This is a genomic window from Paenarthrobacter sp. NPDC090520 (genome assembly GCF_044769205.1).
GTDB lineage: Bacteria > Actinomycetota > Actinomycetes > Actinomycetales > Micrococcaceae > Arthrobacter.
On sequence record NZ_JBIVXM010000008.1, the window covers coordinates 57,072 to 114,588 of the forward strand.

Below are 57,517 nucleotides of genomic sequence, written 5' to 3' on the forward strand. Positions count from 1 at the left end.
ATGGCGGGTTTCCCGGCAGCGGTCTGACCCAGCACCTGCCCAGGAGGCAGACCCACGGCCTTCGGGTGCAGCTGTCGGGCGTCCTTCGTCCGTTCCTTCTCCATCAAGGGAGCAAGCTTGGCCCCTGTCGCGAGACGGCTCCCCAGCTCACGCTGCGCGGCGCTGCCCTTCCCGCCACGGCCAGCGGACAGGAGAGCCACCCCGAAAAGAGCCACCAGCGCCAGCACCACCGCGATCCACGTCGCCGCGCCCGGCCAGGCGAACGTGCCGGCCTTGACCCGTGCCACCAGGTCGGAGACGTTCGTCCACGGCATCCCCGTGGGAGTCAGGAACTCACCCAGGAACGCGGAGACCCAGGCGATGGCTACAAGGCCGACAAGGACTCTGGCGAGGCCCAGTTTCATCAGGGTGTCTGTCGAGGTGTGCTTGCTCATACCGGGATAACCTCCGTGGCTTCATCAGTGGCGGGTTCATCGGTGGCGGGTTCTTCGGTGAAGGCGATGGTCGAGGTGGACTTCATGGCCCCGTCCGTGTCGGTCAGCTCCACTTCCAGGGGGCTGCGGACGTGGATGGCTTCGAACGGATCGAACTGGTCGATTTTGAACAGGCACGTTCCTTTGACCAGTTTGGTGATCACGTCGGCGGTCCCGACCGGGAGGGTGAACATCTCTTCGCACGCGAGGGCGTCGGCGCTCTTTTGCTGCTTGTATAACAACACGGTCCCGCATTCCTTGAGCATCGAGATCGCTGGGCTGTCTGCCGGGATGTCGGAGATGTGGTGGAACGCGAACTGGCACGAGAGGGAAAGGGCGCGGGAGAGTTTGGTGTTGCGGCGGGTCACGGTGGCCACCGAGCCCTGGACGGTGTGCCAGGCCTCTTCGATCAAAAGCACTGTGGGGACTGCTTCGTCCTGCCGGTAGAGGGTGTTGGCCAACCAGGTGTTGATGATCGTCATGACGATCGGCAACGCCGGCCCGTCCTCCGGGAGCAGGGACACGTCAAAGACGGTCAGCCCGGCGTTGAGCTGAATGTCCGGACTGGTCTCGCCGTCGATCAGGCCTGCCAGGTCATCTTCGATCATGCGTTCGAGTTCGAAGGCCGGGTCCTGGCCCCATTCGCGCAGTTCCTCCACGGTCAGGTTCGAAGCCCTGGCGGCGTCTTCGCTGGGGGCGTAGAGGGCTTTGAGGACGTGCCCGATGTGCGCGACGTCCCCGCACCTTTTCGCGTCCGTCAGGGCTTGGCGGTGCGCCATGCGGACGGCTTTGCCTTCCTTGGGAGTCATCGGCCGGCGGAGGGCTTCTTCCATGACGGCACGGACCAGCATGGACTGCCCGGCCGGGGTGCGGGAGGCTTCGGCGCTGTCGTGGTTCTCCTCGTTCAACCGTGCGGCGATGCGGGGGTCCAGGATGTTGATCCGGGATCCGCCACCACCGATGCTGAACCGGACCGGAGCAACCCCGAGCTTGCGGGCAAGGGGTGTGTATTCGCCGCCGCCGACGTCTTTCTGGTACTTCTTATCGATCACGACCACACGGCGGCCGAGGATCAACTGCCGGAGCACGCCCCAGGTTTTCATGGCCGAGGACTTCCCCTGGCCGAGGTCACCGATGTAGCAGACGTTCGGGGATTCCAGGGTGTCCCCGTAGGCGGTGAACGGGTCATGGACGATCATCCACCCGGACCCGGCATCGACCCCGAACACCAGACCCCGGTGTGAGGTCGGCGGGGAGGCGATCGCCATGTGGGAGAACTCCATCTGCCGGGTCGAGGAGGGCACGCCCGGCGCTGCCGGGTCGTAGAAGCCCAGCTTTGAGGCGAACGCCCACCGCCGGTCGTGGTGCCACCGGGTCGTGGCGTTCGCCCGGGCCTCGACCAGTTCACGTTGCCTGGCTTCCTGCTTCTCGGCCTTTTTCACCGCCCACTTACTCAAAGGCGTGCTCACCGGCTTCTTGGCCCGCAACCCTTCGGCCGCCGTGTCGGCGGCTGCGTCGAGCTCCAGTTTCGCGGCCCGGGTCTGGGATCGGGGTGTCCGCCGGGTTTTGCCGGCCACGGCCCAGGGAAGGGCCAGGCGCTTGAGACCGTTGGTGGTGGTCATCGGATTCCCCTTGTGAATGGCATGGTGGTGATCAGGGCGAGGTCGTTGCGGTGGTCGAGCCAGTCAATGAATTCGATCCCGGCGTCGGAGGCCGCTGCCTCAACGATGTCGGTCGTGGACAGGATCTCGCTGGCGTTTTCGACGGCGAAGGAGATGTAGAGCCCGTAGGCTGCGCCGTGGTGCCCGGATCCGGGCTTCAGGTCCTTGAGGCGTTGGTGGGAGGCTCCCAGGAGTACTTCTTCGGTGCCGTCGGTGACGACACCGGATTTGGCGACTTTGTTCCCGGTGGCCCGGTCCATTGCGGCGTCGGTGCGGGCCCGGGAGCGGGCGCTGCGGGCGTCTTGGAGTTCCATGACCATGGATACCGAATGCACCACGGCCGGTTGGATGCCGCTGATGATCGCTTCCAGCGCCTCCACCGGGACAGGGGCGGGGCTGAACGCTGCAGCGGGCACGTACCCGGTGCGGATGTGCCAGTGACCGTTGACGACCAGGGAGATGGGCGAGGCTGCCCCGTCCAGGTGCTGCCAGCAGTCCATCAGGTCGGCGCCTTCATGGTCGTCGATGTCGAAGTCAGGGTCCTGCAAGTGACGCAGGAGCGCGGCCATCGCGGCCGGGCCGAGGGGCCGGGAGCCCGTGATCGAGCCCATCATGGACGCTTGGGCCATGGCGGAGCGGATCTCCTGATAGATGGCCTGCCCGATGCCCTCGTCCCCCGGACCGTACGCTTCGGCCCGGCGGTATAGGGCGGCGGAGCCGGGGATCCGGAACGTCTCGTAGGTGCGGTGCTGTTCGGAGCGTGAGCGGGTGGTCTCGCACAGGTCCCCGTAGGACTCCAGCAGGATCCGGGGCACGTTCTGCGCGATCCTCCGTTTGACCCACAGCAGGTGATCGGCCGAGTCCATCGGCACGGCCCGGGCGAGGGTCTGGATATGGGTGACGAGGGATTGGCGGCGGGCCAGCCGGGCGAGGTACTGGCCGCGGGCGACGTGGCCGGATTCTTGTCTGTGTTCCTCCCGGATCCCGGAGGATGAGCCGATGACTTCCATCGTGGCCGTGTAGTAGGGCTTCTTGACTTTGCCCTGGTGCCGGAAGATCACCAGTGGGCCTTCAGGGGTGTTAATGGTGAAGTGGCGGACGGTGCCCACCATGAGCGGGGCGTTGTCCTTGTACCGGACCGGTACTTCGATCATGCCCTGCTTGTCGGCCCGTTCCCGGTCCTTTTTCCCGGCTTTGATCATGCGTGTCTGGGGGCGGTCCTTGACCGGAACGAAGAGGAGGGACTTGTTCCTGGCACGGGCCTCCTTGTGCCGGACCTCGACGTAGAGGGCGCCGAGGGAGCGGTGGCCGGAGAACTTGTTGGGCGTGGTCAGGATGATCCCGGCCAGGATCAACACGGCGGCGGTGATCAGGGGGACGATCTGGATGCCGCCGGCCACCGCGATCACCAGCGCGGCGCCGATGGCGGCGGACAGGCCGATCCATTCCGGTGCTGTCCGGTTTCCTCCGAACAGGCCACGGCTCTGGACTTCACCGCCGACAACAACCATTCTTCCCATGACTACCTACTCCTTGTGCTTCTGTTTAGCGGCCACTGATGTGGTCGGTATCCGGTGCCATCGAACGGGCCGTGCGTTGACCGCGCAGGGAGGCCTGCCGTGCCGCTTCCCGGCCGGCCAGCAGGAACGCTGTGGCCCCGCCCGCTGCGACCTTCACCGATCCCCGGCCCACGGCACCGGCCCCGGTCTTCAACGCCTGTGCTGTCTTGGCCCCGCCGGTTCCGGCACGGTCGGCTTTCTGCAGTTCGCCGATCGTGCGGGTGTCCGGCTGCCCCTGGCCGCCCTGGCCGGCGGGTGTGCCTTGCTCCTGGGGGATCCTTGACGCTGCGCTGCGGCGTCCCGAGATACCTGAACCGCTGGTTCCCTTGCCCGGACCGGCCTGGCCCTCTGATGGTGTTGACATCGGAGAGGGGTCATTCGTGGACACCGGACCTCCGTTGGGGCGTCCGCCCGTGGTGCCGGACTGAACGTGGGCCCGCCGTTTCTGCCGGATCGCCGATGCGATTGCCGCGCCTGCGCCGGCGACCATGGCCGCGCCCGCGACCGACTGCCGGCCCTCGCCCATGCTCGTTGAGGAGGACGGCAGAATGGGGACGTACTTGTAAAGCATCGGCAACGCGAAGGCCAGCACAAGCATGGCCGCGGCGGCCAGGAACACCGAGGTGGCGTTCACCATGCCGTCATCGACGCCCTCACCGGCGAAGGCCGGGCGGGAAGCGACGTAGCTGAACACCGCACCCATGAGCAGCAGCAACAAGGGCTTGGACAGGGAAATCCCCAGCCACAACGAACCGACCTTGCCCACCCGTTCGCGGTACTTCGGGTGAATCAACAACCCGATCATCAAAGCGATACCAACCCCGATCAGGGACAGGCCCATGGGCTGCAAGGCGAGCAACCCCTGCATGGCCCAGGCGGCGATGAACAACAGCCCGAACAGCAGCACAGCGGCCAACGGTCCGAAAGCGCCGCTGGATTCATACGATGCGAACCGGGAAATTGCCACCCCAAAATCCGTGACCCGGCTGGAGGTCCAGAACGTGATTCCCTCGGTGAGGCCGGTCATCCATCCGTTGATCACGTGCCCGAGCGCTGGTCCGAACAGGACCAGGATCATGGACAACGGCCCGTACCAGAGCAGGGATGTTCGGGCCGAGTCCATGTCGATCTCTTCGTTGGACACGTCTTTCCAGAGCTTGAAGTACATCAAACCCATGACCAGGATCCCGATCCCCGCGAAAGCAGCCCACGTGGCCCGGAAAGCGTCGTCAACCTCGAACACGGAGACCTTCAACAGGCTGTTCAGCACCTCATTGGTGGACTTCACGCCCTCGGCCTTGACCGTGTTGGCGAACTTCTCAAAACCGTCCTTGGCGTTCGCGATGAACGCCACGGAATCGACCGTCCCCAACACCACGTTGCCGCCCGGCATCGCCGAAAGCGCCGCCCGCATCGCCACCCCGGCAATCGGAAGGAACTTTTCGAAGGCAGCACCTCCGGCGCACCACGTGGTGGCAGTAGCCGGCGCACCAGCACGGGGCAGTGCGGCGCAGAAGGGGACAGTTTTTTTGGTGTCGTAATCCAGCACCTTTTCCGGCGTGGTCAGGAAGCTACCGAACGCGTTGGCCGCAACGTTTTCACAATTGCTGCCGCCCATGGCTCCGTAAAACAGCATGTCAGCGCAGGCTGATTTACCCAGTTCCTGGTTCAGACGGTCCCGGATCTTGTCGCGCTGATCCGCGGGCAATCCAGCAAGGCGCTTGAGCTGGTCCGCGTTCAATTTCTCGGACTTGCTTACGTCGTCCGCTGCCTGGGCAGGGCCGGCCGCGATCACTCCGAAGCAGAGGAACAAGGACAAAAACACCGCGACCAGACGGATGGTTCTGCTAACGCTTAGCGTTTGCATACTCGACCCACCCCTCACGGCTGACATCTGCGAAGAAGTCGTTGATCCACGCATCTTCTAGCGCAGGGGCGGTCTCGTCGCCGTACGTGGTCCCCAAGCTGGTGGGCCCTGCATCCTTGACTCGGCCGTTGAAGTCCTGGCGGCTTTGAACGATGGCGAAGTCTGAGATTTTCCAGTCCCCCGCCCACGTCAGTTCCAGCGAGACCGTCTGGAAGAAGGCACTCGGTGCCTTGTTTACAACTGCGGTCGTCCCACCGCTGAAGACCTGTACGACTGCCTTCTTTTTCGCGTCACAGTTGGCGATCCGGTAGAGGCCGCCTGCGGCGACGTCGGAGCGGGAGTACCAGCCACCATCGAACGCTCCCGGGGGCAGGTCTTTGGCGTTGGCCAGAAGGTCCCCGTTGAAAGTGGCTCGCTCCACCCAGGGCCCCTGCTTGCCTACCTCCGCTAGGATCTTTTTCTGTTGTGCCCAGGTTGAGGCATTGATGTCCTTGACGAGCGGTGTGTAGTTGGCGGCGGCTTGGGCTGCGGAGTCGCAGGTGCCGTTGTAGCCGGTGATGGTCTTGCCGTCGCTGGCGGTTTTGGTGCCGCCTTCTCCGATCTTGATCCCGGAGACAGGGAACCCGAATTTCCCCGAGGCTTGCAGGGAGCTGGGTTCGTCCTTCGTGGGTGCCGGGGCCTGGGGGTTCAGGAGAACGACGGCCACGGCGATGATCACGATCACCGCCCCGAGCGCTGTGAGGAGTTTCCAGTGTTTCCGCATGGGCTAGGCTCCTGCTGCCGAGGCCAGTGCCAGGATGCCGCCGAGGATGACGCTGGCCCCGGCAGCGGCGCCGAAGGCGATGCCGGTTTTCTTGGCCCCGGAGGCGCCTTCTTCGATGTCATCGGAGTGGCCGCGGTTCCGGGCGATCCCCCACTTCATGAGGTTCCAAATGAAGAACCCGGCCAGGATGAGCAAAGCAAGCGCCCAAAGGCCGCCGAGGATCAGTTGGGCTGCTCCGGTGAACTTCACCCCGAACACAGCGATGCTGGGTACTACGCCCTCCAACGGGTTATCGATCAGGGGCACGGCGGACCGCAGGAGAATTTCGCGTCCAAGGCTGCTGAACATGATTCGTGGTTTCCTTATCGGTTGATGGTGTGGGTGGTGGTGGCGCGGTCAACGGCCAGGAGGCCTTCAGCGATGTGTGCTGAGGCGCGTTCGAACGCGCGGCGGGCCGGGTCACCGACGAGCTGCCAGTCGATGATGGAGCCGGTATCCAGGGCCGGGTCGTAGGGAATGTCGATCATCACGCGCACAGCGGAGGCCAGGTTGGCTCGCAGTTCGGCTTGCTCGGCGGCGGAGACCTTTGCCCCGCCGCCCTGGGTGATCAGGACGACGGCGTTGGCCACGAGGTCTTTGTAGTGCGGGTTTCCGGTGCGTTCGGACATGGACTCGAGTTGTTCGATCATCCGCAGGGCCGAGACGACGGCGTTGCGTTTGAGCGTTGTGGGGATCACCAGCTGGTCGGTGACCTCGATCGCGGCCAGCCAGTTCGCTGACCGGGTGTTGTTGCCGGTGTCCACGATGATGGTGTCGTAGAAACGGCTCACGACCGCGTGGATGCGGTTGAATTCGTCGGCACCGATGGATTTCATCCGGTCCGCGTCCTCGTCCGCGACCAGGACGGAGAACTGGTTGTTGCCCTGATGGCGGGTGTAGTAGGACAGCTCTCCCTTGCGGGCGGTGACCGTTTCGAAGGACTCCAGGACGTTCAGCAGATCCCACACGGTCCGGGTGGAGTCGTTCGAGTTGGTCCGGACCCCGGCGGTGCCCATCATTTCGTTGTTGTCCCACACCAGGGTCTGCTGCCCGGAGTGGATCCCGAAGGTAGAGCCAATACCGACGCTGCACATCGTCTTACCCACTCCACCGAGGGGCTGGACGACCGTGATCTGCATCGGACGGGAGTAGAGGCGCTGGATCGCGGACAAGTCCGCCCGGCGGGCCAGCTCGGCAGCACCCACCCGTGGGCTGATCAGACCGAAACTGACCGCCCGCAGGAACGCCTGCCAACCCGTGGCCGGCGGCAACTGGTCGTTCACGTTCTCCTTACGCAGCACGACCGCGCTGCGCCGGCCGCTGACCAACGGAGCCTCCCGGTGATCTGCGTCGGGCTTCGCTTCGGCCGTGGCCGGTTCGACATCCGGTACGGCGTGAATGATCGTGGCCGGATCCATGGTGGGCGTTTCGGGCTCGATGTCGGTGAGGCTGATGGGTGCGCGGCTCTTCCGTTCGCTCCCTTGCCAGTTCGTACTCATCGGATGATTCCTCTCGCTCGTTTCCGGTTCTGTCCTTGGGTTCATGAGGTCGGCTCTTGCGGGGATATGGCGGTGACCAGCCACGGCTGCTGCTGCCCGGAACGGTGCAGGAGCATCCCCCAGCGGCCCGCATCGGTAGCGAACGTCGCAGTAACGGTCATCGGATTTCCGGCGTCCCTGCTGATCGCTGGCCCGTCCGTGACCTTCCTGATCGGCACCCGGGCAGGGTCGATGTACTTCGCATCCTCCGCGTACTCAGGTGCCAGGTGTGGGGCCAAGTCAGCGAACCAGGTAGATTCGGGAACGTCGGGACGTGCGAACAGGCCCATGGCCTTGGCTGCGGTGTCCTTGACCGAGTTCTCGGCGGCGGCGTCCCACGTCACCTCGGGGATTCCGTAGTGTTCGTCGGTCCCGTGGCCGTGGCCGGCCTCGGCAGGGTTGCTCTCCTGGCCGGTGTTGAGTGAGGGGGTGGGGTCGGTTGCCGGGTCGGTGCCCGCGGTACCGGCGCAGGCACTCACGGAGAGCGCGGCGGCAAGTGCGACGGTCAGTGCAAGGTGCTGGCGCATCAGAGAATGCCTTTCTCTTTCATGATCGGAGTCGGGTCGATGGTGGGATTGATCGGAACCATGGGGTTAGGCAAAGCACCGGCGAAGAACTCCATGTGAAGGTGGCGGCCGGTGACGTTGCCCGTCGCGCCTTCGGTGCCCAGCGGTGTTCCGGCGGCCACGGTGTCACCTTCTTTGACCTTCACCGACCCGGCCTCCATGTGATACATGCCGATCGTGAGTTTCCCGTCCACCGTCTGCCCGGTCACGCCAGTGCCGAACAGGCCATCGAGGTCGCGGACCTTGACGATCTTCAGATCCGTCAGCGCCACGATCGTTCCCGGCCCTCCGGGATGAACGAAGTCAATGCCGTAGTGGAAGTTAGCCAGCACTCCCCCTGCCGTGCCAGGCGGTGCAGGGCGAGGACCGTAACCGCTGCTGTTGATCGCCCCAGCCATGGGCTTGACCCACTTACCCGCCAACTCGCCGACCACCTGGTTGCCCTCAGCCGGGCACACCCCAGACGGGTCCACTGCCGCGCCGGACTCCCCGCCCAAGGCTTTGAAGACCTCCGTGGCCTGGGAACGGAACTTCGTATAGTGGTTCGGGTCCGCGTTCCGCTGCGTCCGGTGGATCGCAATCGTCGGCTCGAGAGTCTCCCAACCCTCCACCCTCTGAAGTGCCTTAAAGAAGTTCGTCGCCGAAATGGTCGGGTCCATCCGGTCCGCGTACGAACCCCAGGACCCGTTGGCCCGCTGCTGGAACAAACCGCGGGAGTCCGGCCCGGCCCCGTCACCGTAGTCAATGACGCGGAGCGTGGACTCCCCAATCGCGGCCTGGACCCCGATCAACTGCGCGGCGACCGGGAGCTTCAATGACTTGGCCGCGTTCATGATCGCCTGGGCGTTCTTCAACTGCCCGGCATCAAACCCGCCCACTCCCCCAGCAGGAGCCGGGCCGGTGGCCACGCCTGCGGGCGCGGCGCAAGAGGATGCTGCCTGGGCCGGGTCACTGTCATCCAGGACCACAGTGACCAGCCCAACCGTCAGCAGCAGCCCGACAACCGAGGCACCGCTGATCACTTTCCGGGCGGTCACTGATGCGCCCCTGCGCGGCCACACAGCGACGCATTCAGAGGTTGAGTAACGGACGACAGCCTGTTCTTCAAACCTGTCCCTCCCCAATGGGCATTGTTTCCACTTCTAGTGCCTCCCCGATCTGGAAGAGCAGGGAATTGTCGCATCAGATGCGGCTGCTGCTTCGCGAGCGGCCGTTCACCGATCACATCGGCCACGTCAACAGCCGACATGGCTCCCCCTTCCTAGCAACGACCTGCCCTTTCAGCTCGGAGTACTTGCTTCCTGCGCTGAGCAGCTCTGCCTTTGGTCCGCCACAGCCAGAAAGGCCACGGCTGGACAGTAAAAACCATACACGCATGCAGTGAACATGTTCAATGCTTGTAGCAAGCATGCCTTGTGCATGTAGCACTAGTTTGCAGGGCGTTAGTATGAACGGGCTCCGTTACTTCCTCGGAACGGTGCTGAAGGAGTTAGCCCTAATGATGATGAGAAGACGCGCTGCGGCATGGCTGACGGTCCTTATGCCGGCGGCCGCACTCTCTGGATTCGCTGTTGTCATGGCCCGCAAGATCGTCAAACGCGGCCCGAAGGATTACCGTCAAGCTGAACTGACGCATAGCGGGCTACTCCGCATCGACTTGGACGACTACACCAGAGCCTCGGGGGACTTTGGGGTTTTCGACCTGGCAACTGGGAAGTATTTACGTGTTGGCGAGGTCATGCTGATTGATGAGGATCAAGAGTATGTGGAGCGGCGGCTCTCCCCTTCAGGATCTGGCCCGGCAAGTCTGGGGCCAGTGGTCGATTGGACCCCCGACGTTTTTTTCGAACCTTCCGCCGTCGGCGGACCCTATGAAGAGGTGACAGTCCCCACCAGCTACGGCTTTGCTCCCGCGTGGCTGTTCGAAGCTGAGAACAAGGACGTGTGGGTGATCCATATCCACGGCAGCTGGACCGACCGATCGATAATGTTTCGAGACGTCCACGCTTTCAAGAGCCTAGGCTTTACGTCTTTGGTTCCTTCATTCCGGAGCGACACGGAGGTGAGCCCACAACAGGCGGCGTCGAGTCACTTGGGACAAACCGAATGGCTCGACGTGGAAAGCGCTATGACCTACGCCGTGGCTCATGGGGCGCAAAGAATCGTCCTATCAGGCTGGTCAATGGGTGGGACTATTGCCTTGCTCGCCGCGGAGCGCAGCGTCCATCGGGATCGCATCGTTGGAATTGTCCTGGTTGGGCCTGTGACGAGCTGGCGCAAAACCATCACAGCTGGAGCAGCGCGGGCAGGCGTCCCGGCGATTGGAGCGGGCTTTGTCATGCGCCTGCTGCAGGCTCCCACCTTCGCAAAGATGCTCGGTCTAGGCGAAGCGATCAACTTCACCGCGCTTGAATGGGTCGATGTACCAAACAGGGTGGTGGTCCCAACTTTGGTCTTGCACTCCATCAAAGACCAAGAGGTTCCCTGGGAGATCTCGCTGGCATTCCAACGCGCCAATCCTGAAACGGTCACACTGATCGCAATGCCCGAGTCCCACCACACTCAGGAGTGGAATACATCGCCCCTTGTCTTCACTCACGAGCTGACGAGCTGGGTGAGGAAGACGGTCGCTGGGTCTGGCTAGACTCGCACGTCTAGCTTGGCTTCTATTTGGCTGATCCTGCGTTGGGTGGATTCCGGGAACGTCATCAGGTTTCCGCGTTCGTAGTTGTGTAGGACTATGAGGCTTTTGTAGACGCCGTTTTCGAGCGTTTCATTGAAGAGATCCCACGCTGGGCGGACCCGTGATGGATCTGCATGAACCCGCATCCTCAACGCGGTGAGCCAGAAAGCATCGGCCATCCAGAGGCGTAGCCTCGGTATCTGCTTTGACAGGAAAAGGACTAGCCAACCCGCGGCCGTCACCGAAAGCCCCACATAAAAAAGGCGGTCGAACCAGGAACCGACCGCTCGGGCCCAGGCATGCCATGGAGAGAAATGGAACAACACCACGTAGGTGATATGGCATGAGACGGCTGCAGCAACCACGAGCAGGCCGGCCGAGAATGTTGCGTACAGGCTCTTCGCCTTATGGCGAAGCATATAGATGATTCTGAGCACGGTGAACAACAATGCAACCATGTACGTGCCGCTGTAAACGGCAGTTGCGAGTTGGTCCATGCGGGTGTCGATGAAGTCCGCGGCCGTTGGACCTTTATTCTCAACGAGAGCGAAGCTAAGAATCATTATCGGAATGCTTAGCAGCGGAGCGTAGTAGGTCCATCTGACAATGGGTACGTTAGCCAGGCGCCGCACGCTGTCGTTGAAGAAGAAGATTGCCAGTAGCGCGAAGATGGCTTGGAGCAGGTTTGTCACGTTGATGCCACCGAGGTAGCTATCAATCACATCCAGGGGTGTTACCGTTCCCAGGACGTAAAGCGCAGCGAGTCCGAAGACCGATGCCACCCACGATGCCCGTGATTCCGTCACCTTGAGCACGGAAGGGACCCGAAGCAGGCATAAGGCGCTAAGCAGCGCAAAGAGCAGCAGTTTCATGGTCTATCAGAGGAAAGGATCGGGACCCGAGCTGCGTGAACGAGTCTTTTTCGACATCTCAAAAGCAAAATCCTCCACCCACCGTTCGACAGGGTGGTTCGGAACAGTACGGCAGCTCATGCTTATCGCTCCGGCGGCTTCCTTTAGCATCTCCTTGGAGAACGTGGGCCCGGAAACTGGAATCTGGAGACTCTCCAGAAAGATGTGTCCGAGTTCGTGATAGATGCAGTGAAGCTTGTACTGCGTCGATTTTTGCGGCGGGAAAAAGATCTTGATGCGATCTTCAGCATCCAACTTAAAAGCTGTCAGCGTTCCCCAGTCCCAGTCCTGCTCAACTAGCTCAATCGGCTTCTCGCGGATCTCCGCTAGACGCTCAACGACTTCCGTCAGAGATGCAGTACCGTCTCCGCATAATTCCCGCACTTTATCCTGAACGAGTGGGAGGGCCATTCACTTTTCACCCTTCATCGAAGCATCAATGATTTCAGTGATCGTCCTGAGCGTTTCAGGTGACATCTCTCCCAAGTTCCGGGCAGCGAAATTCCTTACCTTGAGCTTGCGCATCTGGACGAGGAAGTCCCTCCGGGCCTCCACCTCAGGCGGAGTCTCGCTGTTGAGGTCACATAGGTAAGTACCAGGTACTGCGAAGACGAATTCTGCGATCGCCTTTAGGAGGTCTTGATCTGTCACTAGGCTGCCGTTGCCGTTGATCAGGTAAGACCAGCGGGTCCTCGACAGATGAATTCCTTGGGCAGAAAGGGCGTCCTCGACGTGAGCGTAGGTGAGCGCGGAGTTGTGGTCGGCCTCCCAAATATCCACGAGGATCGCCATGCGATCCGCCAGCCGCTCCTTCTTCTGCTGCTGCGTAAGAAACACGCTGCGGCCCCCATCTGCCATCGTTATAGCTCCTTCAGCCAAGATCGGCTACCTGTATAGACCGCCGGAAAGAGCAGGCGGACAGCTGACTCAGAATTTTACCTGAAACTGCGCGGCGAGTGCAGGCAATGAGTTGTGCATGTGCGAAGCATGTAGGTAGGATGTCACCCAATTGGCCTCAAGGAGATGCTGCAGGTGCGCGGCCACGACAGGACCTGTATGGCTACAGTTCTCTCTTAAATCGGACTCAGGGAGATTCACATGGAGGAGTACCACCCGCCCAAGCTAATCGGAAAGAAGGCGCCAATGAACTGCCTTGTACTCCCTCACCAGCACTACAACGCTTGGAAGGCGACTCAGCGATACGACATGTCTTTCGGCGAGTACGTGGGAGCTCTGATAGATCGAGCGGAAGGCCGCCCCAATAAACTCGACGGGATGATACGTGCCACCTCGCAGACAGAGGGACCTTAGCAGGTGTTGAAGCGATCCTGGCGCCGTGGACGCCACCTCTGCGTCTTAGGTTCCAGGCACGTAGGTGGACTACTCATCCTCAGAAAGGAGCGGTCACCATGAGAGAGGCAGCTTCACGTCCCTCATGCCCTGGCTCTTGGGCCAGCGAAGGGGCCACCCATACCCGGCACGACACGCCCATTAAGGCTTCCCACTTAATGCCTAGCGTTAACGCTAGTTTTACGACCATGACTACATCTCCCGTTCGCAGAAAGCGCGGGACAGGAATTGGCAACGTTCAGTTGGTGACGACTGTCCCTAAAACAGACAAGAAGCTAGTTGTCGATCTTGCCGAGCAACTGGGGCTGTCCCAGAGCGAGGCCATGGAAGTCATCCTCAAACACCTACGCACCGAACTTGCACAAGACGGTATCCCCGTCTGGTTCGATCGGAACCAGTTGCCGGAGGCTCTGCCTATCGCGCAAGCAAGTTAAAGTCTGAAGGCCCGCACTAGGCGGGCCTTCAATAAGTATTCAGTTCAGATCACGTTCTTGGCGGGACCAGATCCGAACTATTCGAAGCTTCCTCTTACGAGGACGCTCCCTTTGTTACATCCTCATCCACGATAAGGAGTATTGCCTCCATGGTACCGGATGCCGTTTTGGCGTCAACGCATACACGCGCGAGTGTCGGCGCGTCATCAATCACACCCGAGCATGCTTGGAGCCTTGCTCCGTTGATTGCTGGCGCTCCGTCGTACCGTTTGGGGCGTTGGATTGGCCAGAAGTTTCAATACCCCCGGCCAACGAATGCGCCGAAGATCACACGGTCGCTGCCGGAACGGCCTGCAGCAGTTGCTGTGCACGGGGTCGATGGCAGTGTCGCCACCCTGTGCCTGGACTTTGATACATCCAAGGCCCTGAAGGGTGTTGTCGACGCGGACGCGGCCCGGACGGGGCGGTTGTTGTCCGCCTGCGGCGTCACGTTTGTGGAGGACTTCTCCCCCAGCGGTGGCCGGCACCTCTATGTCCCGCTGCAGGATCGTTTGGACGCGGCCGAGGCCAGGGAACTTGTCGAGGCGCTGGCTCTGACCGCGTCGAGCCTGGACCCGAGTCCTCATCAGAACGTCACAGACGGGTGTATCCGTGTGCCAGGTTCGGTGCATAAGTCTGGTGGCCACCAAACCCTGATCACTCCCCTATCGGCGGCGTATGACATTCTGCGCCGCCGCAACCCGGCGGCCGCGGTGGTTGAGTTGCGGGCTGCGTTGGCGCCGGAGCTGGCCCGCAAGCGCGCCCTGAAGGCCCGTACCGCCAAGACGGTTGCTGCGCAGCGCACCGGCACCCTGCCGGCACTTCCCCTGGGTTCGGGTAGTGAGGCTCCGCTGCGGCATGTGGCCCGGACGGGGTTGTATGACACGGCCCGGTACAAGAGCCCGTCAGAGGCCCGCATGGCGGTCCTGAATCACTTCAGCGCCTGCGGCTGGTCCCTGACCCAGGTCGAGGGCGAACTTGGCGGCCAGTTCCCCGGTCTGGCAGCCCTATACGGATCCCCGGAACGGCAGGGACGGCTGCTGCCGTTCGAGTGGGCCAAAGCCCAAGCCTTCACCGCCGCCAACCCGGCTTCGCAGAAACCACTCCCCCGGAAACACGGGGAAAAGAGTGTACTTATTAACAACACAAGCCGGACTTTAATCACGGGGGGGCGGGAAGAACCCAGCACTGCTGCAGTGCACCAGCTCGTGAACGACCTGGAAAACATCCTTTACGCGGTCCTGGACCACAGACTTCAATCCAAAGGCCGGCAAGGCCTTAGTCTCCGGCTGCTCATCCGTGGACTACTGGGGTACATGCGGGCTAAGGAAACAGATATCCTCGACGTCGGCTGCCGCACCTTGGCCGCCGCTATGGGCAAACACCATGTCACCATCGCCCGGCTCCTGCCCATCCTCGCCGGAGCCTCAGATGGGATCCTTACCAAGATCGCTGACGCCCACTACAAAGCCGCCGATGTGTACCTGATCCAGCTCCCCGAGCAGTACCAGCAGCTGGCCCGCGAACTGACCTGGCGCAAAGGCAAAATCCACGGAATCAGGCCCGTCTTCAGGGCTCTGGGGGACGCTACTGCCCTGGTGTACGAGGCGATCGAACGCTGTCGGCACTCCCCCACCACCGCGGATCTAGTCCGCACCACCGGGGTTAGCCGTAACGCCTGCTCAAATGCCCTGGCCGAATTGGAAACCCTGGGCATGATCCAACGCCTGAACGGCGTGTGGAAGACCACCACCGCCAACCTGCGCATGCTCGCCGCCCGAGTCGGCGTCCTGGATGACTACCTCGAACACATCGCCCGAAACCGCCGTGAACGCGCCAAATGGCACGCCCACCTCGACCGCTTCCGCGACACCCACATCAATGAAACCGACCTCTACGATGCCGAACGCGACGAACACTGGGCCCCACCAGACGAGAACCTCCACCTTTGGCACGCTGCCTGAGTCCCGGCGCGGGTCTTCCCCGCACGGCGAAATCCTTGAGCCGAGGGATTTTTCGGAATCTAGTTACTTGCTCGCCCATCTTTCATGAGCGGCTTGCCTTGTCATACCGGTTTCGCGACCAATGTCTGCCCAAGTTGCACCGGCAGTACGTGCTTCCGCGACGACTTGATCTAATCGCACGGAGGCTCGACGTAGACTGTGGGCGGCCATCTGAACCGCCCAGGTTAAAGCATGCCGACGCCACTCTCCTAGTGCCGAATGCTCTAGTGCGATCGGCGGGATAGCAGGAGACCCCAAGAGTGCTCTAGCTTCACGTGTCGTCCCCACTATCCGGAAGTGGCATCCAGCCCGATTCCACGGGTCGCCCGCCCAACCGCATTCGCAGGAGGCCTGCCATCCAACAGTTGAATCCTCTGGGACGATTTCAAAGCCCGGCCGCTCAGGATGTCGGTGGTGGTGGCCGGTTACCCCTTCGACGACGACGCCGCCGGGTTCGTACCGTTCTCCGAGTCTGCCATCCGCCAGAACGACTCCTAGACGGCCGACGTGGACACCGTCTCCCAAGTCCCAAATCATCATCGTTGCTCTCTGTCAGGAATTCTTGACAGGTTCATCTTAGGTTGATGGAGCACCTAAAAAGTCGGCCAAATTTTATAATGACAGAAATAAATATCAATTGGCATCGTTAAGCTCTTGAATCTTGGGGACATAAATCACGTCCAGGGGCCGGATGGGTCCTAGAGACCGCGCCGCGGTCGGGGTGCTTTAGAAAATGCTGGAGGTAAAAGAAGCGCTGGATGTCATGGAGGGGGCTCGCCCATGGCCACGGCCGCCATAACCGCAGTCCTCCGTACATACTTGCTTTCCATCAATATTTCTGTCATGACAGAAATATTGATGGAAAGATACATAGATTGACGTATTGGTGGATTGGTGGATAGGTGGATGGACAGACGGACGTATGGTTTCCGTCGTGCTCCCACATGCCACTCCCCCTGCCCGAGTGGGCCACTGGCCGCCCAGGCAGTTCGCACCATCCATCTTTCTGTCTTGACAGAAAGAAATAAATGACGACCGACCATCTATCCATCAATATTTACGTCATGACAGAAATATTGATGGATAGATGGTCGTATGGACATACGTAATGATTGGTTGATAGATTGAGGGAAGGAAAGAGTGTCAATAAGACCAGAAGGGTGTCGGCGTGAAGGTAACAGCAATCGGAAACCGCAAGGGCGGAGTTGGTAAAACCTCCGTCACGCTCGGTCTTGCCACCGGTTTGAAGCTTATTGGCAGGCGGGTCCTCGTCATCGATCTCGACCCTCAAGCCAATGTGTCCGAGGCCTTGGAGGGAGCGGGGGAGTTCGATGTCTTTGACGTTCTCTACGGGGGTGAGGCCGGCACTCTCGGGCAGGCAATCACCGAAACAAGCTGGTCGGGGATCGACCTGATTCCAAGCTCGGAGGCCTTGGCACGTTTGGAATCCGAGGCGCTCATGACTCCGGAAATGCGCCTTAAGACTGCCGCTTATGGCGCGGCGGAGCTCGAAGAGTATGACCACGTGTTAATTGATCTACCGCCAGCTTTGGGCAGACTAACACTCAACGGTTTGATATGGGCGGATCGAGTGCTGGCAGTGACCGAACCGGCTGCCTTTTCCGTAAAGGGAGTGACGGAGTTTCTGGAGACGGTCAAGAAGGTCAAATCACTGCCGCACTTGAATCCGGCGCTGGATTTCTTGGGCATCATCATTAACAAGACGAGCTCACCGCTGACCTCTGAGCATGCCTACCAGATCGGGGAACTCCAGGGAGCATATGGTTCTGAGGTTCGCGAACCGCATTTGCCCTTGCGGACGGCAATGCAGGACTCGGTGAGCATGAAATCGCCCCTAGCGAAGATGCCGGGAAGGGGAGCGGCGATTATGACAGAGAAGTTCGTTGCTCACGCGCGATACCTGGACGGGGTCAACTGAGATGGCACTCGAACGTAAATCCGTAATCCGTAAAGCCCCTGCAGCCGACGTGGTCGATGTGCTGACGACGGCGAAGCCCGCTGACTCACAGAGTAACGACCAACAGTCATTGGCTCACAAGCCAGAATCGATAGCGGCATCGTCGCCAGAAGCCTCCGTATCGGGTCTCCGGCGACCGGGTCCAGGAAGGCCTCGTGGGAAACGGCGTATGGAACCCTTCTCATCGAAGATCGAGATAAACCTTCGTGATGACCTGGATGCCTATCTCGCCGAGAGCGGCGTCACGATCACGGATTTCCTTGATGAGGCGATCCGAGAGAAGTTGGCCTCAATAAATACGTCTGGACAGAAATAAAAGTTTCAGCCACATGAGGTCCGAGAAGCACGGGAAGTTGATGTGCAAGCAGGCACTTCCTGACGGAGGCCGCCAGACAGGCTGGCGGCCTCCGCTCCCACTAGGGGATGTTGTGCCAGAACAGGCGGATAACATCAACGGCTAGCCGGATGATGTTGACCACCAGGTTCCAGGCGCCCCATGGTTCTTCACGTTTCCGTTTGGATTCCATGCCGGCACCTCCTCCCGGAGGAACAGGGCACGGCACGCACGTGTTTGTGGGCACAACAGCGTTGCGCCCTACGTGCGTAGGGCCATAGACTCAAAGTGTGATGTTCGAGGTTCTAAGGCCCTCTTACCGCACCAATGAGCGCACCGCTCAGAACATGGATCCGATGGCAGTCGGGTCCAATGTTCGTTAACGGCACAGCAGGCTGTTGCCTGATGACTTAAGCCTATCGGCCCCACGACGTCGTGCCCGGCATGAAGCACCAGGCCTTGCCGGCCGGATTTCACGAGCCCGCGTTGTGAGCGGGGGAGCGGGGCGGCAGGTGCCGGTACAGGGTGGTTCGGGCAAGGCCGGTCTTGGTGACGATCTCGCGCATAGTCGCACCCTTCTCGCGCAGCATGAGGGCGTATTCGAGCTTGGCGGCGTCCACCACGGAAGGTCGGCCGGTTCGGCGGCCGTTGGCTGTGGCCACGGCGCGGGCGTGGGCTGCCCGTTCGGCCGCGTAGGTGCGTTCCATCTCGGCGAAAAGCGCCAGCATGACAACGGCAAGCTGCGCCATGGGGCTGTCAGGATTGGAGGTGTCGATCCGCAGGGGATCGGCTAGGGTCCGGACGCCGACACCACGCTCTTTGAGCTCGTGCATCAGGTTTAGGGTGTCCCTGACGGTGCGGCCGAGCCGATCCAGGGTGTGGACGACGATCACATCCCCGTCCCTGGCGTGCTCGAGCGCAGCGTGAAGCCCTGGCCGGTCTCTGGTGGCTCCGGACCTTTTATCCGCGAAAACTTTGGTGATGCCGACGGATGCCAGGGCATCGAGCTGCCGGCTCAGGTCCTGTTTGGCCGTGGAGACCCGGGCGTATCCGATTTCCATGCGTGCACCGTACCGGAAGCTTCTCCTGTGACGGTCCTCTTTCTCCCGAGTTTTGGTATTAGATCCGGTACAAAAATTTCTTCAAAGGTGCGCGGATCCGGGTATGGGGAGTGTCCCGACGTGGTGTGTTCCACTTCCAAGGAAGCGGACGACCACTGGGACGTTGTGGAAGTCCAACAACCTGTAGCCGCATTAGGCGCGTGGGTTGTAGAAGCTCGTGATTGGACTTCTTTTGATTACCGCGAACCCTTTTGGGCTGTCGCGGACAATACAGAGTATGGGGGATGTTGAGACTCGAGACGAAGGCTTGTGGACTCGGAGCCTTGGAGGAGACGGGCGTGCATTCGGAATGCTGTTCGATCGTCACCGCGACAGGGTCTTCCGCCACGCCTATCGCATCTGTGGTGACCGGAGCGCCTCTGAAGACGTCATGGCGACGGCCTTTCTGGAATTGTGGAGGCTTAGGCAGAAGGTGATTCTGGTGGAACAGTCCATCCTTCCTTGGTTGTTGGCCACCACAACAAACGTCGCCAGAAATACCCAGAGGGCTTCACGCAGATACCGCAAGATGCTCGATTCCCTGCCGCGGCAGGAGGAGGCCAGCATCGATAGTGGCGAGCTGGCCTACCTGCAGTCAGCCTTGGACAAGAACGTGATTGATGCCCTGAAATGCCTGGGCACCACGGATCTTCAACTCTTCAGTTTGGTGGCGTTTGAGGGTTACACGGTCGCGGCTGCTGCTGGGCTCCTGAAACTCACGCCTTCCGCCGCGAAAAGCCGAATGCATCGTGCCCGCATGCTGATGAAAAGTGCCTTGAAACAGCAGCAACGGGGTCCCGGACAGCTCGCCATGGAAGGAGAACGATCATGAACCACCTCAAAGCCGGTCAAGAATTCAGCATGGCACTTCGCCAGGAACTGGTGGCCAGAGTCGACCAAGCAACGACTGCACGGCGTCGCAGGGCTGCTCATCGTTGGATCGGTGTGTGCGCCTTCGTGGGCGCCGGCCTTCTCGGAGGGGTAGGGGCCGCGGCATCTGGCCTGATCACCATCCCAGGCGCTCCGCAGATCACCCCACTGGGAACGCCGACCACGAAAACCTATACGGGGACAGCCACCGTTGAATTCGGAGAGGCTCCACCGGACGCGACAGCCATCCAGATGAAGCTGACATGCCTGACAACAGGATCCTGGGCGTACGAGTCTGGCGCGACGAGCAGCTGCAAAGCCACGGACGTCGATAGCCGCTGGGGCGTGACGAAATTTCAGATCCCGCTCGAACCGGGGAAGGACAGCACCACAATCGCCACACAAGCGCAGAGCAAGTGGGAACTGACATGGACCTTTGTGAATGAGCAGTCCACGGGCTGGGCCACGAACGACGCCGGCAAAACGTATGGTGCACAGAACGACAAAGGACTGCCTGAGATGGTTCTCGTGGTGGACACGAATGGTGTCCGGGGATATGTCAATAAGGACGAGCTTGAGGACGCTACGGGTCAGGCTGTGGCACTCACCTTCAAAACCAGGGAAGAAGCCCTCGCCTGGCAGGAGTCACGAAAGGGCAAGACATTCAAGATCCCGGTCTACGATTCCGACGGGAAAACAGTCGTGGGTGAATTCGTTATCAGCAACGGTGAAGGCTCGGTTCCCGTCCAACCTGAAGCATCATCGAACCCCACGGGCTGATTATTGCGGCTAAGCGCCACCGAATACCCTCGAAGCAATACGGGGAGTGTCCCAGCCTGAACTGTCCCACTACCAAGGAAGTGGGCGAGTGTCAGTTTTCGAAGTCGGCTGCACAGATGTCCGAAGTCGGCTGCATGGGCGTCCGTAAGGGGATCCTTGAGCGGACGGTGCGCGCTCAAGGATCCGTACCTGACGCGAACGAGCTGACTATTTGGGTTGATCCTCAAGCTTCGTCGTGTTTACGGTGAAGGTCCCAGACTTCAGCTCGACTTCGGAAACTTCCTTAGTGCCCTGCCCCTCGACGACCACCTTGTAAAACCCTTGTCCAGTTGGCACGCCCGAGACTTTGAAGTCAAAAACGCAGATATAGCCGTTATTCGGACTGCGGTCCTCCAGCTTGCCTGGACCGACTTCGCCCATGGCCACCGTGGTGCCATTGGCTTGGATCTTAACTTGATCACCAGTCTTAAGGACATTGGCGTTCTGCGACGTGCATGTTGATCCCTTAAGGCTGTAGTCCTCAAGTTTTCCGGCTGCGTCAAATGTGCTCTGCGGAGTGGCCGACGCGCCCCCACATGCGGTAAGAGCGGAAATGGTAAGCAGGGTGATAGCTGATAGCACTACTTTTCGAACGCTCATGTTCCCCAGATCTTCTTTTTTGGTTGGAGGCCATTATCCCCGCGGGGATGGTATCTAAGTGGGCGCGACATGGCCGAAATGCGTTGTCCGGCCCCTTGTCACTTCGCCTGTTGCGATCAGCTTTGGTGGTACGAGATAGGGTTTTGGGACTTGCTCAGCTCGACCTGCGTTCCAACCCGTGGATCTCCTTCCAACAAGTCACCCACTACTTCCAAGCGATTACCGTGCTTGATCAGACCCCGCATGGTTGCCACGGCAAGAATGGTGCCAGCTGAATCCACGATGCGCACCTGGTCCTCCTCGATGGCTCTACTGGCCTTCATTACCCAACATCCACGGCCGGCTTCCCAAGCGTCACGCTCGCTCATGTTCGGCTCGGACCCCACCCAACTACGACCCAGGGGGTCGTTCTGTACGTCCTGTTTCTGGCCCAATTTGATTTGCAGCACGCTGACTCCTCCATACCTAGCTACTTGATAACTTGAAAACAAGTATACATGTAACCAAGTATCGGTCAATCGCTCCCACGTCCGCTCACACACCCCGGCTCCAAGGCCGGGCGCGCCGCCCGTAAGCCGGTCGTCACCCGGTTCACTCTCAGCTCTCTTCTGCAGTGCTCTCGGGGATCAGTCCGTTCTCGGATGCTTTGGTTTGGTAGTCGTTTCGCGGAGTTGTTGAGTGGGTTCTTCGTCACATCTCACATGTTTCTGTGTGTTGACTGGATTTTTCTTGGCAAAAACCTTAAGTCCGGGTTAGTCTCCTTTCGCTAGTCGAATTTGGGGGTTCCTGACGGCAACTGACGCATCCCTCTGTCGAGTGACTTTTGCTCCAGAAAGTGATGCTGTGGCTTCTTCTGCTGCCTTCCTTCGTCGTGCTTGCATCCCTGCGCTGACGGTTTCGTTGTTCCTTGCCGGTCTTGCTGTGCCTGCTGCTGTTGCGGGCCCTGGCGTTCAACCGGCCGAGACAGCACCCACGGTTGAACCGAGTCCGGGTGGCGCCGTCGCGGAGCCCGGGTCCGAGGCAGCTGCGCAGGCGGAGGCAAAAGCGTCGGGGGAGAAGGTGGTTGTTGATTCCGCGACGACCCCGACGGATCTGACGGTCGCTAACCCGAACGGAACGTTCACTCGTTCTATTTCGACGTTGCCGGTGCGGATGGAAACCAGCGGGGGATGGGTGGATATTTCCACTGATCTGGTCAGGACCGTTGAGGACGGCAAGACCGTGATCAAACCGGAGCAGGTACCTGTTGATGTAACGATCGGTGCTGGCGGGTCGAGCACCATGGCGACTATTGATGACCAGAAGGGTCACTCGATCACGCAGTCCTGGCCGTTCGGTACTTTGCCTGAGCCTGTGCTTGAGGGCGATACCGCCACGTACCGTCAGGTGCTGCCCGGTGTTGATCTGGTCCAGATCGCGCACCAGACCGGCGTTTCGCAGGTGTTGAAGATCGAGTCCGCCGAGGCGGCCCGGGATCCCCGGGTGGTTCAGATGCGCCTGTTCCTGGATGCTGATAACGCCCAGCTTGGCCAGTCAGCGGAAGGGACTTTGACAGCCACGGGTGATGACACGGGCCAGGTTGAGCTCCGGACCACGGGTGGTCAGTGGTGGGATTCGTCCCAGCAGGGCGCTTCTGCCACGGATCCCGGGACTACCGGGCTGACCAGGCCGTTTACGTTGAGCCTTGGCCAGGACGGGGATAAGCAGACCCAGGTGTTCGGGATGTCGGAGATCCTTGACACCCCTGGGTTGCAGTACCCGCTTTATATTGATCCTTTGTGGCATCAGGACCGTACCTCGTACGTGTTCGTTGATACGGCGTACCCGAATACTTCGTACTGGAATGGCCAGTTCACTGACTCGACGGTCAACGTCGGATATTTGCCGGCGTATTGGGCCCCGGATGGCGTCCAGCACCTGGCCCGGACGTACTACCAGTTCGAGGGCAAACCGTTTGATACGTCGGCGGCGATCATCACGGCCAGGCTGAGTGCGTTGGAGACGTGGTCTTCGTCGTGCACGCCGACTGGTGTGGCGTCGTGGATTACCGGGAACGTGAGCCCGAGTACGACGTGGAACAATCAGCCGTCGTTGACGATGCGCACCGATATCGCTTCGGTCGCGAAAGGTTACAGCTCTGCGTGTCCTGCCGGGACGGTCGGTTTTGATTTGATGGCGGGCAAGAACATTTTGTTGAACTCGACCAAGTGGACGATCATGCTCGCCGCTGACAACGAACTCGACAGCAGCGGTCTGGGCTGGAAGCGGTTCTCGAACGTCGGCACCCTTGATGTGGACTACAACCGCAACCCGTACGGCCCGGCGATTGACTCGGTCCAGTCCGGCCGCTGGACGGACGTTCCATGGGATTCGAAGTACGTTACCCGTATCAACAAGCCCAAACTGTCCGTGTTCGCCGGCGACCCGGACGCCGACGGCGGCAACATCGAAGTTGATTTCAGTGTCCGTCCGGCCGCTGGTGGTGCGAACGTCTTCACCGGCGCCGTTTACAACACGTCCCCGACGTGGAAGTCGGTCTCGATTGATTGGGGAAGCACTCCGGCGCTGGCGGAGGGCGACTATATCTTTGAGGCCAGGGCACTGGACATCTGGGGTGGTATCTCACCGCTGATGAGCTTCGCCTTCAGCGTGGACACGACAGCCCCACAACCGCCTGTGGTGACCTCAAAGAGCAACAACCTCTCGCCCTACAACGTCGCAGTGACTGACTACACGGACTTGTACAACGAGCCGGGTAAGGTTCCGTATCAGTTCGAGATCTCGAATTCCTTTACCAGCGGCCGTGAGATGCGGGCCAGTGGATTTATCTATGCGGTCAGTGAGCTGCAGCAGGTCACTCCGCCGGCGACGGTGACCTGTCAAACTCCGCCGACGAAGGAATTCATCGTCCTGTGCCCTGAAACGCCGAAGGTCGTGATCAACATTGGCACGGTCAGTAAGACGTCGTACCTGTCGGTGTGGGCGTTCGACGCCGCCGGGAACGTCAGTGGTGAAACATACCGCAAGAGCAACCCGAAGACAGTCTCGCTTACAGTTCTGGAACCGGACCCCGTCCGGTCCGTTGAGCAATTGAACCTGTTCGGTGGGGCGGTGTGGAAGGACATCGTGACCACGCAGGCTTCCGGTGAGCAGCGCAAGCCGACGGGAACCTGTGGGACCGAAGACGCCACGGGCACGACCAGCGCCAAGGCCCTCCAGCTCGGTGCAGGGGCGAAGGCCGAGTACCCGTCCCGGGCCGTGGACACCGCGGAGAACTTCAGCATGTCCGCCTGGGTGTGCCCTGTTGGCTTCAACGGTTCGATCCAGTCGTTGATCACCCAGCTCGCCGGATCCACCCCGGGCGCGGCACTTGAGATCGACGAAGTGACCAAGGCCGCACGTCTGCAGGCATGGACGGGGGCGAGTTCCAGTCACATCGTCAAGGGCGACCCGCTCGTTGCCGGTGGGTGGCGGTACGTCACCGCCGTGTATGACAAGATCAACCGCCAGCTCCGGCTCAGCTCCACCTCCGGAACCACGGTCACGACATGGGTGATCGCCGCGTCCCAGAACAACATCGTCAGCGCAGGATCCACCCAAAAAGTTGTCATCGGGCAGAGCATGACCGGCACCCAGCAATTCACCGGGAAGATCTACCGGCCGATGCTGACCAAGGGCATGCTGACCACCGCACAGTTTGACAGCGTGCAAGACGCTTTCATGAACGCCGACGGCACGGAAAAGACAGGACTGCTCAAATGAGAACAGCCACCATCTGGGCAGCTCCTGCCAAAATTCTTTTGACCGCGGCCCTGTCAGCGGGGCTGATTGTCTCCGGGTCAGGGTTCACGACCGTCCCGGACGCTGCACCAGCGCAGGCGGCGTTCACGCCGGCCGACCCGGACATGGGAACGCCCATCCCGGTCCAACGCTGGACCGCACCAGAACCGGCCAAAACCGTACCAAGCGGTGTTGAGGCCACCGCGGCCGCGCCTGCCGCTGACACCGTCCTCGGCGAAACACCGACCGCGGCCACGGTGGGGCAGAAGACCGGTCGGGTGCCGATGACCGATTCGGTGCCAACGAGCTCGAACGGCACCTCGAACTTCACCGGTCTGCCAGGTGTCGGTGCGGGAACGTGGGGGACCACCGGGCAGACCGGTGGGTTCACCTGGAACTACCCCTTCTCCATCCGGAACGCCCCGGCCGGTAAAACCCCCGCCCTGGGGCTCGCGTACGACTCGACGATCTTGGATGGATTGACCAGTTCCACGAACACCCAGGCCTCCGTCGTCGGTGACGGCTGGACTCTGGCCGGTGCCGGCAGGATCCGCCAGAACTTCGGCGCCTGTAAGGACCAGATGCCTGCCGGGACCCCCACGTGGGATTTGTGCGGCAACCCCGGTGGTCAGCAGTTCAGCATCTCGTTCGGCAGCCGCTCCGGGCTCATCGTCCAGGACGCCAACCCTGCGACGGACCCGAAACTGAAGTACCGTCTGCAGAACGATGACGGCAGCCGTCTCGAGTACCTCACCGGGGCCACGAACGGCACCTTCTCGGGGGACTACTGGAAGATCACAGACCCCGAGGGCACCCAGTATTTCTTCGGCGTGAACCGGCTCCCGGGGTGGAGCAGCCCGACGCAGTACACCAACTCCACCGATTATGTCCCGGTCCGGGCTGCCAACAGCGACCAGCCCTGCGCTCACCTGATCCCCACCGGTGATTTCTGCCAGCAGGCCTACGCCTGGAATCTGGACTACATCGTGGATGTCCACGGGAACTCCCAGGCGTTCTACTACACCCAGGACACGAACTACTACCACACCAAGGCCGGCACCGGCCCCACGTACTCCTACGTCCGGGCCAGCCGCCTGACCCGTGTCGATTACGGCATGCGCGCCGGCAGCGAACTGACAGCCAAAGCCCCCATGACTGTGAACCTGGGCTACACGGGCCGCTGCGAACAAGGCACCAGTTGTGCTGCCGGCAACGACGTCCCGTACGAGCAGTTCAACTGCCCCACCGCGACGAACTGCCCCGTGCAGGCACCGACCTTCTACACCCACTACCGGCTCTGGAACGTCATCTCCCAAACCCTGGTCGGCTCCAGCTACGGCAACGCCGATATCTGGACCCTCGGACACAGCATGCCCAACCCCCTAGATGGCACCAGACCAGCCCTGTGGCTTGCTTCGCTAACCCACCAAGGCGCGGACACCACCAGCACGGGCATCACCTCGTGGGTGACCGACCCGCCCATCACGTTTGACGGGCACGGCATGTACAACCGGGTCCAGGACATCCGCTCCGGACAGTCATCGATGAACCGCATCCGCCTGGACAAGATTAACAACAGCACCGGCGGCCACACAGACGTGGCCTACCTGCCGGCCGAATGCACGAAAGAAGACATCACCGGCGGCAGCGCCGACGGCAAACCCGACATCGTCCCCGAAACGAACACTAAACGCTGCTTCCCGCAATATTGGGTCCCCACGGACCCGATCGTCGAGGAAGAACGCCTGTCGTACTTCAACATCTACCCGGTAGCCAAGGTCACGACCTACTCCAGCTCCGGCAACGACGGCAGCACCCCGATGCAAACCACCTACGACTACATCGGCACACCGCTGTGGAAATACGCCGGCCCCAAATACGACACCTCCACCGGCGGCTCCCACAAGACCTGGTCCGTGCTCGGCGGCTGGTCCCAGGTCAAGGTCACCACGGGCAACGACCCCGTCGCGGCCAACAACCCCTACACCATCTCCACGTACCTCCGTGGCGGTCACGGCACCCCGTCCAACACCTCCGGCGGCATGCGCTCCATAACTGTCACCTCCTCCGATGGTGTGACGGCCTCGGTTCCTGACTGGCCCTGGTTCGCAGGACACGTCCTGGAAAAGCGCAGCTACAAAGGCAGCGGCGGCACCTACCTTTCCGGAACCGTCACCAAACCCTGGATGGCCGGGAACCCAACTGCGACCTCCACCGCAGCCCTCGGGTCGGTGAAGGCCTACTTCACCGGAACCGAGTTCACCCAAACCCAGATCGCCTCCAGCCAAGGCAGCGGCTGGCGCAAGACAAAAACCACCAACACCTACGACACCCTCGGCCGGGTCGTGGCCGTCAGCGACGAAGGCGAGATCGGCCCCTCAACCGATGACAGCTGCACTACCACCAGCTACGCGGACAACACCGCACTGAACATCCTGTCCCTGCCCGCCGTCACCTCGACCTACACCGCTGTGTGCAATACCTCTGGCGTGACCCTGTTGAAGTCCACCCGGACTCTGTATGACGGATCAACCTCAGCCATTCCGGGCACGACCGGGTATGTCGTCCCGACCAAGGCTGACAAGACCCGCGTTGACGCTGCCACCGCCGTGTCCGGAGGGACCGCCACGGCATGGCAGACCGGCCCGACCACCATCTACGACGCCCTGGGCCGCCCCACCCAGTCCACCGACAACAGCACCGGAACGGCCCGCGTCACATCCACCACGTACGCGCCAGCCACCGGTGCCGCCACTACGGTCACGAGTAAAAACGCGGCCCAGTGGTCCACGGTCACGACCTTGGACGTGATCCGCGGAAACACCCTGAAGACCGTGGACCCGAATGGCCACGAAACCAGCGCCAAGTACGACCCGTCAGGCCGCGAGATCGCATCCTGGGACATCCGCCGTCCCCAGGCAAGCTACCCGCAGGACCCGTCAGTAGAGACCAGCTACAACATCTCCACGACCAGCCCGTCCTGGGTAAAGAAGACCACCCTCAGCGGTAACCAGGACCCAACGAATAGCTACACCATCTACGACGGTATGGGCCGTGTCCGCCAAACCCAGGCACAGTCCCCGGGCCAGGGCACGATCGTCACCGACACGACGTACAACTCCGCCGGGCAAAAAGACCTGGAACGTAACGCCTACTACGTCAACTCGGAACCTGACGGCGCTCTGGTCACCCCGACCATCGCAGTACCCTCCTCGACCTTGTATGAATACGAAGCGGGTGGTCGTGTTTCGGCTGTCCGGGCCATGGCCGGGGAAACCGACGAAATCTCCAAAACCCAGTACACCTACACCGGTGTCGACACCACCACCGTGACCGTCACCGACGACACAGGATTTACGACCTCACCGGTCAAAACACTGACAAACACCGACGGGAAGCTCCAGACCCGCACCAGGTACTACGGGACCACAGCGACCGGATCCGCTGATGTCAGCTCCTACGTGTATGACGTGTTCGGGCAGCTCACCGGGATGGGCGACGGTTCTAACCTGTGGTCCTGGGCCTACGACCCGGCGGGTCGCCAGGTCAGCAGCGAAGACCCCGACACCGGCACCAGCACCACGACCTACGACGCTGCCGGCAGGGTCGCGTCCCGGACCGACGAGCTGAACACGGTCACCAAGTACACCTACGACGTCCTGGACCGTGTCACCAAGCAGGCCGTCACCGCCGCCGGCGGCACCGAGAAGACCCTGATCACCAACACCTACGACGGGTCCAACACCAAGGGTGTACTCTCCAGCTCCACCAGGAACAACGGCGCCGCCTTCGACCAGCCAGTGACTACCACGTTCACCGGTTTCGACCTCGCCTACACCCCAGGCACAACCACAACCACCCTCCCGGCCGGGCTGACCAACTTCAACGGCTCCTACACCTTCACGAACACCACCACATTCTCCGGGAAAACCGATGTCGCGGGAACCCCGGCCATCGCCGGGCTACCGGCCGAGTCCGTCGGGTACGGTTACGACGTCTTCGACAACCCGACAGAGATTGTCGGCAGCGGCAACAAGTACGCCGGCAACGGCATGTACAACCACCTGGGCCAGCTGACGAAATACACCCAAACGGACAGCAACTACTCCTCCGGCGCCAACACGACCGGGAGCATCGATGTGACCTTCACCTGGGACTCAGCGACCGGGCGACTGGCCAAATCCCAGGCAACAGGCAAGCTGGGCATCGCTTCCCCGGATTTGGGAACCACCAGCTACGACTATGACCCGGCCGGGCGTATCACCTCACGCCAGCAGGCCTACACCGTGCGCCCGTCTTCACCGACGGATAACCAGTGCTACGCGTACGACCACGCTGACCGGATCAAGGCCGTCTGGACACCAGCCACCACGGCCTGCGGTACCGCACCGTCTTCCACGGCCACGACCGTTTCAGGCCTCGGCGGTCCCGCGCCCTACGCCCAGACGTACACCTACACGGCAGCTGGTGACCGGTCACAGGTCAAACGCTTCGGATCCAACGGCAACCTCGCCGTCACCGAAACCTACTCTTACCCCGCACCAGGAACCGTAGGACCCCACAGGGTCCAGTCCGTCACCTCCGTCGCCGGGTCCACCACCACCCCGCAGTCCTTGACCTGGGACACGGCAGGGCGGATGACCAACCGTGCAGGACAAACCATCAACTACACCCTCGACGGAAAGGTCGACACCACCACCGGCACCAGTGCAGTCCCGGCCAACCCGAACCCCAACGCCACAACCGGAACACCACCAGCACCAACAACAGGTGCTGGCAGCACGGGGGCCAGGTACTACGACGCCGGAGGGAACCTCGTCGGCATCACCGACGGAACCGGCACCACCATCACCCTGGGCAGCATCACCGCCCACTCCACACCCGGCGGTGTAAAGACAGCGACCAAGACCTACAGCTTCGCCGGTAAAGTCGTCGCCCAACGCACAGCAACCACCGCGGGGAGCAAAGTTGCGTTCATCATCGGCGACACCATCAACACCGCCCAAACCATGGCCCTGCCCAACACCACTGTCGGAACCGGGGCCGTCACTCTCGTCCGCCGCACCGACCCGCTAGGTCTCGCACGCGGAGCGAACAACACCGGAACCGGCACCGCAGCCTTCACCACCGCTGCGGCAAGCACCTCCGGCACGGGCTCCAACGCCGCCAGCGGGTCAGGGTTCAGTGCCGTCAACGGCTACATCGCCGGACTCGACGACACCATCAGCGCCCTCACCCACCTCGGAGCCAGGGATATGGACCCCGTCCTCGGCGTCTTCACCGCCCCCGACCCCATCCTAGAGACGGGGATAGGGTCGAGGTTCTCCCCGTACACCTACGCTTTTGGCGACCCCATCAACGCCTCCGACCCCAGCGGTCTTAGTATTCAGCAGCCTCTTCCAGATGGGGAGGGAGGAACCTGGGACGGTCACATATTCCAAGGGGCTATGGCCGATGGGGGGCTCAACGTCCCCTACTTCAGCTCCCGACCGGACTACAACTCCATCCTCGCTCCCGCCTCTCACCCGATAACCGGAAATCCAGTCACTGGACACCCAGGCCTGAACAACAGCACTCCTTATCCAAAGAACTTCCGTGAGATCCAAGGAATGTTCTACGGGACTGTACTCGGTGGACTTGTCTGCCCCTTTACGGGTGGATGGGGCTGTGCGGTAGCAAGCTCAGCGCTGACGTCAGGACTAGCTGCTATCGGTAAAGCCCAAGATGGTGGAATTGTCAGTGGCGAGGAAGTTGCTCAAGAAATCGCTGTTGGCATCGCGTGCTTCAGACTCTGCCCTTTGGGGAAGCTCGCCCTCGGCGGCATCATGAAGGGAGCCGGGGCTAAACTCTCGGGAAGCGGCCCTGTTGCTGGTGTACTGGAGGCGAGCGATCGCGTCAAGTCATTGGCCGCGCTTCAAAATTACTATCCTAAGGGGGGCGGCATCGAGTATGTATTTGACCCCGTCACAGGTAGATTCGCGACAGGTCAACCCGCAGCCCACGTCGGTTTGAAGGGAAGTGCTCACGAACAACTTGCGCAAAGCATCGGAGCCAACCCCGAAACGGTGGTAGGTGGAATAATGAGACGCGGAAGCGGTGGATCGATCCTGACCGACGAACAAAGTGGCCATTTCCACCAGAATTGGACTCCTGAGATTCGTGAACAATTCATAAAAACTATGCAGGGATATGGTTTCGATGTCTCACACTAGTTGGGGGACGCCCACATGGATTCGTATTCTTCGACTCACGTCCGGGGGGTCGTGGCTGGGTCTCGTCGGGGACGAGCTGTTCCTTGGTGATTGGGGAGGTCCAAAGAGGCAGCTGCATTCTGATGAGTTGGTAGGGCTGCTTCCATGTCTCGAACGTCCGTTTGATGTGGTGTTTGCTGAACTTGTCGAGCGCGAACGAGAACTGTCCCTGGCTCCGGGGACGCTAACGAACATTGTTCCATTGCATGCTTTACCGATGACTGCATTGGCGACACGAAGGGATTACTGGGCGGCTCTGTCTCTTGATTGGCTCGCAAGGCTTCCCTATGATGACGCGGCAAGAAATGTACTTTCGGAATATGAGAATGCAGCTTGGGCGAGCCAACGAACTAGACACCGGGCTCGAAAGATCAAGAGAGATCGCGGACGCTGAGTGGTCGTGTACCCGAGCAATCGTTTGAGGATCCCTCACCGGGCAGTCGTTCGAACGTTCCTGTTGCAGAAGGTGTTGAGATAGCATGGCTGCCAATTAGCTGCGGCCGCGTTGGGTTGGCCATTCAGAATCTCCGGAGGCCCGCTCTACGATGGTTGGAAATGTTTCACGTCCTGGGTGGTGGCGCCGAGGGGAGTTAAGGCCAAGGTTGCTTTTGCTAGGCGTCATCTTGGGAGTGGCTGGATCGGCCGCTTATTTGCTCAGTTTGGCGTGGGGTAAACCAATGAGGCTGGGGGAGATCGTATGGGCTCTGTTTGCCTTCTTCTTCATCACGTTAGCCACAGTGGTTCTCGGACTTCTCGTCGCAGGAGTCGTCGATGTGATTGGGCGCGTGGTGCCTGAATCGGCATCCCGATCGAGGCGTGCGATGGTCACAGGTGCCGTGGCAGTGGTGCCTTCATCTCTCGCGACCTTTGCCCTTTTCAGCGCTCTTCCCCTGGTACTGTATGCAGATCGCTGGGCGACGGCTGCTGTCACGGGGATTCTCGGAGGTGCAGCATTCGCCGCGCTGTCTTACTGTCGTTCCAATGAAGTCGGAGCCCGAGACAGCACCCGCTGAAGGATCCTCAACCGGGCACTGCGCGGTCATTGAGAGAATGGCCAGATGAATAACGTCCAACCAGTAAGCCTTGAGCTGGATCGAGCAGACGTGGTGGTCCTCTTTGATTGGCTCATGTCAGTTGAGCTGGATGATGTACCAATCTCACATCCGGCGGAGAAGCAGGCTTTGGCGGACCTGCTTCTTGGCATTGAGATGAGCACTGACGTCCCGGAAGCTACACAGGCGGAAATTAATCAGGCACGTGAGCAGGTCGCCAGAAACATGGGATGGTGAAGGTCTCTGAGCATCCGTTAGCCGATCCTTCTGCGTTCGTCTGGCTACTCTCAGTTGTATGGATGCTGTGTATCAACCGAATGCAACAGGCCTTGAAGCCTTGGACGAACTCGACCACGTCGACTGGAACCAACTGCAGCACGCGTACGGAAAAGGCACCGTTCCCCTAGAGGGCTCCCACACGTCATTTAGCTTTGCCGGCGACGTAGCGCGATCATTAGCTGCACTTCGAGACGACCCTTCGTTCGCAATCGGTGATGGGCTCTACTCCAACGTCTGCCACCAAGGCACGGTCTATGAAGCAACCGCCTTTGCAGTTCCCTTTAACGCAGCAGTTGCCGCTGGCGATGTCCCAGACGCGATCCGCGTACCCTTGCTGACGCTCTTGGGGGACATCTCTATCGGAGGAAGCTACGCGGCTCCGCACGGGTCTCACTCGGGTGCCTACGGAGATCAGGTAGGTGTCCTCGTCACTGAATCGCTCGCCACTTCCATGAGACGCTTCACAACGCTCCGAACGCCCGAGCTCGTAGCACTGGTCCAAGCGATCCAGTCACTTCTTGAACACTCAACCGACGCACACCGCGAGGCGGTTGAGTCCACAGTCGACTCTGCTCTCACGCTCGTTCAGCAGTAGAAGCGGCGCCCGTAAGCCGGTCCCTCACCGTCGGTACCGAACGCCCGACTGAAAACCGTACGGTAGCTGGATGGCTGACGGTACGTATAACCCGTACGGTGAAATGCACGGTGATGGGGGGATAAGTGCAACTTTGTTTGGCGCTGGCATGAAGGTCCGTCTGGGTGGGCGGCGCGAAGGGCATCTACTCCGGAACGAGGCTTAGTTCCGTCAGCCTGCCACGCCTAGGCCGTCAAATCGTGGTGCTTTCTTCTGAAGACGTCCTTGATCCTTTTCGGCGGCCCGTTTAAGCCCCGATCAGTCTTGGCCGCCTCGGTTCCCGGCCTGCTATGCCCAGGACTGATCCCGATTGATGCATGCTCCTTCGATCTGGATTGAGGTCACGCGGTTCTTCATGCCCATGGAAGCCAGGTTGACGCGTTCTCCGCCGTAGGTAGCCCACGCCTCGCCGGTGCAGTTGGGTCCGTCGTAGATGTTGGCGCCGCCCGGGGTGTTGTTGATGAGCGACGCTGCATTGTTGTTGACTTGTACTGCCCAACCGTTCGCGCCAACTGGGCCATCGGTGAAGAGCTCATTGCTAAGGCTGGCATCACTGTATGCGAAGTCAGCCCGTGCCCCTTCGAAGTTGCTGTTGAAGTACAGGCACACACGGTTTGTCGGGCAGGCCTTGCCTGTACCCGAGGCATTGGCCGCAGGTGCCCCCACCAGCAGTGACGTTGCGGCGAGTCCCAGCAGAGCGGCGGCGCTTGCGATCTTTGAGGCGAGTTTCATGATTCTTGCTCCTTTATCGGAGATGTAAGTGGCTGTCCGGTTTCGCCGAAGCGTGTTTGGGTATCCTCGCGCACGGTTAATGTCTTCGCGATGGGGTGAACTACCCACCATGCCCGCTCACCGCGGAGAGTATTGGAGCCAGCAAGTCGGCGGGGTGGCTGCTTACGTGAGGGTCCAGGCGATTGTCGATGTGTCCACTCTGCTTTGACGGTTTTGTGGGCAGAATGGGCGTATGTGCGGCAGATACGTGATGTCCAAAGCAACGAGCGATCTTCTGAGCCATTTCGAGGCCAAAGAAGTTGAAGGCAGCCCGCCGGGGCCGAGCTGGAACGTTGCCCCGACGCAAAACGTGCCGATCGTGGCCGAGCGCCTGGATGAGGGCACTCTTGACCGGCGTCTGTTGATCGCAAAGTGGGGCCTGGTGCCTTCGTGGGCGAAGGATGCCAAGATCGGATCCAAGCTCGTCAACGCACGCAGCGAGAGCATTCTGGAGAAGCCCTCGTTCCGGTCCGCGGCCGTCAAACGGAGGGCGATCGTCCCGGCTGAAGGCTACTACGAGTGGCAGAAGACGGAGGACGGGAAGAAGATCCCCAACTACCTCTATTCCGAAAAGGCACCCCTGCTGGGCTTCGCCGGCCTCTACGAATTCTGGCCCGATCCCGACCTGCCCGAAGACGACCCCGAAAGGTGGCTGCTTTCGTGCACGGTCCTGACCACTACTACCCAGGACGCCCTCGGCCACGTCCATGACAGGTCCCCGGTCATCATCCCTAAGCATCGCTACGCCGAGTGGCTGAATCCGGACCTGACCAACAAAGACGATGTCCAGAGCCTGCTGAACTCGTTGCCCGAACCCACCTTGACGCCCCGGATCGTCAGTAACCGCGTCAACAGTATCCGCAACAACGGTCCCGAGCTGCTCGAACCAGCCGACCCACCGTCAGGAACCTAGGACACTGAGGGTCGTTGGTCTCCTGCCGAGGGTCTCTACTACCGTGGAGTGAATGACTTCTGCGCCACGCCCGTCCATGCCCGGCGGGCCCGTCACGTCCGCTGAACGGATCATCGCCTTTCACACTGCCAACGGGACCCTGCCGCGTGTGACCGCCGCCCCGGGTGGCGAAGAAGAGCAGCTGTATCGGGCGTTGAAGCGGATGCGGATCCTGCACCGTCAGGGCAAGTTCAATCAGGAGGCCGCAGCGTTGTTGGATGCGGGGTGCCCTGGGTGGGCGAACGGCCGGGCTTTCGGCAGTGACCGGCTGTGGCAGGAACGCCGGGACGAGTTGGTGGGTTGGATGGAAAAGAACGGGCGCCCACCGCACCCCTCTTCGGGCGATGACACCGAACGATCTCTGGCCAGCCTGGTGGCCGCGTACCGGAAACATGCCCTCCATGGGCGGCATCCTGACCGGATCAAGGAGTTGGACCGCCTCATCCCCGGGTGGTCGATGACGCCGTCGTGGGTGCAGCGATCCGAATGACTGCTCGTGGGGGTGTAAATGTCTGGCCGAGCTGATAGGAATCAGCCATGACAACGCTAGGAGCAGCCGTGGACAGTGACGAGGAACGCGACGAAGCCGGACGGCATCCTGGCGCCCCCGCCTGGAACGGGAACTTGGAAACACTGAGCCCGGCCGGTCTGGAACAGCACGACAAGGGCCTCGTAACCCATATCGGGAACTTGACGGTGCTCTACGGCGTCCTTACCGAACCGGCTTGGCGTGTCCGCACACCGGAGGAACGCCGGGCGGACCGTTTTGAGCAGTGGGTGGAGCGGCTCGCTGTGGTTCGAAATGAGCGCAGCCGTCGTGAAGGGCAGGTTGGTGGGCTCGACGTGTATCTCAAGCTGTTCAGCACACCCGCGTGGAACCAGCCATGGACCGGCAAGCCCTGATGCACCCGTAGAACCCAGGTAGAGACCGCGGCCAGACATCCAGCATGCTGGGTGGCATCCTTGGCGGCTGCGTTTCTGGTCAGGTGGTGCGGACGGCGATGGCTTTGGAGCCTTCGGGGATTTTCGCTTCGGCGGTCGCTTTGGCTTCGTCGTAGGTGTTGGCTTCGGCGCTGACGCGGCTTATCGCCCCAAGAGAGTCTTGTACGGTCAGTGTCACTTCCCCGCGCTCATCCTAGGTCCGTGTGGGGAAGGTTTGTTCCAGTGCCGTGAGCAGCACCGCCGGCGGTGCCGTGTCGAGGAGGTCGACGGGTCGGCGGCCGTGGAGGGCTTTTCTGGGGTTGATCATCCAGGCGGTGAAGTAGTTGTGAGGGACTTTCAGTTCCATTGCCCGCCGGAATAGGGCCGTCACCGTGGGGTGCAGGGAGAGGCCTGGTAGGAACTGGTAGCCCGGGCAGTAGGTGCCGTCATCGATGAAGATGCGAATCAATTGCTGCAGCACTGGGTCTGGGTCCTCGTGGATGGTCAATAGCCGTTCCCGGACCTGGTCGAGGGTGGGTAGGGTGAATTCGGCCCGGACTTGATCCCAGACGTGGTCGAGGGTTGGGGAGTGGTTCATGCCCAGGATTCCTCGACCCGGCTGGTGGTGTCGTGGCTGAGGGATTCGAGCAGCCATTGCTCCGACAAAGGTTCCCGGCGAAGGCATACCGTGGCCAGGTCATCACTGCCGGCGGCACGTGCCTGGAATTGCCAGTGTTCGACGCTGACGACGTCGCCGGTGCCCCGGGGTGCACGGTCCCGGGTTTCCCACCACGCGTCGCGGCTGTACCAGTGGTTGGTGTGCAGGGCGGGGTCGACCATCCAGATCGTCCCGTTGTGGCGGATGGCCAGGGGTGTGCCGTCGGGGCTGAACCGGACAGCGACTTGGGGCAGGTGTCGGGTGTTGTGGGGGTGTTCGGGTGCCAGGGTCATCTGGGCTGTCTCCTTACAAGAAGCGGTTGTGCTGGGGTGGGGCTGGTTTAGGCGGCTTTGACGAGGGGGAGTTCGTCCCAGTGGGTGGTGTATCTGGGGGAGAGCATGTCGCGTTTCATGGTCCAGTCGGGTCCGCCGCGGATCCCGGCGTGGCCGAGTCCGATGGACCCTCGGCCGTAGCGTTTGGTTACGTCTTCCAACAGGGTGCCGATGCCGCGTTCTTCGTGCGGGTTTTCGAAGATTTCCAGGGGTTTTTGGTTTCCGGTGGGGCGCAGGTCGGTGACCATGATCCCGGCCCTGACGTATTTCACGCCGTCGTGGAGGTGGGGGAGGAGGGCGTGGGCTGCTTTGGTGAGCAGGACCGGGTCCGCGGTCGGGGCCGGAAGCACGACGCAGGTGGTGGGGAAGGATTTCTCGGTCGGGTTGAAGTGCGAGGTCGCGGCGAACGCGGTCAACACTTTGGCTTGCAGGGTGTGTTTGGCGAGCCGGGCGGAGGCCATTTGGGCGTAGACGCTCATGACCTGCCGCAATCCCGCGGCGGTGGTGATCGGGGTGGAGAAGGATCGGGAGAAGATCAGCTGGTCACGGCCGATGCGTTCTTCTTCCATGGGGATGCAGGGGGTGCCTTGGAGTTCCAGGACGGTGCGCATCATGACAATGGAGAACTTGTCTCGGATCGCGACCGGGTCCGCGCGGGCCAGGTCGGAGATCGTGAAGATCCCGATCGCGTTGAGCCGTTTGGTGAGCCGTGTGGCGACGCCCCAGATCTCGATCACCGACAACCGCGACATTAACGCTGCCCGTTGTTCGGCGGGTACGGAGTCCCACCGGCAGACGCCGTTGAAGGCGGGGTTGTTCTTCGCCCACTTGTTCGCGAGCTTGGCCAGGGTCTTGGTGGGGGCGATGCCGACGCAGACGGGAACGCCGACGTTTCGCCGGCACGCGGCCTTCATCTCCCTGCCCAGTAGCAGGAGGTGGTCGGGGTCGCCTTTGACGCCGAGGAAGGCCTCGTCGAGGGAGTACACCTCCAGCCAGGCCGAGTACCGGCCCAGCAGTTCCATCACCCGGGAGCTGATGTCCCCGTAGAGTTCGTAGTTGCTCGACAGGGCCACCAGGCCCCATTCCTTCGCCCGTGGTTTGAGTTTGAACCACGGATCCCCGAGCCCGATCCCGAGTCGTTTGGCTTCGGGGGAGCGGGTCACCGCGCACCCGTCATTGTTTGAGAGCACGATCACCGGCCGGCCCTCCAACGCTGGGTTGAACGCCCGTTCCGCGGAGGCATAAAAGCAGTTGACGTCCACGTGGGCGATTTCCGGCAACCGCCGCATGGTCGCGGGCCTAGACATAATGAAGGCACCTCGTCGCTACGCCCCAGATGGTCAGTTCCGACAGGGCCGCGACGTGGATGTCCGGGAAGCTGGGGTTTTCGGCCTGCAGGACCACGCCCGTGGCGGTGATCCTCAGCCGTTTGATCGTCAGTTCCCCGTCCAGGACCGCCACCACGACGGAACCGTCCTTCGGTTCCAGGGCCCGGTTCACGACCAGCTCGTCGCCGTCGCTGATCCCGGCGCCCTCCATCGAGGAACCGGTGACGCGGACGATGAAGGTGCTCGTGACGTCCTTGACCAGGTGCGCGTTCAGGTCGATCCGGCCGTCAAAGTAATCCTGGGCAGGGGACGGGTACCCGGCAGCAACCGCCACCGGAGCCACCAACACCACCACCGGAGACAAACCCGCACCTACCACACGGGGGCCAACTATCACGCCCACGACACACCTCTATTCGAACAAACTTTCGAATACCACTATAGGCGTGCCCACCGACAAGATAAGCAGGGCTTCCCGACTTGCACCTGATGCGAAACCCACGGCGGGCGCCCCGGCCACGGCGAGGGGAGCCCCAGTGGGGTGCGTTGGTGCGGGGGATGGGTGGATACCGGAAAAGGGTGAAAAACGAGTACTGACTACTCGTGTGCAAAGGGGGTGCGGGGGAGTTGAATGATGCCAGCGGGTTCATGGCTGAAAGCAAGACCCCCAAGTTGCCCTCAGCCATCTGAGACGCCCGCTCGCGAGGGCCGGACAGTGGTAAAGACTGAAGCCTGTCCGGCCTTTCGCCCGCCCCAGACCACCGACACCGTAGGCGGCAGTAGAACGGACCGGACGCCCGGGATGTTGTGGTGTGTTCAGGCGGCCGGGGGAGTGGTTACCGAGAGTGCGTCGTCCGCCGTGAGCAGGCGTCCCAGATCATGGGTGTAGCCGGCCAGGGTCTCCTCGTACCCCAGGACCGTGAACCCATCAAGGGCCTCCATCGACTCACCAACCCGATGGGTTGGCGCGGCCAGCAGCGGCTCGACACTCCGGCCACCGGATTCGAGGACGGCGATGCCCCAAGCGCTGGAAGGGTCGGAGACGCTGATCCCTGCGGCGTCGAAGTCATCCTGCAGGACATACCGGGTCACGGTCCGCCAGGACTGCAGGAACGGCGGACGGAGCTGCTCGATGAGCTCCTCATCCCCGGCCTGGAACGCGCGGGACAGTTCCGTGGCCAGATCATCCCATTCCCGGGCGCTCCGGACCATCAAATGCCCGGCACGCAGCCGGGCGAGCAATTCATTCAACGTCATGGCCAGTCCCCAAACCTTCCTGTCGTTGGTGACGCCGCAGCATTGCAGGTCACCAGATGAAACGGACAACCACCGGACATGATTCCCCCACCCGGTCCGCGCGGGATGACCGTCCGCCGCCAGGACGGGGCCTCGACGGCGGGGTTGCTGGTCCGGTGGGTGCCCGATGAGGGGCCTAGTACTCGATCGGGTGCTCGACGGCGAACCGCAGCGGGTACTCACCCTTGACCCGATGGTCCGGCGCGGGAGTCATGACCTGCATGACGAGCTCGTCGGTGAAGTCCTGGATGTCCACTTCCGGGACGTCCTGGCGTTCCTCCATCGGGGCCCGGTTCCCCGACTTCGAAACCGGTGATCTCCTCGTTCTCCTCCAGGCAGACGACCAGGGTTTCCCGGACCTCGTGGGCGAACTCTTCGACACTGTCCTGGTCGTGGAAGCCCTGGATCTCCAGTTCTGCCTTCTTGTCGTCCTTCTCCACCTTGACCGCGAAACCGAACATCCTGCTCCTCACCTGTGAACCATAACCTCCGCCCACCCTTCGGGGTCGCGGACACGAAAGCACACACCCTAACCGTGAAAGGCCGACGGTAGCCAGTCACACGAGCCAGGCCCTGCCCCAAGGACACGAAGAGCCAGCACCCGGCAGGGTGCTGGCTCTTCGAGCGTTCCGCAAGGACACAAGCAGGAACGTGCAACATGGTATCCCGCCCCTTGGGGGTAGGGCGGGACCTGCCCACCCTACCAACGCGGCTCTGACGTCCGTACCAAACATGTTGATCCCGGGGTCAATTACACGGCCGTGCCACCGGCTTAAGTCGAGGAAGGGGAGCGGTCCGCCAGGGCGAACCGGGGAAACGGGCGTCCACTGCGTGGCCGGCTGTTGGGCCCGGTCGCGTCGTCGCAGAGCTCCGCCGTGCCCGGGCCTGTTTGTCTACGACGTTTTCTGGTTGCTGTCCTTCGGATTGTAGGCGTCCGCTCCACCCCGTCTAGCCCCTCCGCAGGCTCCGGGGCCTGCGGGCACGGAATCTTCGACGGCGCTTCGCTTATTTCCTTTCGAAGACTCCGGTCCCTTGCCCGAAGGGTAGACAGGGCTCCGTCGGCCGCCGAGCAAGCAAGCTTGCCAGCAACCAAAAAACAACGGGGGAGAGACCAAGCAGCTGGCTCAGGTCACGCCGCTCCCTCACCCACTCCTCTGCAAAGGACACACAACCATGAACGCAATCAGCGTCCAGACCATCACTACCGAAGACACCAAGGAAACCATCGACGGTGTCACCGTGCTGGGCAACTACCACATGAACGACGGCTACGACTGGATGGAACTCATCGGAGAACACGGCTGGACCGTGATCCCCGGCTGGGGATGCGACGGCTGGGACCTCGGCCAGTGGCCGTACGTCATGGTCGCCGGGATCCGCGACGCCGACAGCATCGGCAACCTGTTCGGCATGGCCACCTACTGCGAGGGAGACGTGAAAACGACGTTCTACCGGACCAAGGCCCGGTACTGGGACGCGATCACCGAACAGGCGTTCTTCAACTGGAAGAACGGCCAAGCCCAAGGACCGGACGACCTGCCCGAAGCCGCCGCCGAAATGCCCAGCCGCTACCGGATTCCGCCCACGTTCCAAACCGCAGCAGCCTAAACAGGACCCCAATCCGGTGCCCCGCCAACCAGCGGGGCACCGCACCACCAGCAACCCATCAGCTGAAAGGATCCCGACCAATGACCGCCCAGACACACCGCATCGCCCAGACTCCCGCCCAAGCCGTCGTTTTCCTCGAAACCCTCGCCGAGCTCGTCGAGCAATCCCCCGTCACCTACAGCCCCGGCGCGGCCGCGGACCTCGCCGCACATATCCGGGGGATGGCCGAGGCCGTCACGACCGAGGCCCACGTCCACCTCCCCGCGTTGGACATCACGCGGCAATACGCGGCGTTGGACTGGCACAACGAAGCCATCGCCGTGCTGTTCGCCGCAGAACACCGCCCTATGTTCCACTAACACCATTGTTCGGACCGTTCGCCTTTGGTGGGCGGGCGGTCCGCCGCGGGTGGATGGCCTGGGTGGGTGGTTGCCGGCGGCGGACCGCCGTTCCCGCCAACGGACCCTTGACGATCACCTGGTGCGCGCGGCAAACCCCACGACCAGGGGGACCTGGACGGCATCCGGGGGAACCGGGGGGTGCTCGCTGGGCGAGCACTAACGGGCGTCCACTGCGTGGCCGGCTGTTGGGTGTTGCCGGTCCGTCGCAGGGCTCCTGCCCGTCATCACCTGTTTGTCTACGACGTTTTCTGGTTGCTGTCCTTTGGATTGTAGGCGTCCGCTCCGCCCGGTCTAGCCCCTCCGCAAGCTCCGGGGCCTGCGGGCCCGGAAATGTCCTCCGGCGCTCCTGCGTCGCTTATTTCCTCCGGGAATTTCCGGTCCCTTGCCCGAAGGGTAGACAGGGCTCCGTCGGCCGCCGAGCAAGCAAGCTTGCCAGCAACCAAAAAACAACGGGGGGAGAGACCAATCAGCTGGCTAAGGTCACGCCGCTCCCTCACCCACTCCTCTGCAAAGGACACACAAACCATGAACGCAGCACCTACGCTCGAAATGCTCGACCCCACGACCTTGACCGTGGACATCAACGTCCGCAAAGACGCAGCCCTGACCCCGGACTTTGTCGCCAGCATCAAAGAACACGGTGTGATGGAGCCGGTCATTGCCCACCGCAAAGACGACGGCACGGTGCACGTGCTGATGGGCCAGCGCCGCACCCTCGGGGCCGTGGAAGCGCAGCGGCCCCTGATCCCGGTGATGATCATCAGCAGCCCGGAAGAAGCCGAACGGATCGTCACACAGGTCGTGGAGAACATCCAACGCGCCGAGCTGACGGAAGCGGACGAAGCCGAGGCCTATCATCAGCTTTCCCTGATCGGTGTCTCCGCCGCCGCGATTGCGAAGAAGACCGGGCGCACGAAAACCACTGTGGAAGGAGCACTGAAAGCCAAAGCATCGCACGCTGGAACCGCAGCCCTCGGCAAAGGACTCACCATCGAGGAAGCCCTCCTGATGGCCGAGTTCGAAGGGGACGAGGAAGCGACCCTTGAGCTCGAGTCCGTGATCCGCGACGAACCGGACCAGTTGTTCCACGTCGCCCAGCAGCTCCGGGACGACCGCGAACGCGCCGCCATGCTGGCGGCGTTCACCGCCGAGGTCGAAGCGGGAGGGGTCACTGTCGTGGAGCAGCCCGCCTACGATGACTACGAGACAGCCCGTGTCAGCTACCTGAACCGGCCCGATGGGGAACCGGCCACTGAGGACGACGCCAACGCGGTCTTCATCAGCCAGGACTACCGGGGCGATTGCACCACTGTGCCGGTGATCGTCGGCTGGAAGGACGCCGGTTTCAAAGACCGGTACAGCTCCTCTTCGGCGAACAAGGGACCGATGACTGAGGAACAGAAGGCCGAACGGAAAACCCTGATTGAGAACAACAAGAAGATGACCGCGGCGATGAGTGTGCGCCGTGAGTTCGTCAAGACCCTGCTGGCGAAGAAGCAGCCGCCGAAGGGCTGGCAGTACTTCACCGTCCACGCGCTCACCCACCACCCCGAAACGGCCAGCGGCTACGACGGTGAGGTCGCCGCCGACATGGCCGGAGCCAAGGTCACCGGGGAAAAGAGCTGGGCATGGAACCCGTTGCGGGACCACGTCGCCAAGACCACGACCCGGCCCGAGGTGTCCCTGATGGCGCTGGTGTGCGCAGGGTATGAGAAGACGATCGCCAAGGACGCGTGGCGGAAACCCTTCCAATCCCACCGGGACTACCTGAACCAACTGGTTCTGTGGGGATACACGCCCTCGGAGGTTGAGGCCTTGATCATCGACAGCGGGATGCCCGCCGACGAGACGAACGACGCCGAAGAACTCGACGCGGCGTAAACAAACCCCTTGCCGGGCGGAACCTCCACCGCCCGGCAAGGCCCCCGGCCACTCACCACGGGCAGGGCCGGGAACCTCCCACACGTCGGGCGGTCCGCCGCCCGGGGCGAACCACAGCAGCCACTCGCCAGCGGCGGACCGCCAATCGGCGCTACCGCGTGCACCATCCCTTTGGTGCCGCGCGCCACCAGCCCGAGCGGGATACACCACACAACTTTGTCCGAGCCCCGAGCTAGTCTGGGAAACGCATCCACGACAGGAGTAACCATGACCAAGCCACCCCTCCCGGAGAACCCTTTCACGGGCTTCCTGAACGACGTCGCCGGTGCCCTTGACCTGTCACTGCCGGCCATGATCCTGATGAACGGCGTCCTTGTCTTCACCTACCTCGTACTTGCCGCACTCATCCGCAGAAAACCCCTCGGCACGGTATGGAAACCTGCAGGCGTTGATCTCGCTTTCGCTACGGCGATCGCGGTCCCTCTCGCGGGCTTGATCGTGTTGGGAAGCAAAAGCCTTTTCGGAGGACTGATCGTTGCCGGCATAGCCTTCGTCATCGGCATCTTCTTCTGGGGCCTATCGCTGGGCCGCCGGACGCGCGCTCCCCGGCCAGGCAACGCCGAGGTCCGGTAGACTGGACCACAGATTTCCTTTTGCAGAGGGAAAATACGAAGGGCCAGCACTTCCAAAGTGCCGGCCCTTCACCCTTTAAACCCCCACGATCAACCGGCACATCCACCCACCTGCCGCCATCGCCGCATCAAGACAAAGCACACGGCACCTTCCCCATGGGCCAACACAACCAGCCGCCAGCCCACCACAAGCCTGGGAGAGTTTCTCTCAGCCGTGACCACACACGGGAACACCTGGACCAATCCCACACGGGCACAGGAACCACCGGGCCATGCAAGGTCTTCACACAGCCGGGGGAGTGCCGCCGGGCTACTTCCAGGGATGACCAAACAGAGCACAGGCGGTGTGTGCTTTACAGGAAGTAGACAAACATCCAGTAACCCTTATTTCTAGGGGTAGAAGCACTGGTTATCTACCTGAATAATCGGTAGAATTGAGGTATCAAGTCGACCAGACGAACGAAACCAGAACTGATACGAAACGTAGGACTGACAATGACTTCTTCTTCAACCCCGGACTACACGGTTTACACCAAGCCTGGCTGCCCGAACTGCGACAAGACCATGGCGTACTTCGACCGCAAAAGCATCACCTACACCGCGGTGGACATTACCAAAGTGCCGGCCGCGCTGGAGTTCATCAGCGAAGACCTTGGCTACAGCGAGGCACCCGTGGTTGTCAGCGCTGACGGAACCGATCACTGGTCCGGGATCCGCATGGACAAGCTCACCCAGGCGGCACTGCGCCGCAAGGCAGCGTGATCGTCATGACCAGCACAGCAGCCGATGACCGGTTCACGATCAGCCCCCGCCAGTACGAGGACCTCGAGGAGTTCGGCCGGATCGCCAACCCCTCCGCCAGGATCGACGTACCCATCGCCAACCCCTACATCGACGCCGCCGCCGGCGGGGACTACGGCACCGCCCCGGCGGGCGACGCCCAGGTGATGCCAAGTCTTCCGGACTGGCCCGTGGGCACCGCCCTCGGATATCCCTTCACCGACACCCCCGCCACGCAGGACCACCCGGGGGAGGCCGGCAGCGGCGACGTCGACGAGGACGAAACCCAGGACGATGCGGAGCCGGCGGCCGAGCCCGCGGAAGCACCGGCACCAGACGCTGGTACGCCAATGGGGGAGTCTGTCACCGTGATCGGGAACCTGGTCGCCGACCCCCGTCTGAAGGAGCTGGGTTCGGGCTCGGTGGTCGCGAATTTCACCATCGCTTCCACGCCACGGGTCTACGACGAGACCACCCAGCAGTGGAGGGACGGCGAGACGGTGTTCCTGCGTGCCAGTGCTTGGAACGACACCGGCCGCCACACGGTCGCGTCCCTGGCCAAGGGTGTCAGGGTCATTGCTGTTGGCCGGATCCAGTCCCGTACGTTCCAGGGCAAGGACGGGCGGGCCAGGACCGTGCAGGAGCTGGTGGTGGAAGACGTTGCGGTGTCGCTGCGGTTCCAGAGAGCAGCTCTTGACCGGGGCCAACGTCCAGCAGGGGAGGACCGTGCAGCGGGATAAGCGGGATGACAATTCCATCAGTGCCAAGTTCACTCGGGAGGACGCGGAGCAGATCCGCGCCGTCGTGAAGAACGTGGGCGTGCTGGAGGGTTATGGTTCGGCGAATGACTTCGTTGAAGCCGCCGTCAAACGGGAGCTGCGGCGTGCCCAGCGGAAGTACAACGGCGGCAACCCGTGGGAGGGCGTGAAGGCCGGCGGTATCCGCCCCGGCAGGCGCACCCGCGCCGAAACCGCTGCGAGGGAGGACCGGCAATGACCACCACCTGGCATCAGTCCATCGTTGGGGGGTCACCATGGCCGTCGTTCTGATCTTCCTCGCAGTGTTCGCCGCTGTTGCCCTGGGCGGCTGGGTCATCTACGCGCTCACTCATCCGGTGGCCGCCGGCCAAGGCCTCTTGATCGTCCTCTGCAAGGCAGCTGGTGTCATCGCTTTGATCACCGCTGTTGTGGCATGGCTCGGCCAGGGCCTGTTCCAGGCAGTGCCGCCGGCCCTGTTCATGGTTGCGTTCTTCTTCTTCGCGAACCGTTTGGAACGCCGCTGGCGTCCCTGGTGAAGCCGCTGGTGAACGAGGCACTGTCCGCGGCGAGGGATGAGGCCCGTTTCTGGTCCAAGGTCATCAAAGGACCGCGGGAGAATGATTGCTGGCTGTGGACCGGCGCGGTCGGTGATGACGGCTATGGTCGGTTCTGGATCAAAACCCCAACCGGCCAACAAGCCGTCCGTCCCCAGCGCTTCGCACACTTGCTGCTGACCGGTGAGCAGCTGCATCCCGACACCAAGCTCCTGCACTCCTGCGACATTCCACTGTGCGTCCGCGCCACCGGGGGAGCGGACAGTCACCTGTTCCCTGGCACCCAGGTCGAGAACCTGATGGACCGGTCACAAAAGAGACGCCACGCCAACGCCCATTCGTGGCGTTGGCGTGGCGTCGGCCGCGCGAACTTCACCGCCCGGTCGCGGCAACTCCGTGATGCGCTCAAAGAACACGGGTGGGATGAATCAGTGATCCGACCCCTCATGTCCGGCCACGACCCCGACGCTCCGACGCTCTTCTGAACCCTGCACTTCGACAGTCCCCGTACCGGTGCCGGCCTTGGCCTTCTTCACCGTGGCGACGTCGATGCTCCGCACGTAGGAGACGCTGACGTCCAGCAGCTCGGCAATGCCCTGCCTGGTCTCGCCGGTGGCGAGCATCTTCCGGACCGTCTCTTTCGCGTCGTCCATGGCCGCGGCCGCGTTCTTCTTCGCCGCGGCGATCAGCTCGGCCGCCTGCCGTTCGGCTTCTTCAACACCGGCTTCGGCCATCATCGTGGCGGCGTGGTAGTCGGTCGCCAATGACTGAAGCCTCGCTTCCCGTTCGCGCCGTTTCGCGGCCAACTCTTCGGTCTTCCGGCGCGCCTGAACGATCATCGTGTTGCGTGTCTTGCCAGCCATCACGGCCCCCTTCGGTGTGGTCGGTCACTGTGCCCTGTCCCCATTCTTGCAGACGGCCGCGGCCCACCCGGAAACCTAACGGTTAGAAACCCGCCCGTGGGCGATCCGGCGCGGGCGGCGGACCCGGACAGGGTGCGCGGCGCGCGCTGGCAGGGGTTACACACAACACCCCCTGGGCAGGCATCAAACCTCAGGTCTTTGACGGGCTGTGCATAACCCCTGCCAGCGAGTATCAACAATCAAAGCTGACGCTTTTCATGTGGATACTCGCATCATCACTGATGGACTCAATCCGACGTTTCTCGAACCGATACTCGCCAGCTCGCATCACGCTCAAAACGCCAAATTCAGTCAAACCTCTTGCATTTCGAATAAATGAGGCCGATTCCGTTAGAATCGGGGCCATGATGTCGCTGCACGTTCTCAGTGCTGGCACCGGTTACCTGTACTACACGCAGGAGACCGCCAGCGGTGATGAACTGCGCGCAGGAGACCGTCAACTGGGCGACTACTACACCGTCGACGGACTCCCACCAGGCCAGTGGATCGGGCGAGGAGCCGACGCACTCGGTGTTTCCGGGAACGTCACCGAAGCCCAGATGGCCAACCTTTTCGGGCAAGGCCGGCACCCCGAATACGAAGCCATCCTCGCCGCGAAAATCGCCGAGGGTCTTCCCGCGAAAGCGGCCGAGAAAGCCGCCCAGAAGGAAGCGAAACTGGGCCGCCGCTACTACGACTACGGCCCCAAAGACAACACCCTGGCGCAGGCCATCCGTGTCCGTGAGAGCGACTTCGAACGCCTGCAGGGCCGCAAACCCACCGCCGCCGAACGGCACCGCATCCGGGCCACCGCAGGGGCTGTGATGTTCCGTGAAGGACACGGCCGCCCACCCGCGTCCAAGGAAGAACTGGGCAAGTACATCACCGCGCAGCTGCGTCCCCAACAGAACGCCGTGGCCGGATACGACCTGACCTTCACCCCGGTCAAAAGCATCTCCGTGTTGTGGGCCCTCGGGGATACCGACACCCGCCGTCTGGTCGAAGAAGCCCACCAGTCCGCGTTGAAGCAGTCCGTGGAGTACCTGGAAACCCACGCCCTGGCCACCCGGCTGGGGACCAACGGCATCGCCCAGACCTCCATCAAAGGCGGACTCACAGCGACGGCGTTCAGGCACCATGATTCCCGCCTCGGGGACCCGAACCTGCACACCCACCTCGTTGTCTCCAACAAGGTCCAAGACCTTCACGGGAACTGGAAGAGCATCGACGGCAAGCTCCTGCACCGCTCAGCGGTGGCCGTCTCGGAACACTACAACACCCAAATCCAGGCCTACCTCGAAGAGCACGGTGTCCGGTTCGAAGCCCGCACAGTGAACGGGTCCAAGCAGCCCGTCATGGAAGTCGCGTCCGTCCCCAGGGAACTGACCGCACTGTTCTCCAAACGCGCCGCCGGCATCCGGTCGAGCCTGACTGAACTGCGCCAGGCCTACGAGGAACAGCACGGCCACAGCCCCGACCAGGCAGCCCTGGTCAAGCTCGCCCAAGCCGCGACACTGGACACCCGCCCCGACAAAGACAAACCCAAAACCCTCGCCGAACAGGCCACAGCGTGGCGGCAGGAAGCCGCGGCCCTGTACACCGAGACGGACCTCAAACGCATCACCGGCACCCGTTCCCGGACACGCCGGCCCGCCGTCACAGGGGTCGATATTGACGCCACCGCGCGGCAGATCGTCGCCGCGGTCTCGGACAAACGCTCCACCTGGACGGCGCAGAACGTCATGGCCGAGACCAACCGGTGGGCCCGCGAATACGCCATCACCCACGGACCGGTCCCCGCCGGAACCATCGAACAAGTGGTCTCCCACAGCCTGGCCACCGCCTCGGTCCGCATCACCCCGGACCAGGTCCACGGACGGTTCGAAGCCCTCACCCGGAACGCCGGAACAGCGGACTTCAACCACCGCACCGACACCCGGTACACGTCCACGAAGATCCTCGAAGACGAAAACCTGCTCCTGCGCTCAGGCACCCGGGATGTCATCCCGGCAGCATCCCTGCAGGACTTCACCGCCGCCGTTCAGGCCTACAACCTCGCCGTGGCCACCGGCGAGAAGTCCCACCCGCTGGATCCCGGGCAGATCGAACTGGCCCGCGAATTCGCCACCTCATCAAAGCTGTTGGCCGTCGGGATCGGTGCCGCCGGGACCGGCAAATCCTCTTCCATGGGCCTGGTCCGGGCCGCGATCACCCACGCCGGGGGCAGGGTCATCGGGCTCGCACCCTCCGCCGTGGCCGCAGCGAACCTGGGCGAACAGCTCGGCATCACCGCCGCGACCACAGACAAGTTCCTGACCAGTTCCAGCGAGGCTTTCACCATCACCCCGGGCACTCTCGTGATCGTTGACGAAGCCGGGATGCAGGGCACCGGAAAACTCGCCGACGTCGTCCGGGCCGTGGAAGCCCGCGGGGGGCTCGTCCGCCTCATCGGGGACGACCGGCAGCTCTCCGCCGTCCAGGCCGGCGGCGCGCTGCGTTTGCTGATCAACGAAGTCGGCGCGACGGAACTGGAGACCATCCACCGGTTCCACAGCCCCGAAGAAGCAGAAGCATCCCTGCTCCTGCGCACCCCCACCGAACACGAGACCGACCCGTTCGCCTGGTACAAGAACAACGGACGCATCCAGGCCGGAAGCATCGACACCGTCGAAGGGTTGGCGTTCGGTCTGTGGCAGGACCGGCTGAACCGGGGCGATGCCGCGGTGATGATGGCACCGACCAACGAAAGCTCCCAACGCCTCTCCGAACGCGCCCAGGCCTACCGGATCGAATCCGGTCAGGTCGCTGGCACCGGGGCATCCGTGCAGCTGCGCGACGGCTCCCACGCCTGGGCAGGGGACCACATCGTGACCCGCCTGAACGACACCGGCCTGAAGGTCAGAAGGGGTCGGGACGTCGTCAAGAACGGTGATCTCTGGACCGTCGAAGAAGCCCACGAGGACGGGGCCCTGTCAGTGGCCCACCTCGAGCACGGGGGCACGATCCGGCTCCCGGCCGAGTACGTCGCAGTGCACGTCCACCTCGGCTACGCCCTGACCACCCACCGCGCCCAGGGCATGACCAAAGATGCCGGGATCCCCGTCCTTGATGCGTCCACCACCCGGGAGAACGCCTACGTCGCCGCCACCCGTGGCCGGGACGAGAACGTGCTGTTTGTCGCCGTCGAGGACGGGCAGGACCGGGACAGTGTGCTGGCTGCCATTGCAGGAAACCACAGCCAGGACTCGTCCGCGCACGAGGCCATGGCCACCGAATACGAACGCATCAACTCGCCCCTGACCCTGGCCGACCAGTACCGCTACGTCAACGACGAAGCCAACACCCTGCGCATGGCCGCCATGGCCCGGGACATCCTCGGACCGGACGCTGAGAAGTTCATCACTGCCGAGTCCTGGGGAGCGGTGGCCACGCACCTGGCCAAAGCCGAACACGACGGCTGGGACACCGCCGGGCTGCTGCGCACCGCAGCTGGTCAACGCGAATTCCAGAGCGCCGATGACCTCTCCGCCGTCCTCGCCTGGCGCGTGGAAAAGATCATGGACAAAGCCCCCGAACTCATCGCCCAAGCAGGCGAACGCCCCCTACAGGGTCTCACCGACGCCCAGCTGGCCACCCTCCGGACCGACGCCGAGGCTGGCGCCCGGGCCGCCCGTGAAGCAGCCGCAGCCCTCGGACCCCAACCAGCTGACCACTGGACCAACCGCCGGCACGGCAACCTCACCGACGCCGAACTGGAACGCCGGATCTTCACCACCAGGTTCACCGCCCGGGAAACCTCATCCATCAACGACCCCGCGGCCGCTCGGCGCGCCCACCAGCAACTGCGCGCACTCCAGGAAGAACACCGGATCCGCACCCAGCAACTCAAAGAAACCCAGCGCACAGCAGAAACCGCCGAACGCGGCACCCGTAGCACCTACGGTCACAACCCCTCAGCTGGGGCAAGTACCCAGCGTGCTTGGGGACACGAAACGATCGCCGCCCGCGCCCGTGCGGAGGAACGCCTCCGCACCCTCACACCACGCCCCGCCACCGAGGTGCAGGCACCGGACCGGCTGCCGGAATGGCTCGCCCCCGCAGCCGCGGCCATAAGCCCGTACCTGCCCCAGCCATGGAAAGAAGAACTCACAGCACGCCGCGAAGTCCTCGCCGCACGCTTCGACGAACGAGGCCACCTCCTGGCAGCCACACCACCGGAATGGGCACAGAAACTCGGCCCCGTCCCGGCACGCCCCGACGCCACCCAGCAATGGCGCGACACCGCGGCCAGCATCGAAATGTTCCGCGCCCGCTACAACGTTCCCGAAACAGAGGCCACACCAGTGCCAGAACGGTTCAGGAACGAAGAGATCGGCCAACAACTCCACAACCAGGCAGTCACCGTCTCCAAACGCTCACACGCCCTGCCCGAACACACCACCGAAGAAGACCGGACACGGGACGCCCTGCACGCGGTCGAACGCAACAAAAAAACCCACGCCCCCGAAGCACCCGCGCAGCGCGCAACCGACACGGACCGGCAAGCCAACGTCCAAGAACCAGCCGCCATCACCCCCGAACAAACCGAGAAACCACGCCTCCGCAGCCGGTTGGAGAAGATCACGGCCGAACGGAACGCCGCACGGCTCGCCGCACAGCAGCAAGCACAACCGCAGACCGAGCAAACCCCCGCACAAAAAGAAGCCGCCAAAAAGCAGGCCGAGCGTGCAGCAGCGCAGGCGCGCCAAAACCAGCAGGACCAGGGCCGAGAACTCTAGCCGTTGCGGATCACGGCTCGGAGTAGGTCACGCGTTCTCCGCCCCTCAATAAGGCGTGGGGTGACTCGTGCCTGATCCAGCCGATTCCATCCCAGAATTTCCTGGATTCGGCGTTATCGTTCAGGGCAGTCATGCGCGGCAGCGGGTTCTGGTCCCGGATCACCTGCAGTGTCTTGCGGCCAATTCCGTTCCGACGCATAGGGACAGCGACCTCGAAGGCGAGGATGTCGAGCTGCCCGTGCGGGAGATCGCCGAGGACAGGGTGCGTGTCAGGACCTGTCAGGACGTATTTGCAGCGTGCGACTTCCCGGCCGCTGAGCAGGAGGATTGACACCCAGTGTTCCTCGGCCGGCGGCTCGCTCCCGTACGTTTCCCCCCCACCATGGCTTCACGAAATCGGACGAGCTCTCGTAGGTCGGGGACCAGTACTTGCGCTTGCGTACAGGCGTTCTGTTGACGATCTGAAGGTTATCGACACCGCTGCTCATTGAGCGACTTTATCGGATCCTGCTCCGGAAGACGGGGGACCGACAACAGCCGGTCCAAGCTCAGAACCGGGGAATCACACGATCAGCGGCTCTGGTACGCACGCCATGGCAAGGAGACACTCTGAAGCTTCAGTTACCTGGCCGTTGCACGGTCGAGTAACGCCAGCCGTTGAATTCGCACTGCCAATGTCACAGCGGCAAGAGGCCGGGTTAACCTTTCTTGCGGGTGCCTTGTTCCGGTTCGATTTTGGAATGGCGACCGGCTGTGAGGTCTCGTCGTACCAGCCATGAGCGGCGGCGGGCGGTCTTCAGCGCAAGCGGAGCGTCCGGGATTGCCTTCTTGGCTGTCGTTCTGATGAAGCCGACGCCCCCTGGAGTTACTTCGACTTGATTGCTCATGCCTACAGTGTAGGCCGTCAAGCTGATTATTCGCTGCGTCCGGCTGCGGCCGCTATGGCGAACGCTGGTGCGAGTTCAGCTGCGATCAACTCGGTAAGGAAGACGTCGCCCTTGGACAGCGAGCCAGCTTTCGGGGCGTCAACGGCCACCATGCCGAAGATCACTCCGCTCGACCAAATGGGAGCGCGGATAAAGGTTCGGTACCGCGCCTGATCACCTTCGTAGTGCTCAGGAGCTTCAGTAGAGGTGTCGGCGTAGAGCTCCCCCTCTGGTGAGCTTCCCGAGAGATATGTCAGAATCTCAGCGCCGTCAGCCTTATCAAAGGAGAACGTGCGAGGGACGTCATTGCGTCCCAACCGGGCCAAGGGGTACAGCTCATTTGGCTCCTTGACCGCATATACGATGGCCCGCACATCGGTACTAGCTGGCATCATGGCTCCCAGTGCGCTGCAGCAGTGTGTGGCGATGGTTTTCAGGCTTTCGTTTAGCACTTCACGGCTGGAATCTGCCGGATCTACTGAAGCAAGTTCAGCCATCAAATCCAAGGCGGGGCCAAGCTTGTTCCTGAGCTCTTTCATGGTGTCGTACCTGGCGTCGGCAGCAGACTTTTTCTCTTTGTCCTCCCGGACTACCTTGATGACCAGCAAAGCAGTGGCCGCTGCCCCGGCTATGATCGCTGCAGATCGAAGAAAGGTGGCCAGCCCACCATCGAGCTGTGCCCATCCCATGAATGCGGTGGCAATACCGGCCAACGTCGTCGGCGCGACGGTCAGCAGGATGCTGGACCGATCGGTCCAGATGCCTCCGCGGCCGACTGCCCTCCGGGCGTGAGATTGCTTGGACATGCTCACCTTCATCTGAATAGCGGGTGTTGTACCTGAGAAGTTCAACAGGACTGGCCGAAGACTTCCACTACACTGGATGTACGGGTAAACCCGCCAGAAAGTTAACTTAGATTCTGAAGATGACTAAAGGGTCCCCTGGCCGGTTTACACGTTCAGCTTGAAAGGGCCCAATTAGGTCTGATGGCACGCATGAAAGAGATCGATTTAGATCGTTCCCGTGGCCTCAGTGCCAAGGAGACCCGGACCTTTGAGGCGCGCCGGTCCCGGCTTTATGGCCAGTTCGGGCAGTCAGCGACCAACGCAACTGATGCTCTGGTTGATCATTTCGGCGCGCCGGGGCTCTTGCTCACGGAGGGGCTACGAGTACGCACTCCATTTTCCTATCTTGAGAAGCCAATCTCAGAAGAGGACGTGTCGGACCGGACAGCACCGAAACGCGCTTTTCGGCCTCCGGCCACGATGATCCTCTCCAGCAAGGGAGCTGCCTTGCGTATGTACCTCACGGCCTTGGCTTATGCCCAGCTCAGAAATCGTCCCGGCCGCAGAGCCGTACTGGACATACCGCTGACAACTTTTTCGCGTGAATGGGGATGGAGCGACCTGGTGGCCACCTCAGCGGTTCAAACCGGGATAGGAAAGTCCAGCTCAGCTATACGCGATAAAAAGGCCAGAACACTGGCTACTGCTCTGGATACTCTTGAGGAAGCGAAACTGGTGCATCTCCCCGGGACACCAGGCAAAAGGGGCAGGTACGAGGGATTCAGTCTCCTGGACGAATCGGGATGGCAACGAGGCGGAGACCCTCTTCCCTACGTGGTTCCTCAAAAAAATGAAGACTATTTCACCCTGCCGGTTGGATTCATTACCCAGGGGTGGCTCCATGTGCTGGAAGACTCCGAAATCGTCCTCCTCCTGGCTATAGCATGCCGCAGGGGGACCCTGGCAGCAATTGGAGAGGACCCGGATATTCTCCCGGGCGAAGTGGCAATCCCCGCGGACGTGAGACTGAGACGCTACGGGATTCACCGCGATCCCTTCTCAGCAGCGCGCAAGACGCTTGAATGGTTTGGGCTCCTCAAGGTCCGCGAGATAGACCGACACGGCGACGGACGAGCACAAGATTCAGCAACGAAGCTTCATAGGATTTCATTGCTTCCCGAGGGGTTTGAATCCCCGGCCTTGCAATCTGTCCGCGAGACCATCGACCATCAACTCGGCTTTTGAACACCAAATTTGAGGAGAGGGCAACCCCAGAACTGACGGAAAGCCCCGGACTTTCCAGTGATCTAGGCTCGGAGAGCAGAGGAACAGACCCAACACGAAGCAGCCTGGTCCACCGCTGACCTGCAGCAGCGGCAGGATCGCGGCCCAGGAAATGGTTAGCAGGGGAGCGGCATGTTTAAACCCTTCAGGAGTTTTAGAAGAGCGTGGTGGGAGTTGCGGAGGAAGCGACGCATTGTCCTTCGCCACGGCCCAAGGTCCTTCACACTGACCGTCCCCAGAGAATCAGGACCCAATCTTGTTCAGGGCAGACTTGTTCCGCGTCCTCAGCTACACGGAACGCGGTCAGGCATTTTCGGGGAGAGCACAACGAGCGCCTACCTTGACTTTGTGATCATCAGGAACCGTGTCGGAAAGTTTCAAGGTGTCGGAGTCCCAGACGAGTACCACCACCAAGGGTGGGCCACAGATATGATCTACGCGTTGCTGACCCACTACCCGGATATCTACTTCTATAACAGCTCTCTCAACGAGATGTCAGGCCCGCTATTCATGAAGCTGCGCTCCGAAATGCCTGAACGCATTGCCCCAATCCGCCGGCATGCGGATGGCAGCTACGAAGTCGACACTTTGTGGCGACCACGGCGGCGAGACTGATGTTCACTGCTCACGGTCCTAGTTGTGCCGGCGCTAAGATTCCGGAGTGAATGAGCCAAAGAAGAACCAGGGTGGCGTGGCCGACAATCAGATTGCGAACGGAGGAGCGCAATGACTGACGATGTCGTTTCTGAGGACAGAACCGCATCCGGCGTTTTCTGGGTTCAAGGAGGCAACGAAGTTGCTGGGGCGGTGGAGTTTGCGGATGACGGCTACGCCCTCAGGCTGTCTGGTTTTTGTTTCCCTCCGAAGCAGGTTGAAATTCTTGATGGCGGGGCTATCCGGTACGGCTCTGCACCGGATCAAATCGCAGCGGACTTCGCGGCCCGCGTCATTCTAGGTCGCCTAGATGACGAATCGCTGGTCACCTTACTCGACGCTCATATGCAGCCCGGCCCGGACGTTACCTCCAGCTATGCCCAATTCTTTACGGGGAAGCGCTGGCTGCACGGGGCACACATCTCCGGTGACGATGAAGAAATCCACGGCATTCGTTGGTCGTGGCCAGTTCTTGCTTCCGCGGTCAGCTGGACAACAGAAGCGGAAGTCCCCGGTCCTGTCCCGGGTCAGTTGGCGCCGTGGGTACATGAGCAGAAGGCCGGCCTGACTTTCAAGCCTGAGAACCCTTCACCCGTGGGCGTACTGATTCAAGATGTCCAAGTGGTAGCCGCGCAGCTTCTTGGTCTATGGACCCAGAAACCTGTTCCCTCACCGCTTGTCACCGAGATCTACCTTGAGGCGCATGGGTGGTGTTCTTATGTTCCTGAGCAGGAAAAGGAACAAAAGCTTCTTCGTTCGAGCGCTTTACTTCCGTTGAGAAAGCTGGGGCTGAAGGAAATGGCTTCATGGCTGGCGCTTGCGGCCAAAGTTGACCCATTCCCGTACATTGCAAACCTCGGGCCAAGTGTCGTACAGGTTGACGCCCAGGTTCTAGTGACGGCGCTGGAGGGTTTGCATCGAAGGCTGCACAGTGAAGTGAGACCTTTCCATGAAGTAAGTGTGCGAGGGGTGCAGCGTGCCATGAAGGCCGCACGCGAGGCCGGGATCCGAGGGTTGGTAACTGAAGGCCTGACAGATGAAAGTATTGCGGACAAGGTCCTGCGAGATGCACTGAGTTATGTGGACCAACCCAGCTACCACTCGAGAATCGTAGAGCTGGTGTCTCCAGTGATGGAGGTCGCACCAGGGGTCTGTGGACCGGAGCTGAACTCGTGGCTGGGGATCGTAAAGAAGATCCGCAATGAGCAGAGTCACCAGCTTCTTGGTGCCTTCGGCAGCGCAGAGCTGGGTAACTACTTCGTTGCCACAATCTCGTGTAAGTGGGTGCTTGTGTTGCGAATTCTCCTTGAGATTGTTTCACCGAAGGATCTAAAGGAGGCGGTGACAAGATCCCAAAGCTACATTTATGCCCTCGCCAACATGGATGAAGAGCATATTTGGGGTGAGCCCGGTGCGTTGGGGACGTTTTCCGCAGCCGGATCGGATAGCGATGATGACAATGAGAATCGCATCAGTTAATAAGCATTAGTACACCAGCAGGGGGTTACCGATGGACCAATACAGTTCGAGGCAGCTTGATGACGGGCCCTGCCCAATGCGTGCGCCGGAGGGTAGAGGCCATGGGCAGGTCTGCTAATCTGCGGTAATGGCCAAGGGAAACTCTGCTCTCGATATTCGTGAACTACGTGCTGCTCAGGCAGTGCGCGCCGTCTATGGCGCCGCAAGATGGGAAATCATTCCGAGGGACGTCGACGGCGCACCTTCAGGAACGC

General features: G+C 61.8%; 53 protein-coding genes (2 of these 53 only partly in view). 27 read left to right on the forward strand and 26 right to left on the reverse strand.

Translation table 11 applies throughout. The annotated features are described in order from the left end of the window. The 9 genes in view from ACIQTZ_RS11815 to ACIQTZ_RS11855 are tightly spaced (at most 41 nt apart) and all read right to left on the reverse strand, a layout consistent with a single transcriptional unit that may run on beyond the window. Nucleotides 1-434, reverse strand: the 5' end (the start) of a protein-coding gene (locus tag ACIQTZ_RS11815) for a type IV secretory system conjugative DNA transfer family protein (protein ID WP_402980713.1). It extends 1,291 nt beyond the left edge of the window; only the first 434 of its 1,725 coding nucleotides appear in the window; the start codon lies at nt 432-434; its stop codon lies beyond the left edge, outside the window. Further along, nucleotides 431-2,095 (reverse strand): ATP/GTP-binding protein, encoded by a 1,665-nt coding sequence (locus ACIQTZ_RS11820; RefSeq protein ID WP_402980716.1) that lies wholly within the window; start codon nt 2,093-2,095, stop codon nt 431-433. The genes ACIQTZ_RS11815 and ACIQTZ_RS11820 overlap by 4 nt, the downstream gene beginning before the upstream one ends. Then, nucleotides 2,092-3,654: a hypothetical protein gene (locus ACIQTZ_RS11825; protein ID WP_402980719.1), complete on the reverse strand. Its 1,563-nt coding sequence runs from the start codon at nt 3,652-3,654 to the stop codon at nt 2,092-2,094. Before ACIQTZ_RS11825 ends, ACIQTZ_RS11820 begins: the two co-directional genes overlap by 4 nt. Nucleotides 3,655-3,679: 25 nt before the next feature. Next, a complete protein-coding gene (locus ACIQTZ_RS11830; RefSeq protein ID WP_402980722.1) occupies nt 3,680-5,518 on the reverse strand; it encodes a hypothetical protein in 1,839 nt (612 codons plus the stop codon). Between the two features lie 22 nt (nt 5,519-5,540). Then, entirely contained in the window at nt 5,541-6,323 is a 783-nt protein-coding gene (locus ACIQTZ_RS11835; protein ID WP_402980724.1) for a hypothetical protein, read from the reverse strand. 3 nt (nt 6,324-6,326) lie between these two features. After that, complete coding sequence (locus ACIQTZ_RS11840; protein WP_402980727.1) at nt 6,327-6,671, reverse strand: hypothetical protein; 345 nt, start codon at nt 6,669-6,671, stop codon at nt 6,327-6,329. 14 nt (nt 6,672-6,685) lie between these two features. Further along, a complete protein-coding gene (locus ACIQTZ_RS11845; RefSeq protein WP_402980729.1) occupies nt 6,686-7,861 on the reverse strand; it encodes a MinD/ParA family protein in 1,176 nt (391 codons plus the stop codon). A gap of 41 nt (nt 7,862-7,902) precedes the next feature. Next, the gene (locus ACIQTZ_RS11850; RefSeq protein WP_402980732.1) at nt 7,903-8,427 is read right to left on the reverse strand and encodes a hypothetical protein; all 525 of its coding nucleotides are present in this window, start codon (nt 8,425-8,427) and stop codon (nt 7,903-7,905) included. Continuing rightward, the gene (locus ACIQTZ_RS11855) at nt 8,427-9,503 is read right to left on the reverse strand and encodes a M23 family metallopeptidase (protein WP_402980735.1); all 1,077 of its coding nucleotides are present in this window, start codon (nt 9,501-9,503) and stop codon (nt 8,427-8,429) included. Before ACIQTZ_RS11855 ends, ACIQTZ_RS11850 begins: the two co-directional genes overlap by 1 nt. Before the next feature lie 410 nt (nt 9,504-9,913). Here ACIQTZ_RS11855 and ACIQTZ_RS11860 point away from each other — a divergent pair, with 410 nt between their 5' ends. Next, on the forward strand, nt 9,914-11,110 hold the full coding sequence (locus ACIQTZ_RS11860) for an alpha/beta hydrolase family protein (protein ID WP_402980738.1): 1,197 nt from the start codon (nt 9,914-9,916) through the stop codon (nt 11,108-11,110). Here ACIQTZ_RS11860 and ACIQTZ_RS11865 read toward each other — a convergent pair. Genes ACIQTZ_RS11865 through ACIQTZ_RS11875 form a run of 3 tightly spaced genes read right to left on the reverse strand, consistent with a single transcriptional unit; the run spans nt 11,107 to nt 12,939 of the window. Further along, nucleotides 11,107-12,021, reverse strand: a complete 915-nt coding sequence (locus ACIQTZ_RS11865) for a hypothetical protein (RefSeq protein ID WP_402980741.1) — start codon at nt 12,019-12,021, stop codon at nt 11,107-11,109. The two genes, ACIQTZ_RS11860 and ACIQTZ_RS11865, sit on opposite strands and share 4 nt — an antisense overlap. 6 nt (nt 12,022-12,027) lie before the next feature. Continuing rightward, nucleotides 12,028-12,471, reverse strand: a complete 444-nt coding sequence (locus ACIQTZ_RS11870; RefSeq protein WP_400270763.1) for a hypothetical protein — start codon at nt 12,469-12,471, stop codon at nt 12,028-12,030. Next, entirely contained in the window at nt 12,472-12,939 is a 468-nt protein-coding gene (locus ACIQTZ_RS11875; RefSeq protein ID WP_402980744.1) for a hypothetical protein, read from the reverse strand. It lies immediately after the preceding gene. 659 nt (nt 12,940-13,598) lie between these two features. Here ACIQTZ_RS11875 and ACIQTZ_RS11880 point away from each other — a divergent pair. The 3 genes from ACIQTZ_RS11880 to ACIQTZ_RS11890 all read left to right on the forward strand — a co-directional run bounded on the left by ACIQTZ_RS11880 (nt 13,599) and on the right by ACIQTZ_RS11890 (nt 17,825). Continuing rightward, the gene (locus ACIQTZ_RS11880; RefSeq protein WP_216926695.1) at nt 13,599-13,844 is read left to right on the forward strand and encodes a hypothetical protein; all 246 of its coding nucleotides are present in this window, start codon (nt 13,599-13,601) and stop codon (nt 13,842-13,844) included. Between the two features lie 365 nt (nt 13,845-14,209). Beyond that, nucleotides 14,210-15,847, forward strand: a complete 1,638-nt coding sequence (locus ACIQTZ_RS11885; protein WP_402980747.1) for a hypothetical protein — start codon at nt 14,210-14,212, stop codon at nt 15,845-15,847. Nucleotides 15,848-17,054: 1,207 nt separating this feature from the next. Beyond that, on the forward strand, nt 17,055-17,825 hold the full coding sequence (locus tag ACIQTZ_RS11890) for a ParA family protein (RefSeq protein WP_402980750.1): 771 nt from the start codon (nt 17,055-17,057) through the stop codon (nt 17,823-17,825). Between the two features lie 846 nt (nt 17,826-18,671). Here ACIQTZ_RS11890 and ACIQTZ_RS11895 read toward each other — a convergent pair. Then, nucleotides 18,672-19,259 carry a recombinase family protein gene (locus ACIQTZ_RS11895; protein ID WP_402980753.1) on the reverse strand — a complete coding sequence of 196 codons (588 nt, stop codon included), beginning with the start codon at nt 19,257-19,259 and terminating at the stop codon, nt 18,672-18,674. A gap of 349 nt (nt 19,260-19,608) precedes the next feature. Between ACIQTZ_RS11895 and ACIQTZ_RS11900 the strand changes: the two genes are divergently transcribed. Further along, nucleotides 19,609-20,130: an RNA polymerase sigma factor gene (locus tag ACIQTZ_RS11900; protein WP_402980756.1), complete on the forward strand. Its 522-nt coding sequence runs from the start codon at nt 19,609-19,611 to the stop codon at nt 20,128-20,130. Beyond that, complete coding sequence (locus ACIQTZ_RS11905; RefSeq protein WP_402980759.1) at nt 20,127-20,948, forward strand: peptidase M56 family protein; 822 nt, start codon at nt 20,127-20,129, stop codon at nt 20,946-20,948. Before ACIQTZ_RS11900 ends, ACIQTZ_RS11905 begins: the two co-directional genes overlap by 4 nt. A gap of 207 nt (nt 20,949-21,155) precedes the next feature. Here the strand turns inward: ACIQTZ_RS11905 and ACIQTZ_RS11910 are convergent, their stop codons facing one another. Both ACIQTZ_RS11910 and ACIQTZ_RS11915 read right to left on the reverse strand, forming a co-directional pair. Beyond that, nucleotides 21,156-21,587, reverse strand: a complete 432-nt coding sequence (locus tag ACIQTZ_RS11910) for a hypothetical protein (RefSeq protein WP_402980762.1) — start codon at nt 21,585-21,587, stop codon at nt 21,156-21,158. Nucleotides 21,588-21,703: 116 nt separating this feature from the next. Beyond that, nucleotides 21,704-21,910, reverse strand: coding sequence for a hypothetical protein (locus tag ACIQTZ_RS11915; RefSeq protein WP_402980765.1), 207 nt, complete (start codon nt 21,908-21,910; stop codon nt 21,704-21,706). A gap of 520 nt (nt 21,911-22,430) precedes the next feature. On the opposite strand from ACIQTZ_RS11915, the gene ACIQTZ_RS11920 reads away from it, so the two are divergent. The 4 genes from ACIQTZ_RS11920 (at nt 22,431) to ACIQTZ_RS11935 (ending at nt 33,544) form a co-directional block, all read left to right on the forward strand. Next, nucleotides 22,431-25,349 carry a hypothetical protein gene (locus tag ACIQTZ_RS11920; protein ID WP_402980768.1) on the forward strand — a complete coding sequence of 973 codons (2,919 nt, stop codon included), beginning with the start codon at nt 22,431-22,433 and terminating at the stop codon, nt 25,347-25,349. Continuing rightward, nucleotides 25,346-31,579: a polymorphic toxin type 43 domain-containing protein gene (locus ACIQTZ_RS11925; RefSeq protein ID WP_402980771.1), complete on the forward strand. Its 6,234-nt coding sequence runs from the start codon at nt 25,346-25,348 to the stop codon at nt 31,577-31,579. The genes ACIQTZ_RS11920 and ACIQTZ_RS11925 overlap by 4 nt, the downstream gene beginning before the upstream one ends. 1,097 nt (nt 31,580-32,676) lie before the next feature. After that, nucleotides 32,677-32,907: a hypothetical protein gene (locus ACIQTZ_RS11930; protein ID WP_402980774.1), complete on the forward strand. Its 231-nt coding sequence runs from the start codon at nt 32,677-32,679 to the stop codon at nt 32,905-32,907. 58 nt (nt 32,908-32,965) lie between these two features. Next, a complete protein-coding gene (locus ACIQTZ_RS11935; protein ID WP_402980777.1) occupies nt 32,966-33,544 on the forward strand; it encodes a hypothetical protein in 579 nt (192 codons plus the stop codon). A 327-nt stretch (nt 33,545-33,871) separates the two neighbouring features. Here ACIQTZ_RS11935 and ACIQTZ_RS11940 read toward each other — a convergent pair whose 3' ends face one another. Continuing rightward, nucleotides 33,872-34,315, reverse strand: coding sequence for a peptidase inhibitor family I36 protein (locus ACIQTZ_RS11940; RefSeq protein WP_402980780.1), 444 nt, complete (start codon nt 34,313-34,315; stop codon nt 33,872-33,874). A gap of 232 nt (nt 34,316-34,547) precedes the next feature. Between ACIQTZ_RS11940 and ACIQTZ_RS11945 the strand changes: the two genes are divergently transcribed. Genes ACIQTZ_RS11945 through ACIQTZ_RS11955 form a run of 3 tightly spaced genes read left to right on the forward strand, consistent with a single transcriptional unit; the run spans nt 34,548 to nt 36,209 of the window. Continuing rightward, nucleotides 34,548-35,267 carry an SOS response-associated peptidase gene (locus ACIQTZ_RS11945; RefSeq protein WP_402980783.1) on the forward strand — a complete coding sequence of 240 codons (720 nt, stop codon included), beginning with the start codon at nt 34,548-34,550 and terminating at the stop codon, nt 35,265-35,267. A gap of 52 nt (nt 35,268-35,319) precedes the next feature. Further along, nucleotides 35,320-35,796, forward strand: coding sequence for a hypothetical protein (locus tag ACIQTZ_RS11950; protein ID WP_402980786.1), 477 nt, complete (start codon nt 35,320-35,322; stop codon nt 35,794-35,796). A gap of 47 nt (nt 35,797-35,843) precedes the next feature. Further along, the gene (locus ACIQTZ_RS11955; RefSeq protein ID WP_402980789.1) at nt 35,844-36,209 is read left to right on the forward strand and encodes a hypothetical protein; all 366 of its coding nucleotides are present in this window, start codon (nt 35,844-35,846) and stop codon (nt 36,207-36,209) included. Between the two features lie 79 nt (nt 36,210-36,288). Here ACIQTZ_RS11955 and ACIQTZ_RS11960 read toward each other — a convergent pair whose 3' ends face one another. The 6 genes from ACIQTZ_RS11960 to ACIQTZ_RS11985 all read right to left on the reverse strand — a co-directional run bounded on the left by ACIQTZ_RS11960 (nt 36,289) and on the right by ACIQTZ_RS11985 (nt 39,802). Continuing rightward, nucleotides 36,289-36,426 (reverse strand): hypothetical protein, encoded by a 138-nt coding sequence (locus ACIQTZ_RS11960; RefSeq protein WP_402980792.1) that lies wholly within the window; start codon nt 36,424-36,426, stop codon nt 36,289-36,291. Between the two features lie 15 nt (nt 36,427-36,441). Then, entirely contained in the window at nt 36,442-36,825 is a 384-nt protein-coding gene (locus ACIQTZ_RS11965; RefSeq protein WP_402980795.1) for a hypothetical protein, read from the reverse strand. Further along, nucleotides 36,822-37,178, reverse strand: a complete 357-nt coding sequence (locus ACIQTZ_RS11970) for a hypothetical protein (protein WP_402980798.1) — start codon at nt 37,176-37,178, stop codon at nt 36,822-36,824. Before ACIQTZ_RS11970 ends, ACIQTZ_RS11965 begins: the two co-directional genes overlap by 4 nt. Nucleotides 37,179-37,225: 47 nt before the next feature. Then, on the reverse strand, nt 37,226-38,524 hold the full coding sequence (locus ACIQTZ_RS11975; RefSeq protein ID WP_402980801.1) for a Y-family DNA polymerase: 1,299 nt from the start codon (nt 38,522-38,524) through the stop codon (nt 37,226-37,228). Continuing rightward, complete coding sequence (locus tag ACIQTZ_RS11980; RefSeq protein WP_402980804.1) at nt 38,517-38,948, reverse strand: LexA family protein; 432 nt, start codon at nt 38,946-38,948, stop codon at nt 38,517-38,519. The genes ACIQTZ_RS11975 and ACIQTZ_RS11980 overlap by 8 nt, the downstream gene beginning before the upstream one ends. Nucleotides 38,949-39,361: 413 nt before the next feature. After that, nucleotides 39,362-39,802 carry a hypothetical protein gene (locus ACIQTZ_RS11985; RefSeq protein WP_402980807.1) on the reverse strand — a complete coding sequence of 147 codons (441 nt, stop codon included), beginning with the start codon at nt 39,800-39,802 and terminating at the stop codon, nt 39,362-39,364. A 287-nt stretch (nt 39,803-40,089) separates the two neighbouring features. Between ACIQTZ_RS11985 and ACIQTZ_RS11990 the strand changes: the two genes are divergently transcribed. The 10 genes from ACIQTZ_RS11990 to ACIQTZ_RS12035 all read left to right on the forward strand — a co-directional run bounded on the left by ACIQTZ_RS11990 (nt 40,090) and on the right by ACIQTZ_RS12035 (nt 46,940). Beyond that, on the forward strand, nt 40,090-40,320 hold the full coding sequence (locus ACIQTZ_RS11990; RefSeq protein ID WP_402980810.1) for a hypothetical protein: 231 nt from the start codon (nt 40,090-40,092) through the stop codon (nt 40,318-40,320). Nucleotides 40,321-41,014: 694 nt separating this feature from the next. After that, nucleotides 41,015-41,449: a hypothetical protein gene (locus tag ACIQTZ_RS11995; protein WP_402980813.1), complete on the forward strand. Its 435-nt coding sequence runs from the start codon at nt 41,015-41,017 to the stop codon at nt 41,447-41,449. An 80-nt stretch (nt 41,450-41,529) separates the two neighbouring features. Then, nucleotides 41,530-41,808 carry a hypothetical protein gene (locus tag ACIQTZ_RS12000; RefSeq protein ID WP_402980816.1) on the forward strand — a complete coding sequence of 93 codons (279 nt, stop codon included), beginning with the start codon at nt 41,530-41,532 and terminating at the stop codon, nt 41,806-41,808. Between the two features lie 567 nt (nt 41,809-42,375). Beyond that, the gene (locus ACIQTZ_RS12005) at nt 42,376-43,731 is read left to right on the forward strand and encodes a ParB/RepB/Spo0J family partition protein (RefSeq protein WP_402980819.1); all 1,356 of its coding nucleotides are present in this window, start codon (nt 42,376-42,378) and stop codon (nt 43,729-43,731) included. A 267-nt stretch (nt 43,732-43,998) separates the two neighbouring features. Then, nucleotides 43,999-44,364, forward strand: a complete 366-nt coding sequence (locus ACIQTZ_RS12010; protein ID WP_402980822.1) for a hypothetical protein — start codon at nt 43,999-44,001, stop codon at nt 44,362-44,364. Nucleotides 44,365-44,858: 494 nt separating this feature from the next. Then, the gene (locus tag ACIQTZ_RS12015) at nt 44,859-45,125 is read left to right on the forward strand and encodes a glutaredoxin family protein (protein WP_402980824.1); all 267 of its coding nucleotides are present in this window, start codon (nt 44,859-44,861) and stop codon (nt 45,123-45,125) included. A 5-nt stretch (nt 45,126-45,130) separates the two neighbouring features. Continuing rightward, on the forward strand, nt 45,131-45,883 hold the full coding sequence (ssb, locus tag ACIQTZ_RS12020) for a single-stranded DNA-binding protein (protein ID WP_402980827.1): 753 nt from the start codon (nt 45,131-45,133) through the stop codon (nt 45,881-45,883). Then, nucleotides 45,870-46,139: a hypothetical protein gene (locus ACIQTZ_RS12025; RefSeq protein ID WP_402980830.1), complete on the forward strand. Its 270-nt coding sequence runs from the start codon at nt 45,870-45,872 to the stop codon at nt 46,137-46,139. Before ssb ends, ACIQTZ_RS12025 begins: the two co-directional genes overlap by 14 nt. 37 nt (nt 46,140-46,176) lie before the next feature. Continuing rightward, the gene (locus ACIQTZ_RS12030; RefSeq protein ID WP_402980833.1) at nt 46,177-46,437 is read left to right on the forward strand and encodes a chemotaxis protein; all 261 of its coding nucleotides are present in this window, start codon (nt 46,177-46,179) and stop codon (nt 46,435-46,437) included. After that, nucleotides 46,434-46,940, forward strand: a complete 507-nt coding sequence (locus tag ACIQTZ_RS12035) for a hypothetical protein (RefSeq protein ID WP_402980836.1) — start codon at nt 46,434-46,436, stop codon at nt 46,938-46,940. Before ACIQTZ_RS12030 ends, ACIQTZ_RS12035 begins: the two co-directional genes overlap by 4 nt. On the opposite strand, the gene ACIQTZ_RS12040 is transcribed toward ACIQTZ_RS12035, so the two are convergent. Next, on the reverse strand, nt 46,884-47,318 hold the full coding sequence (locus ACIQTZ_RS12040; RefSeq protein WP_402980839.1) for a hypothetical protein: 435 nt from the start codon (nt 47,316-47,318) through the stop codon (nt 46,884-46,886). The two genes, ACIQTZ_RS12035 and ACIQTZ_RS12040, sit on opposite strands and share 57 nt — an antisense overlap. A 404-nt stretch (nt 47,319-47,722) precedes the next feature. Between ACIQTZ_RS12040 and mobF the strand changes: the two genes are divergently transcribed. After that, nucleotides 47,723-52,135 (forward strand): MobF family relaxase, encoded by a 4,413-nt coding sequence (mobF, locus tag ACIQTZ_RS12045; RefSeq protein WP_402980842.1) that lies wholly within the window; start codon nt 47,723-47,725, stop codon nt 52,133-52,135. Between the two features lie 10 nt (nt 52,136-52,145). Here the strand turns inward: mobF and ACIQTZ_RS12050 are convergent, their stop codons facing one another. The 3 genes from ACIQTZ_RS12050 to ACIQTZ_RS12060 form a co-directional block, all read right to left on the reverse strand. After that, nucleotides 52,146-52,469 carry a hypothetical protein gene (locus ACIQTZ_RS12050; protein ID WP_402980845.1) on the reverse strand — a complete coding sequence of 108 codons (324 nt, stop codon included), beginning with the start codon at nt 52,467-52,469 and terminating at the stop codon, nt 52,146-52,148. 364 nt (nt 52,470-52,833) lie between these two features. Then, nucleotides 52,834-53,022, reverse strand: coding sequence for a hypothetical protein (locus ACIQTZ_RS12055; RefSeq protein WP_400273078.1), 189 nt, complete (start codon nt 53,020-53,022; stop codon nt 52,834-52,836). A gap of 26 nt (nt 53,023-53,048) precedes the next feature. Next, entirely contained in the window at nt 53,049-53,867 is an 819-nt protein-coding gene (locus ACIQTZ_RS12060) for a hypothetical protein (RefSeq protein ID WP_402980848.1), read from the reverse strand. 189 nt (nt 53,868-54,056) lie between these two features. Here ACIQTZ_RS12060 and ACIQTZ_RS12065 point away from each other — a divergent pair, with 189 nt between their 5' ends. From ACIQTZ_RS12065 to ACIQTZ_RS12075, 3 genes are all read left to right on the forward strand, one after another. Further along, on the forward strand, nt 54,057-55,091 hold the full coding sequence (locus ACIQTZ_RS12065) for a hypothetical protein (RefSeq protein WP_402980851.1): 1,035 nt from the start codon (nt 54,057-54,059) through the stop codon (nt 55,089-55,091). 765 nt (nt 55,092-55,856) lie between these two features. Beyond that, nucleotides 55,857-57,263, forward strand: a complete 1,407-nt coding sequence (locus tag ACIQTZ_RS12070; RefSeq protein WP_402980854.1) for a HEPN domain-containing protein — start codon at nt 55,857-55,859, stop codon at nt 57,261-57,263. A 127-nt stretch (nt 57,264-57,390) separates the two neighbouring features. After that, nucleotides 57,391-57,517, forward strand: the beginning of a protein-coding gene (locus ACIQTZ_RS12075; RefSeq protein ID WP_402980857.1) for a hypothetical protein. The gene runs 731 nt beyond the window's last position; only the first 127 of its 858 coding nucleotides appear in the window; it begins with the start codon at nt 57,391-57,393; its stop codon lies off the right edge, out of view.

Coding starts and splice junctions, on each gene's coding strand:
- ACIQTZ_RS11870 (WP_400270763.1), bottom strand. CDS start 12,471: ATGGCCCTCCCACTCGTTCAGGATAAAGTGCGGGAATTATGCGGAGAC.
- ACIQTZ_RS12030 (WP_402980833.1), top strand. CDS start 46,177: ATGGCCGTCGTTCTGATCTTCCTCGCAGTGTTCGCCGCTGTTGCCCTG.
- ACIQTZ_RS11945 (WP_402980783.1), top strand. CDS start 34,548: ATGTGCGGCAGATACGTGATGTCCAAAGCAACGAGCGATCTTCTGAGC.
- ACIQTZ_RS11825 (WP_402980719.1), bottom strand. CDS start 3,654: ATGGGAAGAATGGTTGTTGTCGGCGGTGAAGTCCAGAGCCGTGGCCTG.
- ACIQTZ_RS11865 (WP_402980741.1), bottom strand. CDS start 12,021: ATGAAACTGCTGCTCTTTGCGCTGCTTAGCGCCTTATGCCTGCTTCGG.
- ACIQTZ_RS11985 (WP_402980807.1), bottom strand. CDS start 39,802: ATGACGTTGAATGAATTGCTCGCCCGGCTGCGTGCCGGGCATTTGATG.
- ACIQTZ_RS11995 (WP_402980813.1), top strand. CDS start 41,015: ATGAACGCAATCAGCGTCCAGACCATCACTACCGAAGACACCAAGGAA.
- ACIQTZ_RS11950 (WP_402980786.1), top strand. CDS start 35,320: ATGACTTCTGCGCCACGCCCGTCCATGCCCGGCGGGCCCGTCACGTCC.
- ACIQTZ_RS12005 (WP_402980819.1), top strand. CDS start 42,376: ATGAACGCAGCACCTACGCTCGAAATGCTCGACCCCACGACCTTGACC.
- ACIQTZ_RS11965 (WP_402980795.1), bottom strand. CDS start 36,825: ATGAACCACTCCCCAACCCTCGACCACGTCTGGGATCAAGTCCGGGCC.
- ACIQTZ_RS11820 (WP_402980716.1), bottom strand. CDS start 2,095: ATGACCACCACCAACGGTCTCAAGCGCCTGGCCCTTCCCTGGGCCGTG.
- mobF (WP_402980842.1), top strand. CDS start 47,723: ATGATGTCGCTGCACGTTCTCAGTGCTGGCACCGGTTACCTGTACTAC.
- ACIQTZ_RS11915 (WP_402980765.1), bottom strand. CDS start 21,910: ATGAAGGCCAGTAGAGCCATCGAGGAGGACCAGGTGCGCATCGTGGAT.
- ACIQTZ_RS11905 (WP_402980759.1), top strand. CDS start 20,127: ATGAACCACCTCAAAGCCGGTCAAGAATTCAGCATGGCACTTCGCCAG.
- ACIQTZ_RS12015 (WP_402980824.1), top strand. CDS start 44,859: ATGACTTCTTCTTCAACCCCGGACTACACGGTTTACACCAAGCCTGGC.
- ACIQTZ_RS12070 (WP_402980854.1), top strand. CDS start 55,857: ATGACTGACGATGTCGTTTCTGAGGACAGAACCGCATCCGGCGTTTTC.
- ACIQTZ_RS11835 (WP_402980724.1), bottom strand. CDS start 6,323: ATGCGGAAACACTGGAAACTCCTCACAGCGCTCGGGGCGGTGATCGTG.
- ACIQTZ_RS12060 (WP_402980848.1), bottom strand. CDS start 53,867: ATGTCCAAGCAATCTCACGCCCGGAGGGCAGTCGGCCGCGGAGGCATC.
- ACIQTZ_RS11860 (WP_402980738.1), top strand. CDS start 9,914: ATGAACGGGCTCCGTTACTTCCTCGGAACGGTGCTGAAGGAGTTAGCC.
- ACIQTZ_RS11895 (WP_402980753.1), bottom strand. CDS start 19,259: ATGGAAATCGGATACGCCCGGGTCTCCACGGCCAAACAGGACCTGAGC.
- ACIQTZ_RS11955 (WP_402980789.1), top strand. CDS start 35,844: ATGACAACGCTAGGAGCAGCCGTGGACAGTGACGAGGAACGCGACGAA.
- ACIQTZ_RS12010 (WP_402980822.1), top strand. CDS start 43,999: ATGACCAAGCCACCCCTCCCGGAGAACCCTTTCACGGGCTTCCTGAAC.
- ACIQTZ_RS12055 (WP_400273078.1), bottom strand. CDS start 53,022: ATGAGCAATCAAGTCGAAGTAACTCCAGGGGGCGTCGGCTTCATCAGA.
- ACIQTZ_RS12000 (WP_402980816.1), top strand. CDS start 41,530: ATGACCGCCCAGACACACCGCATCGCCCAGACTCCCGCCCAAGCCGTC.
- ACIQTZ_RS11990 (WP_402980810.1), top strand. CDS start 40,090: ATGTCCACTTCCGGGACGTCCTGGCGTTCCTCCATCGGGGCCCGGTTC.
- ACIQTZ_RS12065 (WP_402980851.1), top strand. CDS start 54,057: ATGAAAGAGATCGATTTAGATCGTTCCCGTGGCCTCAGTGCCAAGGAG.
- ACIQTZ_RS11845 (WP_402980729.1), bottom strand. CDS start 7,861: ATGAGTACGAACTGGCAAGGGAGCGAACGGAAGAGCCGCGCACCCATC.
- ACIQTZ_RS11935 (WP_402980777.1), top strand. CDS start 32,966: ATGGATGCTGTGTATCAACCGAATGCAACAGGCCTTGAAGCCTTGGAC.
- ACIQTZ_RS11840 (WP_402980727.1), bottom strand. CDS start 6,671: ATGTTCAGCAGCCTTGGACGCGAAATTCTCCTGCGGTCCGCCGTGCCC.
- ssb (WP_402980827.1), top strand. CDS start 45,131: ATGACCAGCACAGCAGCCGATGACCGGTTCACGATCAGCCCCCGCCAG.
- ACIQTZ_RS11900 (WP_402980756.1), top strand. CDS start 19,609: ATGCTGTTCGATCGTCACCGCGACAGGGTCTTCCGCCACGCCTATCGC.
- ACIQTZ_RS11940 (WP_402980780.1), bottom strand. CDS start 34,315: ATGAAACTCGCCTCAAAGATCGCAAGCGCCGCCGCTCTGCTGGGACTC.
- ACIQTZ_RS11970 (WP_402980798.1), bottom strand. CDS start 37,178: ATGACCCTGGCACCCGAACACCCCCACAACACCCGACACCTGCCCCAA.
- ACIQTZ_RS11930 (WP_402980774.1), top strand. CDS start 32,677: ATGAATAACGTCCAACCAGTAAGCCTTGAGCTGGATCGAGCAGACGTG.
- ACIQTZ_RS12040 (WP_402980839.1), bottom strand. CDS start 47,318: ATGGCTGGCAAGACACGCAACACGATGATCGTTCAGGCGCGCCGGAAG.
- ACIQTZ_RS11880 (WP_216926695.1), top strand. CDS start 13,599: ATGACTACATCTCCCGTTCGCAGAAAGCGCGGGACAGGAATTGGCAAC.
- ACIQTZ_RS11850 (WP_402980732.1), bottom strand. CDS start 8,427: ATGCGCCAGCACCTTGCACTGACCGTCGCACTTGCCGCCGCGCTCTCC.
- ACIQTZ_RS11910 (WP_402980762.1), bottom strand. CDS start 21,587: ATGAGCGTTCGAAAAGTAGTGCTATCAGCTATCACCCTGCTTACCATT.
- ACIQTZ_RS11925 (WP_402980771.1), top strand. CDS start 25,346: ATGAGAACAGCCACCATCTGGGCAGCTCCTGCCAAAATTCTTTTGACC.
- ACIQTZ_RS11975 (WP_402980801.1), bottom strand. CDS start 38,524: ATGTCTAGGCCCGCGACCATGCGGCGGTTGCCGGAAATCGCCCACGTG.